The following is a 41,955-nucleotide window of genomic DNA, read 5'->3' as shown; positions in this document are numbered from 1 at the left end:
CGAGGCGCGGGGCCACAGCCCCACTCAGACGCCGGATAGATGAAAGCAAGCCAAACACGCATCAAAAACAGTATTGCAGAAAAGGGGGTAACCATAGATGTGGGAGCGGGCTTGCTCGCGAAGGCGGCCTGACAGCCGACCTGTATTTTATTGACTAAGTACATATCCATTCCTGCGGTAACGGCCACTTACGGTTTCGCCCTTACGGCGAGTCCCTTTTGGCAAACGCCCCAAAAGGAACCAAAAGGTCTCGCCCCAAGCGTACGGCCCCTCGCTAAGGCTCGGCGTTCCTTCGCTCCGGTATCCATCTGGGGGCATCGCCCTACGGTCTGCTTCGCTACGACCTACATGCGATGGGTTCGACTGCGTCGAACGGCGCTGCGCGCCAATCCCCAGATGAACACCTCCACTCAGCCTCCCGAAGGGGCGGGTGGATCAAAATCAAAAGCCAGATCAAAAGCGGCAGGCGAGCTAACGCTCGGCCTGTTGAGTGGTGAGGGGCGGGTGTACGCCGCTCCACTGTGGGAGCGGGCTTGCTCGCGAAGGCGGCCTAATAGCCGACCAATCCCTTTCAGGCATACGCCACCCCACTGTAGGAGCGAGGCTTGCCCGCGAAGACGGCCTCACAACCAACCAATCTCTCTTAGACATACGCCGCTCCACTGCGGGAGCGAGCCTGCTCGCGATAGCGGCCTTACAGACAATGATGTTTATCGATCGGTAAAAACATCAGAACCTTCCCACATGTTTTTCAGGTTGCCCGTCGGACGCTGCGTCTCTAGCCTTTGTCCGTCGCTGACAATTCAGCGTCCGGGCGTCGCAGTCTGTTCAGTTCATTTGGTGCATAATCGCCAGCCCCAACCGAAGCACTTCAGTGCTTGTCGTTTGGTTTGATGGTGGCTGTGCGTGGGATACCTTCGGGTATGCCGGGTTTCCAAATGACTCGGTCTGCGACCCCGCGTACAGCTACCTCCCTCCATCGCGTCGCAGCGATCAGTGGTAGCTCAATTTCACATTTGGAGTATCACCATGTTCAAAGCCACACCAAATCCCCCTGAAACCGACGATGTTTCCCCCTACGAATCCCTCGATTCCAAAAAACTCCACGAAGCCGCGGACCGCGCGCTCGACCACTACCTCAATCCCACCCCGAAAAAAACCGAAGGCCGCAAGCCAAGCAAGATGTTTCTGGTTGCGCCGGATATGGATAACGAAAGCCTGCTGGCCCATGTCTGCGAATCGCTGGCTTCGGCGAGCGTCATGACCAGCGACATTGCCGCGTATGTCGACGCTCCGCAGCGGCATACGATCCTGGCGATTCAGCAGGTCATCATGCTGGCCGAGCTGGCGGTGAATCGGGTGCTGGATAACGTCGACGTACCAAAACCTGCGCCACACAGCTGACCCTTGTAGGAGCGAGGCTTGCCCGCGAAGGCGATTTCACATTCAACATGGAAGTCGTCTGATACACCGCTTTCGCGAGCAAGCCCAGCTCCTACAGTTGAGCTGGGTACATCTGTGAGAGATTGGTCGACTGACACATAGCCTTCGCGGGCAAGCCTCGCTCCTACAGGGGATCAGCTGTGGTCTTTCAATGATGAAAGGCCCGGGCCAACGCGGTGAAGCTGGGGCCGGCCAGTACGATCAGCAACGCCGGGAAGAGAAACAGCATCATCACGACGGACATTTTCGCGGACATTTTGGAGATGTATTCCTGCAGACGTGTCAGGCGTCGGTCATCGAGCAGTAGCTTGAGCCCCAGCAGTGATTTCATGGCGCCGCCGCCCTGGTGGATCAATTGCTGAAGAATCACGCAGGTGTCGGTGAACTCGTCCACCGCCAGTAACTGGGTGGCCTTGTTCAGTTCTTCGCCAAGCTCCAGGCCGGAGTCGACCCGGGTCAGTATCAGGCGCAGTTCATGGGTCAGGGCTGGCAGTAATTGTTTGCCTTCGATGCTCAACACTCGCAGTGACTGTTCCACCGCCATGCCGGATTCGAACAGGATGCGCAGCAGTGGAATGAAGGTCGAAATCTCGATCGCCAGTTGTTTTTGCCGACGGTGCGCGGCGGCGGCCAGCAAGCGTTTGGGCAGCAAATAACCGAGGGCGGTGGCGAACGCCGGGGTGATCCAGTGGTTGTTCACCTGCGAGAAGAACACGCTCTGGATCAACAGACTCAAGGCCAACGCCAGCACCGGTATGCCGATCTGGCAGGCAGCGAACAGCGAGCGTTGCCGGGCGCTGCGCCAGCCAAGGCGATTGAGCAGCGTCTGGGTTTCGTTGTCCAGTTTGACCGAGCGCTGACCGATGCGGCTGTCGCCCAGCAGTTGCAGCCAGTGACGGAAGCGATGGTCGCTCAGCGGTTTGCCGTCCAGTCGTTGAGCCACCTGGCGAGCGCGACGGTGTTGGTCCAGCAGGCCACTGAGCAGCAACAGCGTGGCCGCCAGAAACAACAGTGCGCTGATCAGCAGGGCTATTTTCATACGCTATGCAACATGCGCCACAGCGCCAGGCAACCCACGACCTGCAGGCCGAACGCGGTCGCGAGCATCATTTGTCCCGAGCTGCTGCTCCACATGGCGAACAGGTATTTCGGATTGGACAACAAGAAGTAGCCGGCAAGCCCCACGGGCATCAGGGCCAGCACCAACGCCGTGATGCGGGTTTCGCCCGTCATGGCGCGCAGTTGGCGCGCCGCTTGGTCGCGTTCACGGATCATTTTGATCAGGTTCTCAAACAGCTCACTGGCATTACCGCCGTAGCGGTGATTGACCTTCAGGCCCAGCGCGAACAAGCGAAACTCATCTTTCTCATACAGTTCGGCGAAGTCCGTAACAGCGTCAGGCAGGCTGACGCCCAGATTCACATTGCGCTGAACCCGGCCCATGGCGTTTTTCAGTGGGTCTTCGGCGGCGTCGATGGCGACCCGCACTGCATCGGCCAGGGTGCGTCCGGACTTCAGACTGCGCACCGTATGGTCGAGCAACGATGGCAGTTGTTCGATCATGCGCTTGAGCCGGCGCTGATAGCACCAACTGATGTACAGCCGCAGAGCCAGGGGCGGCACCAGCAACAACACCAGCAAACCGATCCAGCCCGCGAGAGCAACGCCCAGCAAGATGCCCAAGGCCCAGAGCAGCAACCACAACCCCAGGCGCTCGGTGGGACGACCGAGGCCGGCGCGTAGAAAGGCTCGTTCCAGGCCCACCCAGGATGATTTCTTCACCGTCAGTTGTGGTTGCCCCTGCGTCAGGCGACCGAGGGTTCGATCGATGCCGGTCTGGCGCAGACCGTTGTAGAACAAACGGATCGACAGGCCCAGCAACGTCAGGCAAATCAGGATGAGCAGCGCCGGTTTGAGCATGCCGTGATCCTTCAGTGCGATAAGGGAGAGAGCGCCGATTCGCGACGCAGTTTATCGCCGGCGGGGTTGACCGCCTCGCGCAGGAAACCGAAGCCGGTGCGTCGATCGAAGCGGAACAGCGTATTGGTCACATACACGTCGTCACGAATACCGACGACTTCCACCACTTCGCTGACGCAACGGCGGCCATCGGGCAGGCGCGACAGTTGGATCACCACGTCCAGCGCCGCGCAAATCATTTGCCGCAAGGTGCGTTCGGCAATGATGCGTCCAGTCAGGCCCACCAGAGTCTCCAGGCGCAACAGCGCGTCCTGGGCATTGTTGGCGTGCACGGTGCTCATGGAACCGTCGTGCCCGGTGTTCATTGCGGTGAGCACATCGACGACTTCGACGCCGCGAATTTCGCCGAGGATGATCCGGTCCGGGCGCATCCGCAGCGCGTTGCGAATCAGATCGCTGGCCTTCACTTCGCCGTGGCCTTCGGCATTCGGCGGTCGGGTTTCCAGGCGCACCACGTGAGGATGGCCCAGTTGCAATTCGGCGACGTCTTCGATGGTGACCAGGCGTTCGTGCGGGGCGATCAACTGGCTGAGAATGTTCAGCAGCGTGGTCTTGCCAGTGCCGGTACCGCCGCTGACAAGGATGTTGCAGCGCTTGCCCACAGCCTCCTGAATGAACTCGAAGATCGCCTGATCGATGGTTTGCATCGCCATCAGGTCGGAGCTTTTGAGCATGTCCTTGCGGAACTTTCGAATCGACAGGCATGGGCCATCGAGGGCAATCGGCGGGATGATCGCGTTGACCCGGCTGCCATCGGGCAGGCGCGCATCGACCATCGGTGAAGACTCATCGAGCCGTCGGCCCAGGGGCGCGAGAATTCGCTGCATCACCCGCTCGACGTGATGGTCGTCGATGAATCGCAGGTCGCTCAGGTGCAATACACCCTCGCGTTCGACGAACACCCGGTGCGGGCCGTTGACCAGAATTTCGGTCACCGTCGAGTCACGCAGCAACACCTCCAGCGGACCGAAACCGGTGAGCTCGTCGACGATTTCCTCAGCCAGCCGCTCCATCTCATAACGGGAAATCGCCAGGTGCAAACGGGCAATGTACTCGGCGACTTTGTCGATGACGAACTGCGACAGCATTGGCCGCGAGCCTTCCAGCAGGTTTTTCCCGGACTCTTCGATGGCGTCGATGATGTAGCGGTGCAGCACCAGTTTCAGGCCTTCGTGGTCGGTATTGCCGGCCGGCCCGTGGGAGGGCGCGCCGAAAAGTTTTTCCCCACTCATTGCGCGCCCCTCAATCGGTCAAACCAGCCAGCCTTGGGTTTGTCCAGGTCTTCGGAGCGTTTGGCCAGCCGTTCGCCGAGGGTGCGCAGGCTTTGGGTCAGGTTTTCGCGCGGGGCCAGTTCGAACAGGCTCACCCCCTGATTCTTGGCGTTGAGCCGCACTTCCGGGCTGTAGGCCAAGACCGCCATAACCTCCATGCCGAAGCTTTTGCTCAAGGTGTCGGAGTCTGGCGCGACGTTGCGCAGATAGCGGTCTACCAGCAACCGGGCGTGGTCGAGCTTGAGGCCTTTTTCACGCCAGCGGCCGAGCACCTCAAGGTTGCGTCGGCAGTCGAGCACATTCTGATCGGTGTACCACAGCAACTTGTCGCAATGGCTGACGAAGGTGCGCAACGCTTCGCTTTCCGACTGGCCGGTGAGGTTCACCACGATGTGCTGGAAATGTTGACGCAAGGCGCTGAGCAGCATGTACAGCTCGGCGGCACTGGTCTGTTCCAGCGGTTCGTCATGGCTGGCGTAGGCGAGAATCCGCAGCCCGGCGTCACAGGTGGTGAAGGCGCTATCGATCAGCGTCGCGTCGAGGCGCCTCAGGTGTCGCAACGCATCGCCGAAATGAAACGAGCTCTCCAACCCCAGCAAGGCCAGACTGTCGCCACGCGGCAGTCCGAGATCCAGCAACAATGTCTGCTGGCCGCTCTTTTGCACCACGTGCGCCAGATGGTTGGCGAGCAACGCTCCGTCGGCATTGCTCTGTGCACCATAAAGCACGGTCAGGCCACCTTGCTGAGCCTGATGTGTATTCGGCGCCACGGTCGGCAGGCGTTTGCTCAGGCGGCGCACCAGGCCGGCCACTTCACTGGAACGCGAGCCGTAAGAGACGAAATCCCGCGCGCCGGCCCGCATGGCATTGAGCACGAGCTGGTTGTCCATGCCATCGCCCAACGCAACGATCGCCAGCATCGGTTTGGCTTCCAGGGCCCCCTCGATCAACGCGCTCTGCGCCACCACATGTTCACGGTCCAGACCCACGAACACCAGGCTGGCGAAGGTCACGTCCACCAGCGTCAAGAGTTCATCGAGGTTGCCGCCCCCAGCGCTGATCACTCGGCCCAAAGGGGCCAGCGCACCTTGCAGCCACTCGAAATCGGTGCTGTTGCGCGTGATCGCGAGGAACGTCTGACTCAGGTTCTGGGGCTGACTCATTGCAATAACCCGCTGCAGAGCAAGTACTGTGTAAAACGTCTGCGCATGGAGAAGCGTCCTCGCTCGATTCAGGGCGTTTGTTGGGTGACTTCATTGCCGCGGATGACTTCCACGCTCGACTTGCGCGGTGCTGCGCCGCCGATGGCGGGTTTGGGTGTGCCAGCCAGGGCCAGTTGACTGAACTGCACCAGTTCGCGATTGGCGCTGGCCAGGCTCGCCTGTGAAGCGCGGTTACCCGCCCAGTAATAACTCAGACTTTTTTCTTCGGCGCTGCGCACGGCCAGGCGCAAAACCCCGACCTGAGCCGCGAGCATCAGACGGCTCAAGAGGGGTTCGGGAACGGCGAGCAAAACGGTGCGGGCATTGGCGCGCAGTTGTTCCTGCTTGAGTCTTTCTTCGTGGCTGCGTGCCGGGTTGGCCGGCTGGCCATCGTTCATCAGCCCCAACTGGTCGCCGACACCGAGCACGCGCAACGCCGGGACCACGACTTGGGCCGATTGCTGGAGATTGTTGGTGTCCATGCGCAGAAACAGCAGGACGTCGACATAGTCGCCGGGGCTCAGTTGACCGCCGACATTGATCACGTCATCTGCCGCCACGGCGAGGGCGCGCTCATCGGGGCGGATCATTCGCGCCAGCGCCCCCCCGGTTTCGAAACTTTCATCATTGAGCCAACTGCCGGCAGTCAGCGTGCGCCAGGGCGTACGGCCAATGGCTTGATCGAGACGGGACAGGCTGCCGGCCGGGGCGATGCGGAGTTTTTCCAGGGTCACGTCGGCGGCGGTGATCGGCTCGAATGGCGCTATGTCACGCAGCAGCACAACCACTGGCTGGCGAGTCGGGTCGTCCGCCGGCGCCAATATCGGGGCCGATGATGTGCCGGGTTGTGCGACGGATTCGGGTGCCGGTTGGCGACTCAGCGCCAGCCCCCAGTAACCGGCAAGGATGGCGCCTGCCAGAAACAGTCCGGCCAGGCCCATGGTGACGCGACTGTTCATGAAGGCTCTCCCTTTCCTGCTGCGTAACGCCCCCAAGGAGTTCTAATGAGATGACTTCGCAATCAGGCAGCTATGAACATAGAACTATTTCGCTATTTGACGGTAGCGCAGGTAAAGCAAAAAGCCATTACAGGGCGGTAAATATCTGACAAAAGTAACGGACTGAAGCCAAAAGCACTGTTCTTTGACGTCAATGAACCGGTTACTACTTAAGCATTAACAGGTTCTTACAGTTGTTGGTCTCGGGTTTGCCGACAATGCTGATGCTGGCATAGGGGAATCATGTTGCAGTTGTGCAACATCCGCTGTCACAGGAGACACGTCATGTCCTTTACTAAAGTTGTGCAGAAGATCAAAACCGAAATCATTTTGTTCAAGTACCTGGCCAAAGATACCGAGGGTGCTTCGGGTATCGAATACGCGATCATTGCGGGCATGGCCGCGGTTGCATTGGTGGTGTTCATGACGCCTATCTCGGGTGCGGTAACCGATATTTTTACCGTGCTCAAGGAATCGCTAGTGCCTACTCCTACGCCTTGATGTCGACCGCTTGCTAACCTGCCAGGGTGGTTCTAACGTCAATGCTTAGTCCATTGCAGGTGTTTACTCATGAATGCTCCAGCGTTCCCACGCCAACAGCTGCTTCTGGTCGATGATGAGGAAGATGCGTTGCTGGAACTGGCGGAGTTGCTGGAGGGCGAGGGCTTTACTTGTTTTACGGCAACCTCGGTGAAACTCGCCCTTCATCATTTGACTTGTCATCCTGATATCGCGCTGGTGATTACTGATTTGCGGATGCCGGAGGAGAGTGGCATGTCATTGATCAAGCGGTTGCGTGAGCATACGTCGCGTCAGCATTTGCCGGTGATTGTGACGTCGGGGCATGCGGACATGGATGATGTGAGCGATATGTTGCGGTTGCAGGTGCTGGATTTGTTCCGCAAGCCGATTTATCACGTGCGGTTGTTGGAGACGTTGAATAATTTGTTTCCACAGCCTCGGGGTTTGGTTGGTTCCTGACCTGCGGTGTAGGTTCCGGGGCATCGCCCTACGGTTTTGATCGTTCCCACGCTCTGCGTGGGAACGCCTCTACGGACGCTCTGCGTTCGGCTCTTGGGACGCGGAGCGTCCCGGGCTGCATTCCCACGCAGAGCGTGGGAACGATCAGACCGAACAATCAGGTAACAGGCCGCCACTGCCCAACCATATGCTCCAGATCCCCCGCACCCATCAACTGAAAATCCCCGCTGGACCCTGCCGCGCGGGCCACCAGCGTCACTTCACTGGGAAGGCGCACCGGTTTCCTGAACTGCACCGCAATCTCGACGTTTGCCGTCGGCAAATGCTCGGTCATGGCTGCCAGCGTACGGGCCTTGTTCCACAGACCATGGGCGATGGCTTTGGGAAAACCGAAGAGTTTCGCGCTGATCGCACTCAGGTGAATCGGGTTGTAGTCCCCGGACACCTTGGCGTACCGCCGGCCAATGTCCGCCGGCACTTTCCAGTGGGCCACTTCGGTCAGCGGCAGCGTTGATGCAACAGCGTCCTCGACGGGCTCGCCTTGCAGTTTGACGCCGCGACACAGCATCTGGCTTTCAGCCTCCCACAGCGGCCCCAACTGATCGTCGAGTGTCGTCACCAAATCGAACGTCGCGCCCTTGGCATGGGGTTGCAGGTTCTGCACCTTCACGCTGACCCGCACCCGGTGCACGCCGCCCATGGGGCGCAAGACGCGGATGCGGTTGCTCAGGTGAATCAGCCCCAGCAGCGGAAATGGAAACGCTTTGGCGGTGAGCAATTGCATCTGCAAGGCGAACGCCAGGATGTGCGGATACGTCGGTGGCAGCAGCCCGTTGTCGGGGAAACCACAGACCTTGCGATAAGCCTCCAGACGTTTCGGATCGACATTGACCCAGCAGTGATAACCCAGGTCAGGCAAGGCGCTGCCGGTGATTTTGCGACGTGTTAGTGCCTTCACATACAGCGTTTGCAGGCCCGGTTCGCTATTGAGTGTGTGCCAGTCGGTGGTCATGGTCAGGCTCCCAAAACGCTTTGCCCGCAAATGCGCAACGCTTGTCCGGTAAACGCTCCGGTGCCCGGTTGTGCCAGCCAGGCCACGGCTTCGGCGACGTCTTGTGGCAGGCCGCCCTGACCCAAAGAACTCAAGCGTCGCCCGGCTTCGCGCACGCCGAAGGGCAGGTGCGCGGTCATTTGGGTTTCGATGAACCCTGGCGCCACCGCATTGATGCTGATGCCGCGCTCGTTCAGCAGCGGTGCCCAGGCCTGGGCCAGGCCGATCAACCCGGCCTTGCTCGCGGCATAGTTGGTTTGCCCGCGATTGCCGGCGATGCCGCTGATGGACGCCAGCAAGATCACTCGGCCGTCGTCGCGCAAGGTGCCGCTGTCGAGCAAAGCCTTGGTCAGCACTTGCGGCGCGTTGAGGTTGACCGCCAGCACCGCGTCCCAGAATTCCGGGGTCATGTTGGCCAGGGTTTTGTCTCGGGTGATGCCCGCGTTGTGGACCACGATGTCGATGCCATCGGGCAGAAGTTCGATCAGTTGTGTGGCGGCGTCTTCGGCGCAGATGTCCAGCGTGATGCCGCGCCCGCCAAGGCGTGCGGCCAAGGCTTCGAGATCGCTCTTGGCCGGTGGCACGTCGAGCAGGATCACCTCGGCGCCGTCGCGGGCCAGGGTTTCGGCGATCGAGGCGCCGATGCCGCGCGCCGCGCCCGTCACCAGTGCCTTGCGCCCCGACAAGGGGCGAGTCCAGTCCATCACCTGCGCCCCACAGGCCTTCAAGCGTATGGCTTGTCCGGAAATGAACGCGCTTTTTGGCGAAAGGAAAAACCGCAATGGTCCTTCCAGTTGATCTTCGGCACCTTCACCGACATAGATCAGCTGCAACGTACCGCCGCTGCGCAGTTCCTTGGCCAGCGAACGGCTGAAACCTTCCAGGGCACGCTGGGTGCTGGCGGCAAACGGGTCGCTCAAAGTCTCCGGCGCCCGGCCAAGAATCACCAGGTGCGCATGGTGATCGAGGTTTTTCATCAGCGGCTGGAAAAACTCGCGCAGCTGTTTCAATTGATCGACCTGCACCAGATCACTGGCGTCGAACACAACGGCTTTGAGTTTCTGGCCGTGACCGGGAATCCACGCCGTGGCCAGGGTCGGGTCGGTGCCGTAGCTGTAAATCGTGTCGGTCAGGCGGTTGGCGAGAGCGCTGACTTTTTCCGTCAGCGGGCCACCGCCAATCAGCAACGCGCCCTCGATAGGCCGCAATCGGCCTGCTTGCCAGCGTTCCAGTCGTACCGGCGACGGCAGACCCAGGGCACCGACCACACGATGGCCGATGGACGAATTGGCGAAGTCGATATAACGGTCAGACATGGATCACGCTCCAGTAGCTGGGGTTAAAAGTGTGGACCAGGAATTGCAATTAGTCGTCCGACCCACGAGATACGGCCTACGCTTGATCATTGCAGGTTAGTTTGAGATTGGGTTTAGCAGGACTTTCAGGAAATGCAGCCCCCTGTGGGAGCGGGCTTGCTCGCGAAAGCGGTGTGTCAGTCGACAGAGATGTTGAATGGGCCGGCCCCTTCGCGAGCAAGCCCGCTCCCACAGGGTTTGGTGTTCAGATTTGATTAAAAGGAGCTTTTTCATGACTCAGCTGCGCCGCGTCGCGATTATGGGTGGTAACCGTATCCCCTTTGCCCGGTCCAACGGGCCGTACGCCACTGCCAGTAACCAGGCGATGTTCACCGCAGCGCTGGAAGGCTTGATCGAGCGCTATAACCTGCACGGTGTGCGCATGGGCGAAGTGGCGGCAGGTGCGCTGCTCAAGTATTTGCGTGATTACGGCCTGACCCGCGAATGCGTGCTCGGCTCGCGGTTGTCGCCGATGACGCCGGCCTATGATATCCAGCAAGCCTGTGGCACGGGGCTGGAGGCGACGTTGTTGGTGGCGAACAAAATCGCCTTGGGGCAAATCGAATGTGGCATTGCCGGTGGCGTCGACACCGCCTCGGACGTACCGATCGGGGTCAACGAAAGCCTGCGCAAGATCCTCTTGCAGGCCAACCGCGCCCGAAGCACCGCCGACAAACTGAAAACCTTCCTGCAACTGCGTCCCCGCCACTTGATGCCCGACTTTCCAAGCATCGGTGAGCCACGCACCGGCCGGTCGATGGGCGAACACTGTGAATTGATGGCCCAGACCTGGAGCATCCCGCGTGACGAGCAGGATCGACTGACCCAGGAAAGCCATCAGAAACTGGCCGCGTCTTACGCCGAAGGCTGGCACAACGATCTGATGACGCCGTTCCTGGGCCTGACCCGGGACAACAACCTGCGCCCGGATCTGACCCTGGAAAAACTCGCCTCACTGAAACCGGCCTTCGAGAAAAGCGCCAAGGGCACCCTGACCGCGGGCAATTCCACGCCACTCACCGATGGCGCGTCGGTGGTGCTGCTGGGCAGTGAAGTATGGGCGAAAGAGCGCGGCTTGCCGATCCTCGCCTATTGGCGCGACGGCGAGGCGGCGGCGGTGGATTTCGTCAACGGAGCCGAAGGGCTGCTGATGGCGCCGGCTTATGCCGTGCCGCGTTTACTGGCGCGCAATGGCCTGACCTTGCAGGACTTCGATTACTACGAAATCCATGAAGCATTCGCCGCGCAAGTGCTGTGCACACTCAAGGCCTGGGAAGATCCGGAGTTCTGCAAAACCCGTCTCGGCCTCAATGCGCCGCTGGGCTCCATCGACCGCAGCCGCCTCAACGTCAAGGGCAGCTCACTGGCCGCCGGGCATCCGTTTGCCGCCACCGGCGCGCGCATCGTCGCCAACCTGGCGAAGCTGCTGGACGCGGCGGGCAAGGGCCGAGGGTTGATCTCGATCTGCGCCGCCGGCGGTCAGGGCGTGACGGCAATTATCGAGCGTTGATTATTGAGGGTTTACCCCTGGCGAACTCTTCAAGCACTGATCGTTCCCACGCTCTGCGTGGGAATGCCTCATTGGACGCTCCGCGTCCGCTTCGGCAGGGACGCGGAGCGTCCCGTGCTGCATTCCCACGCGGAGCGTGGGAACGATCAATCCTGTAGGAGCGGGCTTGCCCGCGATTGGCCGCGTAGCGGCCACCGGGTATCCGGTCAGGTTCTAAAGCGTCTAACCAACCCATCCAGCTCATTCGACAACCCCGCCAGGCTCTGAGAATCCAGGCGCGCCGAGTTCGCCAGTTCCGCCACCAACTGCGCATCGCCATGAATCTGGCTGATGTGGCGATTGATGTCTTCCGCCACTTGATGCTGTTCTTCAGCTGCCGTGGCAATCTGCGTGTTCATGTCGCGAATCACATCCACCGATTCACGAATCTGCCCGAAGCTGCTGCGCGCTTCGCCGATACGGGTCACCGATTGCTGGGACACTTCCAGGCTCGCATGCATCTGCTGCGTCACCTGGCTGGTGCGTTTGGCAAGATTGCCCAACAGCCCGTCGATTTCCGCCGTGGAGTCGGCCGTCCGTTTGGCCAAGGCGCGAACTTCATCCGCTACCACCGCAAAGCCACGACCCTGTTCACCGGCCCGGGCCGCTTCGATGGCGGCGTTCAGCGCCAGCAGGTTGGTCTGTTCGGCAATGGAGCGGATGGTCCCGAGGATCGACTGAATGTCGTTGCTATCGCGTTCAAGCTGTTGCATCGACTGCGCCGATTGTTCGATTTCCTGGCTCAAGCGATCAACGCTGGTGACGGCTGCATCAATCTGCTGCTGACCTTCGCGCGCCTGGCGCTGACCGCTGTCGGCCGATTCGGCGGCCTGGCTGCAGGAGCGTGCGACTTCGTTGGCGGTGGCGACCATCTCATGGAACGCGGTGGACACCATGTCCACCGCTTCACGCTGACGTCCGGCGGCTTCGGCCATGTCGCTGGACACTTGGGTCGAGCTCTGTGAGGTGGCGAGGATCTTGGTCGCGGCACCGCCGATGCTTTGAATCAGGTTGCGAATCGCCGCCAGAAACTGGTTGAACCAGTTGGCCAATTGCGCGGTTTCATCGCTGCCACGGATGTGCAGATTCTTGGTCAGGTCGCCTTCGCCCTGGGCGATGCCTTCCAGACCGCTGGCTACGCTGCGGATCGGCCGCACGATCAGGCTGGCGAAACTGGCGCCAACGATAGCGAAGAACACTGCCAGTACCGCCGCGATGATCGCGATCAGCCAGGTCAGTTGAGTGGCCGAGCTCATCACGTCCGTCTGCTTGATCAGGCCGATAAAGGTCCAGCCCAGTTGTTCCGACGGCCAGACATTGGCCATGTAGCGCTCGCCATTGAGCTCGACTTCCACCAGCCCTTTGCCGGCCTTGGCCAGTTGTGCATAGCCATCGCCGAGACTGTTGAGGGCCTTGAAGTTGTGTTCCGGTTGCTTCGGATCGACCAGCACTTTGCCGGTGTTTTCCACCAGCATCAAATAGCCGGTTTCGCCGAGTTTGATCTGTTTGACGATTTCGGTGAGCTGTTTGAGCGTCACGTCGATACTGACCACGCCGCCGTTGGTGCCCAGTTTGTTGTCGATGGTGCGCACGGTGCTGACGTAAGTCGCGTCATCCTGAGCCCAGTAATAGGCCTCGGTGCGAAATGGTTTGCCGGGTTTGGCCAGCGCGGCTTTGTACCAAGGGCGCTGGCGCGGATCGTAATTGTTCAGCTTCGCATCGTCCGGCCAGGACACGTAACCGCCCGCCGCCGTACCGAGGATGGCATAGGCATAGGCCGGGTGGCTGTTGCCCAGGTCCTGGAGGAGGGCGAAGACCTTTTTGTCCGACTCGCCTTGGGGAATGCTCTCGGCGTTGGCGCTGATGTAGGTCTTGAGGCTGTCGTCGGAGTTCTTGATCAGCGGTTGGGTGGCCAGGTAATCGACGTTCTGGCTGATGCCGTCAAAGAACAGCTGCATGGCATTGCTGACCTGACGAATCTCACGGCCGCTGCCATCGACAAAATTATCCTTGGCATCGCTGCGTAAGTTCAGCACCACGAGGGTAGCGACCAGTACTACGGGCAGGCATGCAATGATTGCAAACGCCCAGGTCAATTTCTGTTTGATGTTCATCCGCGCTCCAGTTCTTCTTGTAGACCCACGCAGTGCAGATGACTCGCGGAGTATTTGGTAGCTGTAAATATTTTCGATTGTCGGACAAATCCTTTGCTCTCTAATACCTTCGGCTGATGGACAGGGAAATTGAGGTCTGTTGAGAAAAATCCGGCGAAAGGTAGAGAGCGACATGTCAGATTCTGTCGCAATGGCCTTGTAGTCCTTCGTCAACAAGTGATGCAGGCTCAGCTATGATCTTGAGCGGTCGATGAGTCATGCCTGATTAATCCGGCACATTGTGTGCTTCTTGATGTTCATGGGAACGTTCATAGGTCGGTAACCCCTCCCGCGAAGGAGAGGATTGCCGTATAACGAATGACTTTCGCGTGTTTGGTAATAAAGGACCCACAATAAAAGCTGATGAAGACTCCAAAACGCATTGAACCCCTGATCGAGGACGGTCTGGTCGACGAGGTGCTGCGCCCACTCATGAGTGGTAAAGAAGCAGCTGTTTATGTGGTGCGCTGCGGCAACGAGCTGCGTTGTGCCAAGGTCTACAAGGAGGCGAATAAACGCAGTTTTCGTCAGGCGGCCGAGTATCAGGAAGGCCGCAAGGTGCGCAACAGCCGGCAGGCTCGAGCAATGGCCAAGGGCTCCAAGTTTGGCCGCAAGGAAACCGAAGACGCCTGGCAAAACGCCGAGGTGGCGGCGCTGTTCCGTCTGGCCAATGCCGGTGTGCGGGTGCCCAAGCCGTATGACTTCCTCGAAGGCGTGCTGCTGATGGAGCTGGTGGCTGATGAGTACGGGGATGCCGCGCCGCGTTTGAACGATGTGGTGCTGGAGCCGGACCAGGCGCGCGAATATCACGCGTATCTGATTTCGCAAATCGTGCTGATGCTGTGTACCGGTCTGGTGCACGGTGACCTGTCCGAGTTCAACGTACTGCTGACACCGACCGGGCCGGTCATCATCGACTTGCCGCAAGCAGTGGATGCGGCGGGTAACAACCACGCGTTCAGCATGCTGGAGCGGGACGTGGGCAACATGGCGTCCTACTTCGGTCGTTTTGCACCGGAGTTGAAACGCACCAAGTACGCCAAGGAAATGTGGGCATTGTACGAAGCTGGCACTTTGCACCCGGCCAGTGTGTTGACCGGCGAGTTCGACGAGCCGGAAGAGCTGGCGGACGTCGGCGGGATCATGCGCGAGATCGAGGCGGCCCGTCTCGATGAAGAGCGTCGTCAAGCGGTTCGGGCGGCGGATGATGCGCCACCGAGCAAGACCGAAGAACCGCCTCCACCGTGGATGCAGTGATCGGTTGACCCAAAACCCGGCTTCGGCCGGGTTTTTTGTGGGTTATGGATTCAGAACCTGTAGGAGCGAGCTTGCTCGCGAAGAGGGAGTGTCAGTCGACATTAGTGTTGCCTGACACGCCGTTTCGCGAGCAAGCTCGCTCCTACAAGTATTGGGCCTGCCCGCGATGACGTCGGAACATCCAACACGCAATGTGTCAGGCCCGAGCCGGTTCCGCGCAGCAGCCCGACGCCAGCTCCTTGAGGATCGGGCAATCCGGGCGATGGTCGCCTTGGCAATGTTCCACCAGGTCTTGCAGGGTGTCGCGCAGTTGACCGAGTTCGCGAATCTTCTGGTTCAGCTCGTCGATGTGCTGACGGGCCAGCGCCTTCACATCGGCACTGGCTCGCTGGCGGTCCTGCCAGAGGGTCAGCAGTTTGCCGACTTCTTCCAGTGAAAAGCCCAGATCCCGGGAGCGCTTGATGAACGCCAGAGTGTGCAGATCGTCGTCGCCATAGACCCGGTAGCCACTGTCGGTGCGATGCGCGGCTTTGAGCAGGCCGATGGATTCGTAGTAACGAATCATCTTCGCGCTCAGACCACTGTGGCGGGCCGCTTGGCCAATGTTCATCGGTTGTCCTCCAGGTCTTTGGGTTTCCAGGTTTTCAACAGTAACGCATTGCTCACCACGCTGACGCTCGACAGCGCCATGGCCGCGCCGGCCAGCACCGGGTTGAGGAAGCCGAACGCCGCCAGTGGCAGGCCGATCAGGTTATAGACGAAGGCCCAGAACAGGTTTTGGCGAATCTTCGCGTAGGTCTTGCGGCTGATTTCCAGCGCCGCCGGCACCAGCCGTGGATCGCCGCGCATCAGGGTGATCCCGGCGGCGTGCATGGCGACGTCGGTGCCGCCACCCATGGCGATGCCGATGTCTGCCGCGGCAAGGGCCGGCGCGTCGTTGATGCCATCGCCGACCATCGCCACCACGCCGGTTTTTTTCAGTGCGGCGACGGTGGCGGCTTTGTCCGCCGGCAGTACTTCGGCGTGAACGTCACTGATGCCCAGCGTTTCGGCAACTACTTTGGCGCTGCCGCGGTTATCGCCGGTCAGCAGATGGCTGCTGATGTTCCGTGCATTCAGCTGTTGCACCGCTTGCAAGGCACCGGGTTTGAGCGTGTCACCGAAGGCGAACAGGCCGAGTACCCGAGGTTCGGGGCTTTGTTCGATCAGCCAGGACAGGGTCCGGCCCTCGGTTTCCCAAGCAGTTGCGGAATCAGCCAATGGTCCGGTGCTCAGTCCGCTCTCTTCCAGCAGACGCCGATTACCCAAGGCCAACCGTCGACCATCGAGATTGCCGGCAATGCCGCGCCCGGTCAGCGATTGACTGTCGCTGACATCAGCCACGGTCAAGCCGCGCTCGGCGCAGGCATCCAGCACAGCCTTGGCCAGCGGGTGCTCGCTACCGCGCTGTAGCGCACCGGCCATTTGCAGCAGAGCAGCTTCGTCACTTTCGATGGCACTCAAATGCGCGATGCGCGGCGTACCCGACGTCAGCGTGCCGGTCTTGTCGAACACCACGGCGCTGACTTCATGAGCGCGCTCCAAAGCTTCGGCATCCTTGATCAAAATCCCGTAATGCGCCGCCACACCGGTGCCGGCCATGATTGCCGTCGGCGTGGCCAGCCCGAGTGCGCAAGGGCAGGCGATCACCAGCACTGCGACGGCGTTGATCAACGCGGTTTCCAGTGGCGCGCCGTACAGCCACCAACCGATCAAGGTCGCCAGCGCGATCAGCAGCACCGCCGGCACGAACACCTGGCTGACTTTATCCACCAGTTTCTGGATCGGCGCTTTCGCCGCCTGCGCGTCTTCGACCAGGCGGATGATCCGCGCCAGCACGGTTTCTGCGCCAAGCGCCAAGGTCCGAACCAACAACCGACCTTCGCCATTGATGGCGCCGCCGGTGACCTTGTCGCCCGGCTGTTTTGGTACCGGCAGGCTTTCGCCGCTGATCAGTGCTTCATCGGCGTGGCTCTGGCCTTCCACTACTTCGCCATCCACCGGGAAGCGCTCGCCGGGTTTGACCATGACCAGATCGTTGAGGCGCAAAGCGCTGATCGCAACGTCTTGCTCACGGCCATCGATCACCTGAATGGCTCGCTCTGGACGCAAGGCTTCGAGGGCGCGGATGGCGCTGGCGGTCTGGCGCTTGGCGCGGCTTTCCAGGTATTTGCCCAGCAGCACCAGAGCGATCACCACCGCCGAGGCTTCGAAATACAGGTGCGGCAGGCGGCCGGCGGCGGTGGTCCACTCGTAAACGCTCAAGCCATAGCCAGCGCTGGTGCCCAGGGCTACCAGCAAATCCATGTTGCCGGCACCAGCGCGCACGGCTTTCCACGCAGCGACATAGAAGCGCGCGCCGAAGATGAACTGCACCGGCGTCGCCAATGCGAACTGCACCCACGCCGGGAGCATCCAGTGCACGCCGAAAGGTTGCAGCACCATCGGCAGCACCAGCGGCAAGGCAAGGGCGATGGCCGCCAGCAAAGCCCAGCGTTCGCGGTGCAATCGTTGTTGTTGACTGTCGATATGCGGGTGTTCGACTTCCCAGACGCTGGCGGAGTAACCGGCCTTGGTCACGGCGCTGATCAAGATTTGCGGATCGATTTGACCGAGCAGTTCGAGGTGCGCGCGTTCGTTGGCCAGGTTGACGCTGACGCTTTTGACCCCCGGCACCTTAGCCAGCGCCCGTTCGACGCGGCCGACACAGGACGCGCAGGTCATGCCGTCGATGCTCAATTCCCGGCTCTGCTGCGGCACGCTGTAACCGGCCTGCTGCACCGCTTCCATCAAGGCCGGCAGGCTGTCGCTGGGCGCTTGAACCCGGGCCTGTTCGGTGGCCAGGTTGACGCTGACGGCCGTGGCGCCGATGACTTTGCTCAAGGCACGTTCGACACGCCCCGCGCAACTGGCGCAGGTCATGCCGGCAATCGGCAGATCGAAAGTGGTGGATTCGGACATCGGTCACGCTCCCTGTAGAAATTGCCTACAGGATCAACCTTGCCATGCGGGCAAGGTCAAGCGCCACTCTGCAAATCGTCGCAGGCCCATGCAGAGCGCGACTCTGCAAATCGTCACGGGCCTGCAGAGCGCGACTCTGCATTTTGTAGGAGCGAGGCTTGCCCGCGAAGAGGCCATAACAGCAAGCATCGATGTTGAATGTGATGGACCCTTCGCGGGCAAGCCTCGCTCCTACAGGGTAGGTGGTGATCAGTATTCGAGGGCGGCTGGCTTGAGGTACATCCCTTCCTGCGTCATCGCAATCCGGAACTTCAACACATCCCCGGCTTTGAGCGTGATGTTCTGCGAACCCGGCGCGAGCATGCCCGGGTTGCAACCCGGCACCTGGCCCGGCAGCAGTTTGAGGCGCAGGGCCACATTGCCCGGCGGCAGGTTGAACGAGGTGCTCTGTTCCTGGAACAGTCGCGCCGATAGCTGATCCTGGATGTACACCCCGATTTCGCAGGGAGTCGACACTTCCAGGCGCTCGCGGGAAATGATCAGCACGCCGTAGTCCTCCCCGGCGGCTTGAACCGAAGGTGTCGCGGCAAATAGGCTGAGGAAGCCAAACAGGCTAAGAGCTGACCAGCGCATGGCTGAATCTCCTGATGTCGAGTCATAGATGGGCGCAGCTTGGCCGACCACGATGTCGATTGCCAGCCCGGCAGCTTGCCTGAGAACTTGACCTTGCCATGGTGGCAAGCTCGAGACTGCCCTCAACCCTATTGAAGGGCCCCATTAAGGAGACGTCCCATGCAAGTGTTCAACGTTGAAGGCATGTCCTGCGGTCATTGTGTCAAGGCCATCACTCAGGCGCTGCAAGCCAAGGATCCCGCGGCCAATGTGCGTATTGATCTGGCCGCCAAAGAAGTCGGGGTTGAAAGTGCGCTGACGGCCGATCAGGTGATCGCCGCCATCAGCGAAGAGGGCTACGGCGTAAAACAGGTCTAAAACTTTTTAATAGTTAGCGACCTAACGGAATGTTCAAGGCGTCCACGCCCGGCTAGACTATCGGCCTGCCCGATCCATGGCCAATCTGCATGCCCAACCTGGACGCCTGATGAACCTTCGCACAATCCTGATTCTCGGCGCCTTGAGCGCTTTCGGTCCGCTGGCGATCGATTTCTATCTGCCGGCATTCCCGGTGATGGCGCTCGCTTTCGGCACCGACGAAAAACACGTTCAACTGACCCTGGCGGTCTACTTCCTTGGCTTGTCCATTGGCCAACTGGCGTATGGCCCGGTGGCGGATCGCTTTGGACGACGGATTCCCTTGCTGGCCGGCGTCGGTTTGTTCACTGCCGCGTCATTGGCCTGTGCTTACGCGCCGAGTCTGGAGTGGCTGATCGGCGCACGTTTCGTCCAGGCGCTGGGCGGTTGCGCAGGCATGGTGATCGCGCGGGCGGTGGTCAGCGATAAATGCGATGCGGTGGGTTCGGCGAAAGTCTTTTCGCAACTGATGCTGGTGATGGGCCTGGCACCGATTCTTGCGCCGATGCTGGGTGGGTTGCTGGTCAACACGACGGGCTGGCAATCGATCTTTCTCGTGCTGACCGGTTTCAGTGCACTGGCAGGGTTGGCCGTGGCCCTTGGGTTGCCGGAAAGTCTGCCGGCCCATGTGCCGCGCCAACCGTTGTCGGGCGCGTTGCGTCAGTACGGTCGGTTACTGGCGGACCCGCTCTTCCTCGGCCATGCCCTGACCGGTGGTGTCGCCATCGCCGGGATGTTTGCCTACATCGCCGGTTCACCGTTCGTCTTCATCAAGCTCTATGGCGTGCCGGCCGAGCATTTCGGCTGGCTGTTCGGTATTAACGCGGCGGGTTTCATTCTGGTGGCCCAGGTGAATGCCCGGATGCTGGCCAAGCGCGGCCCGGCCTTTTTACTGGCGCGTACCGTCTGGTTCTATCTGGCGGGCGGTCTGGCCCTGTTGGCGGTCAGCGCGTTGCACACCGCGCAGTTGTGGCCGTTGCTGATGCCGCTTTTCCTCTGCATCGCCAGCTTGGGTTGCATTGTGCCCAACGCCTCGGCCTGCGCCATGAACGGGCAAGGCGCCCGGGCGGGCAGTGCCTCGGCGATGCTTGGTTGCCTGCAGTTCAGCGTCGCCGCCGGGGCCGCAGCATTGGTGGGTGTTTTGCATGATGGCAGCGCCATGCCGATGGCCATGGTCATCAGCCTGTGCGGGATTCTGGTGGTGAGCGCGGCGACGCTCACCCGACGTTTGCAAAATGTCCGGGTGCTGACGCAAGCCCAGTCCTGAGGACGGACTCAGCCAGCAGCGCGATGCTGACGGTCGGGAATCTGATGGGGCGCGTGCAAGCGCGCTTCAAGCGTTTTAGTAAAGGCCAGGGCTTCGGCCTCACTGCGGAACGTCACAGCGTGTTGATCCAGGCGGACCTGCCAGCGGGATGTAGCCACTTCTTTTATCAGGATCTTCATTGCTGAGTTCCTCGCGTAAAAGACGTCTCGTAAAAGACATCACGTAAGTGATTGTTTGCAGAGTTTTCGATTGTAGACCCGAATACGATCGCAATTGTGACAACGGTCAATTCTCTGACTGACGGCAAAAGATCGCGGAACCTACAAAGGCAGCGATCTTTTGATCTTCAGCTCAGAACCCTTCCAGCACAATCTTGCCCTTGGACTTACCGCTCTCCAACAGCTCATGGGCACGACGCAGGTTGGCCGCGTTGATAATCCCGAAGTGCTCGCCGACCGTGGTTTTCAGCGTGCCCGCATCGATCAGCCCGGCGACCCGGTTGAGCAGTTTGTGCTGCTCGATCATGTCTGCGGTTTCGAACAGCGAGCGGGTGTACATGAACTCCCAGTGCAGCGACAGGCTCTTGCGCTTGAGTTTGGTCACGTCCAGCGTTTTCGGATCATCGATCAGCGCCAGTTTGCCTTGCGGTGCCAACGCCTCCACCAATTGATCCAGGTGTTGATCGGTCTGGGTCAGGCTGGCGACGTGGGTCACCTGCTCGATCCCGGCACGTTTGAGTTCTTCGCTCAGCGGCTTGTTGTGGTCGATCACCAGATCAGCACCCAAGTCACGCACCCAGCTCTGGGTTTGAGGGCGGGAAGCGGTGCCAATGACCTTCAGTCCGGTGAGCTGGCTGGCCAGTTGCGTGAGGATCGAACCCACACCGCCAGCGGCACCGACGATCAGCAAATTCTGGCTCTCATCGGTTTTGCCTTCGCGCACTTGCAGGCGTTCGAACAGCAATTCCCATGCGGTGATGGCGGTCAGCGGCAGGGCGGCGGCTTCGGCGAAACCGAGGGTTTTCGGCATATGACCGACGATTCGCTCATCCACCACATGCAACTCGCTATTGCCGCCGGCACGGGCGATGGAGCCGGCGTAGAACACCTTGTCGCCAGCCTTGAACAAGGTCACTTCGCTGCCGACAGCCTTGACCACACCGGCCACATCCCAGCCCAGCACCTTTGCCGCGCCACTTTCAGGCTGGACGTTCTGGCGAACCTTGGTGTCTACCGGGTTGACCGAGATGGCTTTGACTTCCACCAACAGGTCGCGCGGCCCGGCGACCGGTTCTGGCAATTCGATGTCTTGCAGGGACTTTTCGTCGCTGATGGGCAGGGAGGCGTAGTAGGCAATGGCTTTCATGTGGGGGCTCCTGAAAGTGATGGAAGAAGGAATCAAGCCACGGTGCGCAGGCGCTTGAGATCGAAGTGTTCGAGGAAGCCGCCGGCCTTGGCGCGAAAGTTCTGAATGTGGGCGCTGGCGTCATGGGCTTGCAGGGCCTCGTCACTGCTCCAGTGTTCGATCATGTAAAAGGCCAGGGGATTGGCGAGGTCTTGATGCAGGTCGTATTGACTGCAACCGGCTTCGGCGCGGGTCGGCTCCAGCAGCGCACGCAGATGCTGTTCGAGGGCGTCCTGCTGGCCGGCTTTAGCAATGAGGGTGGCAATAGCAGTAAAGGGCTGGGACATGTTCGACTCCGGAACGTAGTGATTTCGATGGGACAGATGATTGGTTATTTCCCGACAAGATAAAACCCGCTAAAGAGCAGTCTCTTTCAATTTTTTTTGATAATCGGGCTGACGATGCTGCGTTTCGATGACTTGCAGTTGTTCGATGCCGGAGTTGCTCTGCGAGCGCGCACCGCTGAATTTGTTGTGCGCCCATCGCGCACAATTGAGTAAGCCGGTGAACCTTTTGCGGGAAATGCTTGCCAGCCGATGCGCTCGCATAAGCAGTCAATTTCCGACGAAATCGGATGTCGATCATTAGTCGCAGGTAAATAGCGAAATTTCTGTCAGGAACTATCACCATCAATGGATCCCCGAGGGCAGGAACCGGCGGTTAACCCGCTTATACTAGCGCCCGCCTCATGTACGCACCGTCGACCTCGCAATGGCGAGATCAGGTTCGATTCGGTCAGACCCGATGGTCATCACCGGACCTTCTTTGCACCCGCGAAGCAATGGCCGGGCTTTGGCCGGTTTATGGCGGCTTTCGCGTCTTGGCCGACGACACGTTACTGGTCAAGATGTCTCTGAGCAGTAAGACGAAACGATTCAACAGGGAGTGAATACATGGAACATGCACCTTGCATCAGCCAGATCGCCACATTGCTGGCTGACCCAAAGCGCAGCGCAATGATGTGGGCCTTGATGGACGGCTCGGCGCGGCAAACCGAAGAGCTGGCATTGCTGGCCGGCCTGTCGCCGTCTTCGGCCAGTGCGCATTTAGGGCGTTTGTCCGCCGGAGGTCTGTTGAAAGTCGAAACCCGTGGACGCAAACGGTTTTTCCGGCTTGCCGCGCCCGAAGTCGGCGCCGCGATAGAGGCACTGGCCAGCGCGACCCTGGCCAGCACGCCTCGGGACATTCCAGAGGTTTTCAAACGCATGAGCCCTGTCGCCAAACCTCAGGCGGCGCCTTCGTCATTGCTGCGAGCCAGGCTCTGCGACGACCATCTGGGCGGTACCCTGGCCGCCGACCTCTACCAGCGTCTGCTGGATGCGGGCTGGATCGAGCAATTCGATCAGCGGGTCATGATCACTCACAAAGGCGCCACACAATTGGCAACGCGCGGTGTGTTCATCCAGGCGCTGGCTCATCGCAACAGCAGAGTCGCCTGCGCTTGCCCGGACTGGAGCGAAAGACGCCCGCACATGGGCGGTTCATTGGGCGCGGCGTTGTTGCAGCTGTTCATGCAATCCGGCTGGTTGAGCCTGCCCAACGATTCGCGAGCGTTGCAGATCACCGCCGCGGGGCAACGGGAAATCCATCGTTTTGCCAAAGAAACCGAGCTGGAAATGGCGCTTTAGAGCCCTTGAGGTGCGACGTCCGGGATCTTGGGTTTCAGGCGTCGTTCAGAGCTGTGGACAGGTCGCATCCAGCAATAACCCCCAGCCACTATCGCGCACACTCGATCCGGGGATTTTCGGATTGGGGGAATGTGGCATGGAAACACGAAGCTTCAGCGCGGCAGAACGACTGGAACGGCTGCCCGTCAGCGGTTATCACCGCATCATTTTCATCATCATTGCCTTGGCGTTTTTCTTCGACTCCATGGACTTGGCGATGATGACCTTCCTGCTCGGCTCGATCAAAACCGAGTTCGGCCTGAGCACGGCGCAGGCCGGGTTGCTGGCCAGTTCGAGTTTCTTCGGCATGGTCGTGGGCGCATCGCTGTCCGGCATGCTGGCCGACCGCTTCGGACGCAAACCGGTGTTTCAGTGGAGCATTGTGTTGTGGGGCATCGCCAGCTATCTGTGTTCCACGGCGCAGAACGTCGAAACGCTGACGCTATTCCGAATCCTGTTGGGGATCGGCATGGGCATGGAATTTCCGATTGCCCAGTCGATGCTGTCGGAGCTGATTCCGGCAAAGCGACGTGGTCGTTACATCGCATTGATGGATGGTTTTTGGCCGCTCGGTTTCGTCGCGGCCGGGGTGCTCTCGTACTTCCTGTTGCCGGTGATTGGCTGGCGCGACATCTTTCTGGTGTTGGCGGTGCCGGCGGTGTTCGTCCTGGCGATTCGTTTTTTCATCCCCGAATCACCGCGCTGGCTGGAGCAGGCCGGGCATTATGACGCGGCGGATAAGGTCTTGTGTGGCATCGAAGACCGGGTTCGGGCTTCACTGGGTCGTGCGGATTTGCCTGAACCGATTCGTCTGCCCCGGGTGGCGAGTCAACCGGGCACTTTCTTCTCTGCGCTACGGGAGATCTGGTCGCCACAGTATCGCCAGCGCACGATGATGATCTGGAGCGTGTGGTTCTTCGCCTTGCTGGGTTTCTATGGCCTGACGTCCTGGCTCAGTGCGCTGCTGCAACAATCGGGTTTCGCCGTGACTCAATCGGTGTACTACACGGTGCTGATTTCCCTCGGCGGGATTCCCGGTTTCCTCATGGCTGCCTGGCTGGTGGAGCGTTGGGGTCGTAAGCCGGTGTGTGTCGTGACGTTGCTCGGCGGCGGGGTCATGGCGTTTCTTTATGGCCAGAGCGCGGTGTTTGGCGGCAACGTCAGCCTATTGATCGTGTCTGGGCTGCTGATGCAGTTCTTTCTGTTCGGCATGTGGGCGGTGCTCTACACCTACACCCCTGAGTTGTACCCGACGTCGGCACGCGCCACGGGTTCGGGGTTCGCTTCGGCCATCGGCCGCGTGGGGTCGTTGCTCGGGCCATTGGTGACCGGGCTGGTGTTCCCGATGACCGGGCAGGGCGGGGTGTTTGCGCTGGGGGCGATGTGTTTTGCGATTGCGGCGGGAGTGGTGTGGATGTTCGGGATGGAGACCCGGGGCAAGACGTTGGAGGAGTTGAGTGAGCCGGTGATCGTCAGGTAAACGCCGATTAAATGTGGGAGCGGGCTTGCTCGCGAAAGCGGTATGCCAGTCGACATCATCGTTGACTGACACGCCGCCTTCGCGAGCAAGCCCGCTCCCACATGGGTTGTGTGGTGATTTTTGCTGTGGGATCTTTTGACTTTAAGGCTTCACCAACCGCGCATCCAGGCTGTTCTGCGCCAAGCGCTTGGCCTGATCCTGGGTCATGCCCAGATCGGTATACAGCGCGTGGAAGTTCTCGGTGACATACCCGCCGAAGTAGGCCGGGTCATCGGAGTTCACCGTAACCTTCACACCGCGTTCGAGCATGTCGAGGATGTTGTGCTGGGACATGTGATCGAACACGCAGAGTTTGGTGTTCGACAACGGGCACACGGTCAACGGGATCTGCTCGTCGATGATCCGCTGCATCAAGCGCTCGTCTTCGATGGCGCGCACACCATGGTCGATACGCTGGATTTTCAGCAGGTCGAGGGCTTCCCAGATGTACTCGGGCGGGCCTTCTTCACCGGCGTGGGCCACGGTCAGGAAGCCTTCGCTGCGCGCACGATCGAACACCCGCTGGAACTTGCTCGGCGGATGGCCCATCTCCGAACTGTCCAGGCCCACGGCGACAAACGCATCGCGGAACGGCAGCGCCTGGTCGAGGGTTTTCTGCGCTTCGTCTTCACTCAGGTGGCGCAGGAAACTGAGGATCAACCCGCTGGTGATCCCCAGTTGCTGCTCGCCATCCTTCAGTGCGGCGGCGATGCCGTTGAGCACTACTTCGAACGGGATGCCACGGTCGGTATGGGTTTGCGGGTCGAAGAACGGTTCGGTGTGAATCACGTTCTGCGCCTTGCAGCGCAACAGGTAGGCCCAGGTCAGGTCGTAGAAATCCTGAGAGGTACGCAATACATCGGCGCCCTGGTAATACAGGTCGAGAAACTCTTGCAGGTTATTGAAGGCGTAAGCCTTGCGCAGGGTTTCAACGTCGCTCCACGGCAGGGCGATTTTGTTGCGTTCGGCCAGGGCGAACAGCAGCTCAGGCTCCAGCGAACCTTCCAGGTGCAAGTGCAATTCTGCCTTGGGCAGAGCGTTCAGCCAGTCGTACATTTTTGAAATCTCATCAGGTGCAATGAGGGCATTCTACAGATGCCCGCAGAAACAATTAGCAAAACCTGACCAGCCGGTTCATTCCACGGCTTCCTGTTCCCGTCGATAGGCGTAGGTATCGGCGAAGCGCGACAGCAGGAATTCGGCGCAGGTGGTGGCCGGATACTTCGCCGGATGTCGTTCGTCCTGGCAACCGGGCAGGCATTCAATGGCGGTGTCGGGGTGCGGTTCGGCAAAGAACGGCATCGAGTACCGATCCACCCCCAACGGGCTGATCACCCGGTGTGGCGTCGACAGGTAACGGTCGTTGCTCCAGCGCGCCATCATGTCGCCGAGATTGACCACGAACGTGCCCTCGATGGGCGGCGCATCGATCCATTCGCCCCGCACGTTGCGCACTTGCAGTCCGCCGGCGGCATCCTGATAGAGCAGGGTGATGCAGCCATAATCGGTGTGAGCGCCGGCACCTTGCTGATCTTCGGTGCTGGCGGTGTGGCGCGGCGGGTAATGAATCATCCGCAGCACGCTGACCGGCTCCTTGAAGCGAGTATCGAAGAAATCGCGCTCAATGCCCAGCGCCAGGGTCATGGCCCGCAACAGGGTTTGAGCGAGCGCCTGCATGTCGACGTAGTGTTGCTCCATCAGCGATTCCCAACCGGGCATTGACGGATGACGGTTGGGACCGCGCAACGGTTTTTGCGCAATAACCTCGGGATGATCGGCTGGCAGGTGCAGGCCCATGTCGAAGGTTTCTTTCAGGTCGCTGGGTTTGCTCGGGTCGAGTTGCTCGGTGGCGATTGCACCATAGCCGCGGTGATGGCGGGTTTGGGTGATGTCGATCTTGAGTTTTTCGGCAGTGGGCAAGGCGAAGAAACGTTGGGCATGCTTCAGCACAGCGTCGATACGTGACGGGGCGATCGGGTGGCCCTTGATATAGAAAAAGCCCCATTCGCGGCAGGCGAGGTCGATTTGTGTGGCGATCGATTGCCAGGCGTTTTGATCAGCGCTGTAGAGCGGGCTGATGTCGATGATGGGAAGGCTGTTCATATTTGCGATCCTGCGAAATGAGCTTTTGTAGGAGCTGGCTTGCCAGCGAAGGCGGTTTCATTTCCGACACCGATGTTGAAGGTGATGGCCTCTTCGCTGGCAAGCCAGCTCCTACAGGGGGGGATGTGAAGTCACTTCGGTATCTCGGCCTTCATGCCTTCGACGTAGTAGTTCATCGACGCCAGTTGTGCATTGGTTGCAATCGCGCCCGCCGGGATTTTCTCCACGCCAGCCTGGTCCTTGATCGGCCCGGTGAACGGATGCAATGCACCGCTCTTGATGTCAGCAATGATCTGCTGCGCTTCGGTTTTCACTGCAGCCGGCACCAGGTCGCTGATCGGCAGCTCAACCGTGCCTTCCTTCAGACCACCCCAGTAATCCTGGGATTTCCACGTGTGGTCGAGCACGCTTTGGGTCGCCTGAATGTAATGCGGCCCCCAGTCGTTGACGATAGACGTCAGCACCGCTTTCGGCCCGAAGTGCGCCATGTCCGATGCATAACCGACCGCATACACGCCACGCCGCTCGGCCGCCTGGATCGGCGCCGGGCTGTCGGTGTGCTGGAACACCACATCCACGCCCTGATCGATCAGCGCGTTGGCGGCGTCAGCTTCCTTGCCCGGGTCGAACCAGGAATTGACCCACACCACTTTGATCTCGGTGCCGGGGTTGTACTTGTTCAGGGCCAGTTGGATGGCGTTGATGTCGCGGATCACTTCCGGAATCGGGAAGGAAGCGACATAGCCGACTTTTTTGGTCTTGGTCATCTTCGCCGCAAGGAAACCGCCGACGTAGCGGCCTTCATAAGTACGCGCCAGGTAAGTGCCAAGGTTCTTGTCCTGCTTGTAGCCAGTGGCGTGTTCGAAGGTCACTTTGGGAAATTGCTTGGCGACTTTCAGGGTCGGGTTCATGTAGCCAAAGGATGTGGTGAAAATCAGGTCGTACTTGTCCTTGGCCATGTTGCGGATCACCCGCTCGGCGTCGGCGCCCTCGGCGACGTTCTCCACATAGTTGGTGGTGATCTGCTCGCCGAACTTCTCAGCCAGCGCCTTGCGTCCCTGTTCATGCTGATACGTCCAGCCGTGGTCTCCGATCGGGCCGATATAGACGAAGCCGACTTTCAGCGGGTCGGCAGCACTGGCGGTCAGGCTGGCGCTCAGACCGATGGCTGCGGCGACAGCGCAAAGTAGCTGCTTCAACGGACGTTTATGCATGAACGGGAACTCCATTTTGTTGTGAGATGGACAAGGGCAATGCAAATTGCTGACCAACAGGACAACAAAATACAGAAACCGCGTAACGGCCTTCGCGGGCAAGCCTCGCTCCTACAGGTTTGCGCCGCATCCAATCCCACGACAGGCACAAATCCCGTAGGAGCGAGGCTTGCCCGCGAGGAGGCCCTGACGACCACACAGAACCATCCCGGTGCGCCTTCACCAACTCACGCCATCCACTGGTGCGGGCGCCTCCCACATTGGATTGATGTTGTATCAGGTGCCTGCGATCAACTGTCGAGCCGCCTGGCTGTGATCGGCAATCAACCCTTGCAGATCCAGCCCTTCAACTTGCCCATCGATCACCCGCCATTTGCCGCCGACCATCACCCGGTCCGCCCGATCCGCGCCGCACAGCAGCAGCGCCGACACCGGATCATGGCTGCCGGAGAAGCGCAGCTCATCCAGCTTGAACAGCGCCAGATCCGCCTGCTTGCCCACCGCCAATTCACCGATATCGCTGCGCCCGAGCAAACTCGCCGAGCCCTTGGTCGCCCAGCCCAGTACCAATTCCGGCGTAATTTTTTCCGCGCCATAACGCAGTCGCTGGATGTACAGCGCCTGACGGGTTTCGAGGATCATGTTCGACGCATCGTTGGACGCCGAACCGTCCACACCCAGACCCAGCAGCGCACCCGCAGCGGTCAGGTCCAGCGTCGGGCAGATGCCGGAGGCCAGGCGCATGTTCGAACTCGGGCAATGGCAAATACCCGTGCCGGCCGCGCCGAGACGAGCGATTTCGTCGGGGTTGAAATGAATGCCGTGGGCCAGCCAGGTACGTGGCCCGAGCCAGCCGACGCTGTCCAGATAATCGACGGTGCGCAGGCCGAAACGTTGCAGGCAGAAATCTTCTTCGTCGAGGGTTTCCGCCAGGTGCGTGTGCAGGCGTACATCGAGGGTGTTCGCCAGTTCGGCGCTGGCGGACATGATTTGCGGGGTCACCGAAAACGGCGAGCACGGTGCCAGGGCGATCTGGATTTGCGCACCATCGCCGCGCTCGTGGTATGCGGCAATCAAGCGTTGGCTGTCTTCGAGAATCACTTCGCCTTCCTGGACGGTTTGCTGCGGTGGCAGGCCGCCGTCTTTTTCTCCGAGACTCATGGAACCGCGAGTGAGCATGGCGCGCATGCCCAGTTCGCGAACACTCTCGACCTGCACATCAATCGCGTTTTCCAGGCCTTCCGGAAACAGGTAATGGTGATCGGCCGCGGTGGTGCAACCGGACAGCAGCAACTCGGCCAACGCGACTTTGGTGGCGAGGGCAAGTTTTTCAGGGGTGAGGCGAGCCCAGACCGGATAGAGGGTTTTCAACCACGGGAACAACGGCTGATTAACCACCGGCGCCCAGGCACGGGTCAGGGTTTGATAGAAGTGGTGATGGGTGTTGATCAGCCCTGGCAGGATCACGTGTTCACGCGCATCGAAAACGTGGTCACAGGGCGCGGACGGTTGCTGGCCGGCGCTGAGCACTTCGACGATCAAACCGTCTTGCAGCACCAGACCGCCACGGGCATCGAGCGCGTTGGCCGTGAAAATGGCGAGGGGATTTTGTAACCAGGTACGGGTCGCAGGCATGGTGGCCGGCTCCTCTGAAAGTTGGGTTCAGGGTTGCCAGCTCAGTGTTGCCCTGTCTGCTGATCCAGGGTCGCCGCGGGGGCGAGGTGCGGAGTTTCGAACAAAAAAGCTTCGCGGGCAAGCCCAGCCCGACCAGACAATGCAAAACCCCTGTAGGAGCGAGCTTGCTCCGGGCGGCGTTCCGACGAAAGCGGTATGTCAGGCAACATCAATGTTGACTGTGCCGCCATCTTCGCGAGCAAGCTCGCTCCTACGGATCCGGGGGGATTACCAGGGAATGGTCTCACCCCGGTAATTCACAAAATGATGCCCGCCCTTGCCGGCATACGCGTTCACCTGATCGATCAACCCGCGCGTGCTGGTTTCCACATCGATGTCCGCGCCTTCACCGCCCATATCAGTCTTCACCCAGCCTGGATGCAGCGACAGCACGGTGAGTTTCTGTTCGCCCAATTGCGTGACGAAGCTGTTGGTCATGGAGTTCAGCGCCGCTTTGCTGGCCTTGTACAACGCCAGTTCCGGCGCGTCGGGCATGGTCACGCTGCCCAGCACCGAACTCATGAAGGCCAGCACGCCGCTGCCATCGCGAATTTGCCCGACGAAACGCTGGGCCAGGTTGATCGGAGCCACGGCATTGGTGAAGAACAGCTGACCCACCTCGGCCAAGGTCGCGCCGCCCGGCGTCTGGACTTCCGGGCCTTTGACCCCGGCATTCACGAACAACAAGTCGAAGACTTCATCCTTGAGTTGTTGGCTAAGGGCAATGACCGCTTGCTGATCGTCCATGTCGAGTTTTTCGACTCGCACCTTGCCCAACGCTTGTAAGGCTTCGGCGCCCTGTGGGTTGCGCACGGTGGCGGTGACTTGCCAACCGTCGGCCAGCAGGGTTTTCACCAGGCCGAGGCCCAAGCCTCGGGAGGCACCGATGATGAGTGCGGTTTTTGCCGTAGACATGAATGGCTTCCTTGATGGATGAGAATCACGGATTTAAAGGACAACGCTGGCTGAGCCGATGTTGCAGTTCCTGACGCAAGACATCGAGTTCGGCTATACGAGTCTCGATCAGGTTCAATTTGTCTTGTAGCAGTTGGGTAACGGCATTGGCCGGGTCGGGCGCCTGCCACAGCGCGGCGACGCTGCTGCCGATCTCGCCAAGGGTAAAGCCCAGTCGCTGAGCGGTCTTGATGTACAGCACCAGTTGCACCCTCTCCGCCGGATAGTCGCGATAACCATTGGCGCTGCGTTGCGCGGCGATCAATCCGCGCTGCTCGTAAAAGCGCAATGTGTCGCGGCTGACGGCGCTGGCCTGGGCTAATTCACCGATGCGCAGCTTGATGTCTCGAGAGGGCTTGACCCTGGAGCATACTCCAGGCTTTAGCCTTGTTGTTCCCTGAATTGATGGAGCAAGACGGATGTGGACTTCAACGCAATATCGTCAAGTGGTGCGTGGCAGTGCGTGGTACGACCTGATCGTGACCGCTGCTTTTGTGACGCCGTGGAGTTTTGCGGCGTTGCATGGTGTGTTGTCGAGCCTGAGCCAGACTTTCAATTTGCCTGGCGAGCTACCGCCGTTCGAGCCGATGCACATGCTGATGGCGAATCTGTTGGGTTCGATTGTGTGCGTCTGGGCGGTGCTGCGGATTCGTGATCCGCAGCAGGTGTTTGGGCGGTATGACGCGGTGGGGCGGTTTCTGTTTTCGGCTTGGCAGCTGTACGCCTTGCTCCACGGCGCCAGTTCATTGCTGGTTGTTTTTTTGGCCTTTGAATTGGCGTGGGGCGTTGTTCAGGTGTTGCCTGTTCGGGCGCCTTCGCGGGCAAGCCTCGCTCCTACGGGTTTTGCGCCGCACCCGATCCCGCGACAGGCACAAATCCTGTAGGAGCGAGGCTTGCCCGCAAAGAGGCCCTGATGGCCAACCCTAATGCCCGGCCTGCCACGGATGCCCCAACGACACCGGCGCATACAACCGTGTGCGCACGGCATCCCGGGACAACAGCACCAACACCACAATGGTCGCGACATACGGCAGCATCGCCAGCAGGCTCGACGGTATCGCCAGCCCCAACCCCTGCGCCACCAAATGCAGGATGCTGGCGAGACCGAACAGATACGCCCCGAGCAGCAATCGCCACACTCGCCAACTGGCAAACACCACCAGCGCCAGGGCAATCCAGCCGCGACCGGCGCTCATGTTTTCCGCCCACATCGGCGTGTACGCCAAGGACAAATAAGCCCCGGCCAACCCTGCCATCGCCCCGCCAAACAGCACTGCCAGCGTGCGTACGCGCAACACCGGCAGGCCCATGGCACTGGCGGCATCCGGGTTTTCGCCGACCGCCTGAATAATCAACCCGACGCGACTTTTCAGAATCACCCAAGCCACTAACGTGAACAGCGCGAACGACAGGTACACCAGCAAGTCCTGCGCAAACAGCATCCGCCCGATCAGTGGGATTTCACTCAAAAACGGAATCGCCACCGGTTCGAAACCCGCCAGCGGTTTGCCAACCCACGCTGCGCCGACAAAAGTCGACAGGCCCACGCCGAAGATCGTCAACGCCAACCCGGTCGCCACCTGATTGGCGTTGAACACCAATGCCACCAGGGCAAACAGCGACGACAACAGCATTCCGGCGAGCATCGCCAGCAACACACCAAGCCAGAGGTTGCCGCTGTTCAGCGCGACGATGAAACCGATCACCGCCCCAAACAGCATCATGCCTTCCTGGCCCAGATTGAGGACGCCGCTCTTCTCGCAAATCAGCTCGCCCAGCGCCACCAGCAACAACGGCGTACCGCAACGAACCATGGCATAGAAAATATTGCTCAGCAGATCGATATCCATCACAAGGCTCCTGCGTGTACGGCGGTGGTTGGTGCACGGCGAGCCCAGCGCAGGTTCAAACGCGGTCGGTAGAGAATAAGCACGTCACTGGCCAACAGGAAAAACAGCATCATCCCTTGGAAAAGTTGAGTGATCGCTTGCGGCAGGTTCATGCTCATTTGCGCGCTCTCGCCGCCGATGTACAGCAGCGCCATCAACAGGCTGGAAAACAGAATGCCGATGGGGTTCAGCCGCCCGAGAAACGCCACGGTGATCGCCGCATAGCCGTAACCCGGCGAGACTTGCGGCACCAATTGACCGATCGGCCCGGTGACTTCGCACACGCCGGCCAGCCCCGCCAATCCGCCGCTGATCAACAGCGCCAGCCAGATCAGGCGCTTCTCGCGAAAGCCGACGAAACCGGCGGCGCGCTTGTCCAGCCCGAGCACTTTGATCTGGAAGCCGACAAAGCTTTTCTGCAGCAACACCCACACCGCCACCAGTGCGAGCAGGGCGAAATAGACCCCGGCGTGCACCCGACCGTCCTCCATCAACAGCGGCAAACGACTGGCATCGCCGAACATCGCCGACTCTGGAAAGTTGAAGCCCGCCGGGTCCTTCAAAGGCCCGTGGACGCAGAACAGCAGCAAGTTCAGGGCGATGTAATTGAGCATGATGCTGGTGAGGATTTCATTGGCGTTGAAGCGCGTACGCAACCACGCCGTCAGCCCGGCCCACGCGGCACCGGCCAAGGTGCCAGTGAGCAGGATCAACACCAGCGCCCAGCGGCTTTGCAGACCAATGATGTTCACCGCCAACGCGCTGCCGGCCAAGGCGCCGAGCAGCAACTGACCTTCGGCGCCGATGTTCCAGATCCGTGCCTGATACGCCACCGCCAGGCCCAATGCGCAAAGCAGAATCGGCAGCGCTTTGACCAACAATTCGGAGACGCCATACAAGTCGCTGATCGGTGCAATCAGCAAAGTGTGCAAAGTCAGCAACGGATCGTGGCCCAGCGCGATAAACAGCAATGAGCCACAGCCCAGCGTCAACACGGCCGCCAGCAAAGGCGAGCACCACAGCATCAGCCGCGATTGCTGGCCACGGGGTTCGAGAGAAAGCAGCATGTGAAACTCCGTTAAAGCGTTACGGGGGCAGGTGATTGAGGGGTGTCGAACTGGCCGGCCATCCAGCCGCCGACGTCACTCAGATGGGTGTCGACGGTGGCCTGCAAGGGCGACAGCCGACCGCCACACAAGGCGCCGAGTCGGTCGCTGATCTGGAACAATTCGTCCAGGTCTTCGGAGATCACCAGAATCGCCGCACCGGCGTCGCGCAAGGCAATCAATGCCCGGTGAATGGTCGCGGCTGCGCCAACGTCCACGCCCCAGGTCGGGTGCGCGGCCACCAGCAATTTAGGCTGCTGAAGGATTTCCCGACCGAGGATAAATTTCTGTAAGTTGCCGCCGGACAGGCTGCGGGCCGGCGCTTGAGTGTCAGGTGTCTTGACCCCGAAGCGGTGGATGATTTCTTGGGCCAGCACTTCGACCTTGCCGCGCTGGATCAGCCCGTTGCTGACCAGGCCCTGTTGAAATGCAGTGAGCAAAGCGTTATCTGCCAGGCTCAGCTCCGGGACCGCGCCATGGCCCAGGCGCTCGGCGGGGACGAACGCCAGGCCTAGCTTGCGTCGGGCATCCGGCTGCAGATGCGCGACCGGTTGCCCGCCGAAACTGATCGTCGAGCCGTCATTTCTCGGTAGCCGTTCCTCACCGCTGAGCAAGGCCAGCACCTCATCCTGACCATTGCCGGCCACTCCGGCGACCCCCACGATTTCGCCGCTGCGCACCTCCAGGTCAATGTCCTTCAACGAGCAGCCGAACGGGTCCGGGTTGTGCCAGGACAATCGCGTCACGTTCAAAAAAACATCAGCGCCCATGACCTTCGGATAATCGGTAATCAGCTCAGCGGCTTCACCGACCATCAACTGCGCCAGTTGCCGGTCCGAACACTCGGCCGGCACGCAATGCCCGGCCACTCGCCCGCCGCGCAACACCGTGGCGCTGTGGCACAACGCGCGCACTTCACCGAGCTTGTGGCTGATAAACAGAATGCTGCAGCCCTCGGCCGCCAGTCGGCGCAAAGTGACGAACAATTCGTCGGCCTCTTGCGGAGTCAGTACCGACGTCGGCTCATCGAGAATCAGCAGGCGAATGTCTTGCATCAGGCAGCGAATGATTTCCACCCGTTGACGCTCGCCAATGGACAGGCTGTGGACAAGTCGCTCCGGTTCCAGGGCCATGCCATAGCGTTGGGACACTTCACGAATTTTTGGCTCAAGCTGCTTCGGCGTACCCGCCGCAGCGCCCATTGCCAACGCGATGTTCTGCGCCACGCTCAGGGTTTCGAACAGCGAGAAATGCTGGAACACCATGCCAATCCCGAGGCCGCGAGCCTGGGCCGGGTTGCGCATGGTCACGCGCTGGCCCTGCCAGATCAGTTCCCCTGAGTCGGCGTGAGTGACGCCGTAGATGATCTTCATCAGAGTACTTTTGCCCGCACCGTTTTCGCCGAGCAGGGCGTGGATTTCACCGGGCGCAATGCTCAAGTCGATGGCATCGTTGGCCAGGCAACCGGGGTAACGTTTGCTGATTCTGTGCAATTGCAGGCGGGGTATTTGATCGGGGATCGGTACGGGGTTGGACATGACAGGCTCGGAGTCGACAGAAGTTATGCCTGTGGATAAAGCAATTTCCTGGCCATTGAGTCAGGAAATAGTCAAAGCCTTGCTGGCAAAGGGTTGTGCATGGTGCCTCGTCATATCAATTCCGAATCAGGCACCACTTAAGGGCACGCTTTTTGATCAGGCTCCGGTTTTGCGCGCGCTGAATTGATCAAAAAACGAGCAGTAGCCTGCAAGCTATATCAGACAGGGGGCTGCGCCAGCCATGAACGGGTTATCCACAGGTTGTTCCACAGGATCTGTGCGCAAGCCGAGCGCACGGGCATAAGCACTGAGGGGCTTTCTTCTAACGGCGATAAACCGCTCTAACTGATTGTTTTTATGTGGAATAAACGTCGTCACCAGCGTGTTGGATGAAAAATGAGCAAAGCTCGCAAAGCCGCATGACAGAAGGGTTACAGGGGAATGTGCTCAGGTTATCCACAGCCGGGTGCACAGCAGATGTGGGCAAGTATCGAGAGTAAAGAAAACCGGGCTGCCCCAAAAGATCGCAGCACCGACAGCCGCGTAGGAGCTACCGGCTGCGATCTTTGGATCTTTTATCGCCGCAACAAAATGCGTCCGCGACTCAAATCCGCCAACTGCATCTGCAAGGTGTCTATCTGCCCCTCGCCAATCGCCAATTGCAGTTCCACGCCATTGGCCGTGAAGGTTTCTTCCACCACCAAACCACCCAACTCCACTACCCGAAGTTTCACCAACGCCAACTCGCCAAATGCACAGGCGCAACTGACCGGCACCCGGCTGATCAGCTCGACCTTCGGCGCCCCTTGCAGGCATTTGTTGGCACCGCCGCCATAGGCACGGGCGAGGCCGCCGGTGCCCAGTTGAATGCCGCCATACCAGCGGATCACCAGCACCGCGACCTGATCGCAATCCTGCGCTTCGATCGCTGCCAGAATCGGCCGGCCAGCGGTGCCGCCGGGTTCGCCGTCATCGTTGCTGCGATATTGATCGCCAAGTTTCCAGGCCCAGCAATTGTGTGAGGCGTTCAAATCACTGTGCTGCTCGATGAACGCTTGGGCATCAGCTGCGCTAGTGATGGGTCCGGCGAGGGTGATGAAGCGGCTTTTGCGAATCTCTTCGCGGTATTCGCAAAAACCGCTGAGGGTAAAAGGCATAGGTGTCTTAGATAGCCGGCGTCAGGCCGCAGCCTTTGAGGATGATGCGGATCAGGTTGTTGCCGGCGTCTTCCATGTCTTGCTTGGTCAACTTGGTGCGCCCGGTGACACGGCAGATCTGAGTGGCAAAATCGGCGTAATGCTGGGTGCTGCCCCACAGCAGGAAGATCAGGTGCACCGGGTCGACCGGGTCCATCTTGCCGGCGTCGATCCACGCCTGAAACACTGCGGCCCGGCCCTGAAACCAGATGCGATAGTCCTGGTTGAAATGCGCGCTCAGGCATTCGCCGCCGCTGATGACCTCCATGGCGAAGACCCGCGAAGCCTGCGGTTGGCGCCGGGAGAATTCCATTTTTGCGCGGATGTATCGCGTCAATGCTTCTGCGGGATCATCCTCGACAGTCAGGGTATTGAAGGTGCTGTCCCACAATTCAAGGATGTTGCTCAGCACCGCCACATACAAACCGAGTTTGTTGGTGAAGTAGTAATGCAGATTCGCTTTGGGCAACCCGGCATTCTGCGCAATGGTGTTCATGCTGGTGCCTTTGAACCCGTGACGGGCGAACTCATCTTCGGCGGCTTTGATGATGGTCTCTTCGTTCTTCTGACGAATGCGGCTGGCGGGTTTGCCGCCGTGGGCTGGGACTTCAAAGGTCATAGGCACTTCCGAACAGGTAGATGGGTGCAACCAGATGCGTTGATAGCGCACCCGCAGGTCTCAGACAAGTCCTGTTGCGATAAAACCTGAACACCATAAATCCCTGTGGGAGCGGGCTTGCTCGCGAAGTCGGTATGTCAGTCGATATTTATGCAACTGACACACCGCCTTCGCGAGCAAGCCCGCTCCCACAAGTTCTCAATGCGTCGCCGCCAGGCTCTCCAGAAAACTCTCCAGCACCAAATGGGGACGACGGCCCTTGCGGGTGACCGATGCCAGACTCAGGTCATAAAAACGTGCCTTGGGTTTCAGTGCGCGCAAGCGGCCCTGCTGCACCCAAAGGCTGGCGTAGTGATCCGGCAGGTAACCGATGTAGCGTCCGGTCAGAATCAGAAAGGCCATACCTTCGCGATCCGACGCACTGGCTGTGCAGTTGAGCGCCTGATAGTGGGCCTGAATCTCGGCAGGCAAACGGAAGGTCGGGGCGATGGCGTCCTGGCTGTTGAGGCGTTCATCGTCCAGTTGTTTGTCGTCGACATAAAACAGTGGATGGCCGACCGCGCAATACAGCAATGAGCGTTCGCTGTAGAGCGGTTGATATTCCAGGCCCGATAGCGCACTGGCCTGTGGCACCACGCCGACATGTAAGCGACCGTCGAGCACACCTTGTTCGACTTCATTGGGCGCGATCATGCGGATCTGGATCTGTACGTCCGGGCCACGCTCCTTCAACTGCGCCAGGGCGTGGGTGATGCGCATGTGGGGCAGGGTGACCAGATTGTCGGTCAGGCCGATGGTCAACTCACCGCGCAAATGTTGGTGGAGGCCGTTGACCTCGGTGCGGAAACTTTCCAGCGCACTTAACAGCTGCAGCGCTGATTGGTAGACCTCGCGACCTTCTTCGGTCAGGGAAAAACCGGCGCGACCGCGTTGGCACAGACGCAGGCCGAGGCGTTGCTCCAGATCGCTCATCTGTTGGCTGATCGCCGAGCGACCGATGCCGAGCACAGATTCCGCCGCGGAGAAACCGCCGCATTCCACGACGCTGCGAAAAATCCGCAACAAGCGAATATCAAAGTCACTGACTTGCGCCAGCGGATCGGGGCGACGGCTGCTCATGCTTTGTTTACTCAAAGTTTAGTAGCTGGCTGACTGAAGGTTAGAAAAGTTGGATTTCACCGACTTTATCCTCGTGGCAATTTAGCTGCAAGAACGCTTTTCATCTCCACGCCGCTTATTGCCTTGCGAGGTTTTGCCCATGAACGTGCCTGAAAACGCCCCGACTTCCCTGGCCAGCCAGCTCAAGCTCGATGCTCACTGGATGCCCTATACCGCGAACCGTAATTTCCAGCGCGACCCGCGACTGATCGTGGCTGCCGAGGGCAGTTGGCTGACAGACGACAAGGGCCGCAAAGTCTACGATTCGCTCTCGGGTCTGTGGACCTGTGGTGCCGGACACACCCGAAAGGAAATCCAGGAAGCGGTGGCCAAGCAATTAGGCACCCTCGATTACTCGCCGGGCTTCCAGTACGGCCACCCGCTGTCGTTCCAGTTGGCCGAGAAAATCACCGACCTGACGCCGGGCAATCTGAATCATGTGTTCTTCACCGACTCGGGTTCCGAGTGTGCCGACACGGCGGTGAAAATGGTGCGTGCTTACTGGCGCCTGAAAGGCCAGGCCACCAAAACCAAAATGATCGGTCGTGCTCGTGGTTATCACGGCGTGAACATCGCCGGCACCAGCCTCGGCGGCGTGAACGGCAACCGCAAACTGTTCGGCCAGGCGATGATGGACGTCGATCATCTGCCGCACACTTTGCTGGCAAGTAATGCATATTCCCGTGGCATGCCGGAGCAGGGCGGTATTGCCCTGGCGGATGAACTGCTGAAGTTGATCGAGTTGCACGACGCGTCAAACATCGCAGCAGTGTTTGTCGAGCCACTGGCCGGTTCCGCTGGCGTGCTGGTTCCGCCGCAGGGTTACCTCAAGCGTCTGCGCGAGATCTGCGATCAGCACAACATCCTGCTGGTGTTCGACGAAGTGATCACCGGTTTCGGCCGTACCGGTTCGATGTTCGGCGCCGACAGCTTCGGTGTGACTCCTGACCTGATGTGCATCGCCAAGCAAGTTACCAACGGCGCGATCCCGATGGGCGCGGTGATCGCCAGCTCCGAGATCTACCAGACCTTCATGAATCAGGCGACGCCGGAATACGCGGTGGAATTCCCGCACGGCTACACCTATTCCGCGCACCCGGTGGCTTGTGCTGCCGGCCTTGCGGCACTGGACCTGCTGCAAAAGGAAAACCTGGTGCAAAGCGTGGCGGAAGTGGCGCCGTATTTCGAAAATGCGTTGCATGGTCTGAAGGGCTCGAAAAACGTCGTCGACATTCGTAACTACGGGTTGGCCGGTGCCATCCAGATCACGCCTCGCGACGGCGATGCGATCGTGCGTCCGTTCGAAGCCGGCATGGCCTTGTGGAAAGCCGGGTTCTACGTGCGCTTCGGCGGCGACACCCTGCAGTTCGGCCCAACCTTCAACAGCAAGCCGCAAGACCTCGATCGTCTGTTCGACGCGGTCGGCGAAGTGCTGAACAAAATCGACTGATTCGACATACATACCCGTAGGAGCTGGCTTGCCAGCGAAAGCACCCTTGAGACCGCTATCGCCAGCAAACCTGGCTCCTACAACAGGCATCTATATAGCAGGCGCTCTTTCATAGGCGCCTGTGGACAACTTTTCAGGAGCCCCGCATGAGCCTTATCCCGCATTTGATCAATGGCGAACTGGTGACCGACGACGGTCGTACGGCCGACGTGTTCAACCCGTCCACCGGTCAAGCGATCCACAAACTGCCGTTGGCCAGTCGTGAAACCATTCAAAAAGCCATCGACTCGGCAAAAGCTGCGTTCCCGGCCTGGCGTAACACTCCGCCGGCCAAGCGCGCTCAGGTGATGTTCCGCTTCAAGCAACTGTTGGAACAGAACGAAGCCCGCATCGCCCAGTTGATCAGCGAAGAACATGGCAAGACCCTGGAAGATGCGGCCGGTGAATTGAAGCGCGGGATCGAGAACGTCGAGTTCGCCTGTGCTGCACCGGAAATTCTCAAGGGCGAATACAGCCGTAACGTCGGTCCGAACATTGATGCCTGGTCGGATTTCCAGCCATTGGGCGTGGTGGCCGGTATTACCCCGTTCAACTTCCCGGCCATGGTGCCGCTGTGGATGTATCCGCTGGCGATCGTCTGCGGCAACTGCTTTATTCTCAAGCCGTCCGAGCGTGATCCAAGCTCGACGTTGCTGATTGCTCAGCTGTTGTTGGAAGCCGGTCTTCCGAAAGGTGTGCTGAGTGTGGTGCATGGCGACAAGGCTGCGGTGGATGCTCTGATCGAAGCGCCGGAAGTCAAAGCGCTGAGCTTTGTCGGTTCGACGCCGATTGCCGAATACATTTACGCCGAAGGTACCAAGCGCGGCAAACGCGTCCAGGCGTTGGGCGGCGCGAAGAACCATGCGGTATTGATGCCGGATGCGGATCTGGATAACGCGGTCAGTGCACTGATGGGCGCGGCGTACGGTTCGTGCGGTGAGCGCTGCATGGCGATCTCGGTAGCCGTGTGCGTCGGTGATCAGGTGGCGGATGCGTTGGTGGCCAAACTGGTGCCGCAGGTCAAAGCGCTAAAAATCGGTGCGGGTACGACCTGCGGCCTGGATATGGGGCCGCTGGTTTCCGGTCAGGCTCGCGATAAAGTCAGTGGCTATATAGAAGACGGTGTTTCAGCAGGTGCGACCTTGGTGGTGGATGGTCGTGGTCTGAGCGTGGCCGGTCATGAGGAAGGTTTCTTCCTGGGCGGTTGCCTGTTCGATAACGTCACGCCAGAAATGCGCATCTATAAAGAAGAGATCTTCGGGCCGGTGCTGTGCGTCGTCCGGGTCAACAGCCTGGAAGAGGCGATGCAACTGATCAACGATCACGAGTATGGCAATGGCACCTGTATCTTCACGCGTGACGGGGAAGCGGCGCGGTTGTTCTGCGATGAGATCGAAGTGGGCATGGTCGGCGTCAACGTGCCATTGCCGGTGCCAGTGGCTTATCACAGCTTTGGTGGCTGGAAGCGATCGCTGTTCGGCGATCTGCATGCGTATGGTCCGGATGGCGTGCGTTTCTACACTCGTCGCAAGGCTATTACTCAGCGCTGGCCACAACGAGCGAGCCATGAAGCTTCGCAGTTCGCATTCCCTAGCTTGTAAGTAGAAGGGCAGAAGGCCGACCTCTTGAGGTCGGCCTTCGTGTTTTAGGGCTTTTTGGACTTATATGACAGAAATGTGAAAATTGATGTTGACGGCAGATTCTGAAAGCCTATAATTCGCCCCACTTCCGGCGCAGTCGAAACGGAAAACTCCTTGATAAACAATGAGTTATACAGTTTTCGGCAGCGGTTACGCTTCAGTTCATCGAAGCCAGAAGGAGTTGGTGGGGCAGTGTGTTGTCGCCTTATTGACGGTTCGATCCTCTCGGTCGAAAGCGGAGAAAAAGAG

General features: G+C 59.9%; 38 protein-coding genes and 2 pseudogenes. 13 read left to right on the top strand and 27 right to left on the bottom strand.

The window, feature by feature from the left end:
* Positions 1-1,029: 1,029 nt before the first annotated feature.
* The gene (locus MEB48_RS26955) at positions 1,030-1,404 is read left to right on the top strand and encodes a DUF6124 family protein (protein WP_237886809.1); all 375 of its coding nucleotides are present in this window, start codon (positions 1,030-1,032) and stop codon (positions 1,402-1,404) included.
* A gap of 187 nt (positions 1,405-1,591) precedes the next feature.
* Here the strand turns inward: MEB48_RS26955 and MEB48_RS26950 are convergent, their stop codons facing one another.
* The 5 genes from MEB48_RS26950 to cpaB all read right to left on the bottom strand — a co-directional run bounded on the left by MEB48_RS26950 (position 1,592) and on the right by cpaB (position 6,855).
* Positions 1,592-2,482 (bottom strand): type II secretion system F family protein, encoded by an 891-nt coding sequence (locus tag MEB48_RS26950; protein ID WP_237886808.1) that lies wholly within the window; start codon positions 2,480-2,482, stop codon positions 1,592-1,594.
* Positions 2,479-3,363, bottom strand: coding sequence for a type II secretion system F family protein (locus MEB48_RS26945; RefSeq protein WP_237886807.1), 885 nt, complete (start codon positions 3,361-3,363; stop codon positions 2,479-2,481). Before MEB48_RS26945 ends, MEB48_RS26950 begins: the two co-directional genes overlap by 4 nt.
* A gap of 11 nt (positions 3,364-3,374) precedes the next feature.
* A complete protein-coding gene (locus MEB48_RS26940) occupies positions 3,375-4,655 on the bottom strand; it encodes a CpaF family protein (protein ID WP_237886806.1) in 1,281 nt (426 codons plus the stop codon).
* Complete coding sequence (locus MEB48_RS26935) at positions 4,652-5,857, bottom strand: AAA family ATPase (RefSeq protein WP_237886805.1); 1,206 nt, start codon at positions 5,855-5,857, stop codon at positions 4,652-4,654. Before MEB48_RS26935 ends, MEB48_RS26940 begins: the two co-directional genes overlap by 4 nt.
* A 68-nt stretch (positions 5,858-5,925) precedes the next feature.
* Positions 5,926-6,855 (bottom strand): Flp pilus assembly protein CpaB, encoded by a 930-nt coding sequence (gene cpaB, locus MEB48_RS26930; protein ID WP_237886804.1) that lies wholly within the window; start codon positions 6,853-6,855, stop codon positions 5,926-5,928.
* 324 nt (positions 6,856-7,179) lie between these two features.
* Between cpaB and MEB48_RS26925 the strand changes: the two genes are divergently transcribed.
* Positions 7,180-7,395 (top strand): Flp family type IVb pilin, encoded by a 216-nt coding sequence (locus MEB48_RS26925; protein ID WP_237886803.1) that lies wholly within the window; start codon positions 7,180-7,182, stop codon positions 7,393-7,395.
* A gap of 69 nt (positions 7,396-7,464) precedes the next feature.
* Positions 7,465-7,875: a response regulator gene (locus MEB48_RS26920; RefSeq protein WP_237886802.1), complete on the top strand. Its 411-nt coding sequence runs from the start codon at positions 7,465-7,467 to the stop codon at positions 7,873-7,875.
* A gap of 157 nt (positions 7,876-8,032) precedes the next feature.
* Here MEB48_RS26920 and MEB48_RS26915 read toward each other — a convergent pair whose 3' ends face one another.
* Both MEB48_RS26915 and MEB48_RS26910 read right to left on the bottom strand, forming a co-directional pair.
* Positions 8,033-8,887: a MaoC family dehydratase gene (locus MEB48_RS26915; RefSeq protein ID WP_237886801.1), complete on the bottom strand. Its 855-nt coding sequence runs from the start codon at positions 8,885-8,887 to the stop codon at positions 8,033-8,035.
* Positions 8,888-8,889: 2 nt separating this feature from the next.
* Positions 8,890-10,242, bottom strand: a complete 1,353-nt coding sequence (locus tag MEB48_RS26910; protein WP_237886800.1) for a 3-oxoacyl-ACP reductase — start codon at positions 10,240-10,242, stop codon at positions 8,890-8,892.
* A gap of 271 nt (positions 10,243-10,513) precedes the next feature.
* Here MEB48_RS26910 and MEB48_RS26905 point away from each other — a divergent pair, with 271 nt between their 5' ends.
* Complete coding sequence (locus MEB48_RS26905; RefSeq protein WP_237886799.1) at positions 10,514-11,791, top strand: acetyl-CoA C-acetyltransferase; 1,278 nt, start codon at positions 10,514-10,516, stop codon at positions 11,789-11,791.
* Positions 11,792-11,997: 206 nt separating this feature from the next.
* On the opposite strand, the gene MEB48_RS29505 is transcribed toward MEB48_RS26905, so the two are convergent.
* Together MEB48_RS29505 and MEB48_RS29500 are read right to left on the bottom strand one after the other, a co-directional pair.
* Positions 11,998-12,726 (bottom strand): methyl-accepting chemotaxis protein, encoded by a 729-nt coding sequence (locus MEB48_RS29505; RefSeq protein WP_371916351.1) that lies wholly within the window; start codon positions 12,724-12,726, stop codon positions 11,998-12,000.
* 129 nt (positions 12,727-12,855) lie between these two features.
* Positions 12,856-13,944 (bottom strand): annotated as a pseudogene (locus tag MEB48_RS29500) (cache domain-containing protein); the annotation flags it as partial.
* Between the two features lie 402 nt (positions 13,945-14,346).
* Here MEB48_RS29500 and MEB48_RS26895 point away from each other — a divergent pair.
* Positions 14,347-15,240 carry a PA4780 family RIO1-like protein kinase gene (locus tag MEB48_RS26895; RefSeq protein WP_237886797.1) on the top strand — a complete coding sequence of 298 codons (894 nt, stop codon included), beginning with the start codon at positions 14,347-14,349 and terminating at the stop codon, positions 15,238-15,240.
* Positions 15,241-15,436: 196 nt separating this feature from the next.
* Here the strand turns inward: MEB48_RS26895 and cueR are convergent, their stop codons facing one another.
* The 3 genes from cueR to MEB48_RS26880 all read right to left on the bottom strand — a co-directional run bounded on the left by cueR (position 15,437) and on the right by MEB48_RS26880 (position 18,873).
* Positions 15,437-15,850 carry a Cu(I)-responsive transcriptional regulator gene (gene cueR, locus MEB48_RS26890; RefSeq protein ID WP_090175934.1) on the bottom strand — a complete coding sequence of 138 codons (414 nt, stop codon included), beginning with the start codon at positions 15,848-15,850 and terminating at the stop codon, positions 15,437-15,439.
* A complete protein-coding gene (locus MEB48_RS26885) occupies positions 15,847-18,240 on the bottom strand; it encodes a heavy metal translocating P-type ATPase (RefSeq protein ID WP_237886796.1) in 2,394 nt (797 codons plus the stop codon). Before MEB48_RS26885 ends, cueR begins: the two co-directional genes overlap by 4 nt.
* Positions 18,241-18,489: 249 nt before the next feature.
* Entirely contained in the window at positions 18,490-18,873 is a 384-nt protein-coding gene (locus MEB48_RS26880; RefSeq protein ID WP_237886795.1) for a hypothetical protein, read from the bottom strand.
* A 159-nt stretch (positions 18,874-19,032) separates the two neighbouring features.
* Between MEB48_RS26880 and MEB48_RS26875 the strand changes: the two genes are divergently transcribed.
* Positions 19,033-19,230, top strand: a complete 198-nt coding sequence (locus tag MEB48_RS26875; protein ID WP_237886794.1) for a heavy-metal-associated domain-containing protein — start codon at positions 19,033-19,035, stop codon at positions 19,228-19,230.
* Between the two features lie 109 nt (positions 19,231-19,339).
* The gene (locus tag MEB48_RS26870; protein WP_237886793.1) at positions 19,340-20,536 is read left to right on the top strand and encodes a multidrug effflux MFS transporter; all 1,197 of its coding nucleotides are present in this window, start codon (positions 19,340-19,342) and stop codon (positions 20,534-20,536) included.
* Positions 20,537-20,544: 8 nt separating this feature from the next.
* On the opposite strand, the gene MEB48_RS26865 is transcribed toward MEB48_RS26870, so the two are convergent.
* The 3 genes from MEB48_RS26865 to MEB48_RS26855 all read right to left on the bottom strand — a co-directional run bounded on the left by MEB48_RS26865 (position 20,545) and on the right by MEB48_RS26855 (position 22,227).
* Entirely contained in the window at positions 20,545-20,715 is a 171-nt protein-coding gene (locus MEB48_RS26865; RefSeq protein ID WP_007907130.1) for a hypothetical protein, read from the bottom strand.
* A gap of 172 nt (positions 20,716-20,887) precedes the next feature.
* Entirely contained in the window at positions 20,888-21,901 is a 1,014-nt protein-coding gene (locus MEB48_RS26860) for a zinc-binding alcohol dehydrogenase family protein (RefSeq protein ID WP_237886792.1), read from the bottom strand.
* A 32-nt stretch (positions 21,902-21,933) separates the two neighbouring features.
* On the bottom strand, positions 21,934-22,227 hold the full coding sequence (locus MEB48_RS26855; protein ID WP_237886791.1) for a putative quinol monooxygenase: 294 nt from the start codon (positions 22,225-22,227) through the stop codon (positions 21,934-21,936).
* 145 nt (positions 22,228-22,372) lie between these two features.
* Between MEB48_RS26855 and MEB48_RS26850 the strand changes: the two are divergent.
* The 3 genes and pseudogenes from MEB48_RS26850 to MEB48_RS26840 all read left to right on the top strand — a co-directional run.
* Positions 22,373-22,528: pseudogene (locus tag MEB48_RS26850) on the top strand (LysR family transcriptional regulator); the annotation flags it as partial.
* Positions 22,529-22,833: 305 nt separating this feature from the next.
* A complete protein-coding gene (locus MEB48_RS26845; protein ID WP_095052999.1) occupies positions 22,834-23,568 on the top strand; it encodes an ArsR/SmtB family transcription factor in 735 nt (244 codons plus the stop codon).
* A gap of 136 nt (positions 23,569-23,704) precedes the next feature.
* On the top strand, positions 23,705-25,087 hold the full coding sequence (locus tag MEB48_RS26840) for an MFS transporter (RefSeq protein WP_237886790.1): 1,383 nt from the start codon (positions 23,705-23,707) through the stop codon (positions 25,085-25,087).
* Between the two features lie 141 nt (positions 25,088-25,228).
* Here the strand turns inward: MEB48_RS26840 and MEB48_RS26835 are convergent, their stop codons facing one another.
* From MEB48_RS26835 to MEB48_RS26810, 6 genes are all read right to left on the bottom strand, one after another.
* Positions 25,229-26,182 carry an adenosine deaminase gene (locus MEB48_RS26835; protein WP_007907140.1) on the bottom strand — a complete coding sequence of 318 codons (954 nt, stop codon included), beginning with the start codon at positions 26,180-26,182 and terminating at the stop codon, positions 25,229-25,231.
* Positions 26,183-26,260: 78 nt separating this feature from the next.
* Entirely contained in the window at positions 26,261-27,229 is a 969-nt protein-coding gene (locus MEB48_RS26830; RefSeq protein ID WP_237886789.1) for a 2-oxoglutarate and iron-dependent oxygenase domain-containing protein, read from the bottom strand.
* A 131-nt stretch (positions 27,230-27,360) separates the two neighbouring features.
* Complete coding sequence (locus tag MEB48_RS26825) at positions 27,361-28,443, bottom strand: BMP family ABC transporter substrate-binding protein (RefSeq protein WP_237886788.1); 1,083 nt, start codon at positions 28,441-28,443, stop codon at positions 27,361-27,363.
* A gap of 276 nt (positions 28,444-28,719) precedes the next feature.
* Complete coding sequence (locus tag MEB48_RS26820; protein WP_237886787.1) at positions 28,720-30,078, bottom strand: 8-oxoguanine deaminase; 1,359 nt, start codon at positions 30,076-30,078, stop codon at positions 28,720-28,722.
* A gap of 267 nt (positions 30,079-30,345) precedes the next feature.
* Positions 30,346-31,032: an SDR family oxidoreductase gene (locus MEB48_RS26815; RefSeq protein ID WP_237886786.1), complete on the bottom strand. Its 687-nt coding sequence runs from the start codon at positions 31,030-31,032 to the stop codon at positions 30,346-30,348.
* Between the two features lie 25 nt (positions 31,033-31,057).
* Positions 31,058-31,408 carry a MerR family transcriptional regulator gene (locus MEB48_RS26810; protein WP_237886810.1) on the bottom strand — a complete coding sequence of 117 codons (351 nt, stop codon included), beginning with the start codon at positions 31,406-31,408 and terminating at the stop codon, positions 31,058-31,060.
* 82 nt (positions 31,409-31,490) lie between these two features.
* Here MEB48_RS26810 and MEB48_RS26805 point away from each other — a divergent pair, with 82 nt between their 5' ends.
* Positions 31,491-31,955, top strand: a complete 465-nt coding sequence (locus MEB48_RS26805; RefSeq protein ID WP_237886785.1) for a hypothetical protein — start codon at positions 31,491-31,493, stop codon at positions 31,953-31,955.
* Between the two features lie 39 nt (positions 31,956-31,994).
* Here the strand turns inward: MEB48_RS26805 and MEB48_RS26800 are convergent, their stop codons facing one another.
* The 6 genes from MEB48_RS26800 to MEB48_RS26775 all read right to left on the bottom strand — a co-directional run bounded on the left by MEB48_RS26800 (position 31,995) and on the right by MEB48_RS26775 (position 38,538).
* Positions 31,995-32,921, bottom strand: a complete 927-nt coding sequence (locus MEB48_RS26800) for an ABC transporter permease (RefSeq protein WP_237886784.1) — start codon at positions 32,919-32,921, stop codon at positions 31,995-31,997.
* Complete coding sequence (locus MEB48_RS26795) at positions 32,921-34,027, bottom strand: ABC transporter permease (protein WP_237886783.1); 1,107 nt, start codon at positions 34,025-34,027, stop codon at positions 32,921-32,923. The genes MEB48_RS26800 and MEB48_RS26795 overlap by 1 nt, the downstream gene beginning before the upstream one ends.
* Positions 34,028-34,038: 11 nt before the next feature.
* Positions 34,039-35,604, bottom strand: coding sequence for an ABC transporter ATP-binding protein (locus MEB48_RS26790; protein WP_237886782.1), 1,566 nt, complete (start codon positions 35,602-35,604; stop codon positions 34,039-34,041).
* 575 nt (positions 35,605-36,179) lie between these two features.
* Positions 36,180-36,761: an IMPACT family protein gene (locus MEB48_RS26785; RefSeq protein ID WP_237886781.1), complete on the bottom strand. Its 582-nt coding sequence runs from the start codon at positions 36,759-36,761 to the stop codon at positions 36,180-36,182.
* 7 nt (positions 36,762-36,768) lie between these two features.
* Positions 36,769-37,419, bottom strand: coding sequence for a TetR/AcrR family transcriptional regulator (locus MEB48_RS26780; RefSeq protein ID WP_038978834.1), 651 nt, complete (start codon positions 37,417-37,419; stop codon positions 36,769-36,771).
* Positions 37,420-37,617: 198 nt separating this feature from the next.
* Positions 37,618-38,538 carry a LysR family transcriptional regulator gene (locus tag MEB48_RS26775; RefSeq protein ID WP_237886780.1) on the bottom strand — a complete coding sequence of 307 codons (921 nt, stop codon included), beginning with the start codon at positions 38,536-38,538 and terminating at the stop codon, positions 37,618-37,620.
* 139 nt (positions 38,539-38,677) lie between these two features.
* On the opposite strand from MEB48_RS26775, the gene MEB48_RS26770 reads away from it, so the two are divergent.
* Together MEB48_RS26770 and MEB48_RS26765 are read left to right on the top strand one after the other, a co-directional pair.
* Complete coding sequence (locus MEB48_RS26770) at positions 38,678-40,027, top strand: aspartate aminotransferase family protein (RefSeq protein WP_237886779.1); 1,350 nt, start codon at positions 38,678-38,680, stop codon at positions 40,025-40,027.
* Between the two features lie 146 nt (positions 40,028-40,173).
* On the top strand, positions 40,174-41,667 hold the full coding sequence (locus MEB48_RS26765) for a CoA-acylating methylmalonate-semialdehyde dehydrogenase (RefSeq protein ID WP_237886778.1): 1,494 nt from the start codon (positions 40,174-40,176) through the stop codon (positions 41,665-41,667).
* Positions 41,668-41,955: the final 288 nt, after the last annotated feature.

It is taken from the genome of Pseudomonas sp. PGPR40, assembly GCF_022014505.1.
GTDB lineage: Bacteria > Pseudomonadota > Gammaproteobacteria > Pseudomonadales > Pseudomonadaceae > Aquipseudomonas.
The sequence above is the reverse complement of the archived record's forward strand: the minus strand, read 5'-3'. Positions and strand labels throughout refer to the sequence as shown.

What these genes read in the sequence shown, in the direction of transcription:
- MEB48_RS26955 (WP_237886809.1), top strand. Translation starts at nt 1,030, where the DNA reads ATGTTCAAAGCCACACCAAATCCCCCTGAAACCGACGATGTTTCCCCC.
- MEB48_RS26950 (WP_237886808.1), bottom strand. Translation starts at nt 2,482, where the DNA reads ATGAAAATAGCCCTGCTGATCAGCGCACTGTTGTTTCTGGCGGCCACG.
- MEB48_RS26945 (WP_237886807.1), bottom strand. Translation starts at nt 3,363, where the DNA reads ATGCTCAAACCGGCGCTGCTCATCCTGATTTGCCTGACGTTGCTGGGC.
- MEB48_RS26940 (WP_237886806.1), bottom strand. Translation starts at nt 4,655, where the DNA reads ATGAGTGGGGAAAAACTTTTCGGCGCGCCCTCCCACGGGCCGGCCGGC.
- MEB48_RS26935 (WP_237886805.1), bottom strand. Translation starts at nt 5,857, where the DNA reads ATGAGTCAGCCCCAGAACCTGAGTCAGACGTTCCTCGCGATCACGCGC.
- cpaB (WP_237886804.1), bottom strand. Translation starts at nt 6,855, where the DNA reads ATGAACAGTCGCGTCACCATGGGCCTGGCCGGACTGTTTCTGGCAGGC.
- MEB48_RS26925 (WP_237886803.1), top strand. Translation starts at nt 7,180, where the DNA reads ATGTCCTTTACTAAAGTTGTGCAGAAGATCAAAACCGAAATCATTTTG.
- MEB48_RS26920 (WP_237886802.1), top strand. Translation starts at nt 7,465, where the DNA reads ATGAATGCTCCAGCGTTCCCACGCCAACAGCTGCTTCTGGTCGATGAT.
- MEB48_RS26915 (WP_237886801.1), bottom strand. Translation starts at nt 8,887, where the DNA reads ATGACCACCGACTGGCACACACTCAATAGCGAACCGGGCCTGCAAACG.
- MEB48_RS26910 (WP_237886800.1), bottom strand. Translation starts at nt 10,242, where the DNA reads ATGTCTGACCGTTATATCGACTTCGCCAATTCGTCCATCGGCCATCGT.
- MEB48_RS26905 (WP_237886799.1), top strand. Translation starts at nt 10,514, where the DNA reads ATGACTCAGCTGCGCCGCGTCGCGATTATGGGTGGTAACCGTATCCCC.
- MEB48_RS29505 (WP_371916351.1), bottom strand. Translation starts at nt 12,726, where the DNA reads ATGGTGTCCACCGCGTTCCATGAGATGGTCGCCACCGCCAACGAAGTC.
- MEB48_RS26895 (WP_237886797.1), top strand. Translation starts at nt 14,347, where the DNA reads ATGAAGACTCCAAAACGCATTGAACCCCTGATCGAGGACGGTCTGGTC.
- cueR (WP_090175934.1), bottom strand. Translation starts at nt 15,850, where the DNA reads ATGAACATTGGCCAAGCGGCCCGCCACAGTGGTCTGAGCGCGAAGATG.
- MEB48_RS26885 (WP_237886796.1), bottom strand. Translation starts at nt 18,240, where the DNA reads ATGTCCGAATCCACCACTTTCGATCTGCCGATTGCCGGCATGACCTGC.
- MEB48_RS26880 (WP_237886795.1), bottom strand. Translation starts at nt 18,873, where the DNA reads ATGCGCTGGTCAGCTCTTAGCCTGTTTGGCTTCCTCAGCCTATTTGCC.
- MEB48_RS26875 (WP_237886794.1), top strand. Translation starts at nt 19,033, where the DNA reads ATGCAAGTGTTCAACGTTGAAGGCATGTCCTGCGGTCATTGTGTCAAG.
- MEB48_RS26870 (WP_237886793.1), top strand. Translation starts at nt 19,340, where the DNA reads ATGAACCTTCGCACAATCCTGATTCTCGGCGCCTTGAGCGCTTTCGGT.
- MEB48_RS26865 (WP_007907130.1), bottom strand. Translation starts at nt 20,715, where the DNA reads ATGAAGATCCTGATAAAAGAAGTGGCTACATCCCGCTGGCAGGTCCGC.
- MEB48_RS26860 (WP_237886792.1), bottom strand. Translation starts at nt 21,901, where the DNA reads ATGAAAGCCATTGCCTACTACGCCTCCCTGCCCATCAGCGACGAAAAG.
- MEB48_RS26855 (WP_237886791.1), bottom strand. Translation starts at nt 22,227, where the DNA reads ATGTCCCAGCCCTTTACTGCTATTGCCACCCTCATTGCTAAAGCCGGC.
- MEB48_RS26845 (WP_095052999.1), top strand. Translation starts at nt 22,834, where the DNA reads ATGGAACATGCACCTTGCATCAGCCAGATCGCCACATTGCTGGCTGAC.
- MEB48_RS26840 (WP_237886790.1), top strand. Translation starts at nt 23,705, where the DNA reads ATGGAAACACGAAGCTTCAGCGCGGCAGAACGACTGGAACGGCTGCCC.
- MEB48_RS26835 (WP_007907140.1), bottom strand. Translation starts at nt 26,182, where the DNA reads ATGTACGACTGGCTGAACGCTCTGCCCAAGGCAGAATTGCACTTGCAC.
- MEB48_RS26830 (WP_237886789.1), bottom strand. Translation starts at nt 27,229, where the DNA reads ATGAACAGCCTTCCCATCATCGACATCAGCCCGCTCTACAGCGCTGAT.
- MEB48_RS26825 (WP_237886788.1), bottom strand. Translation starts at nt 28,443, where the DNA reads ATGCATAAACGTCCGTTGAAGCAGCTACTTTGCGCTGTCGCCGCAGCC.
- MEB48_RS26820 (WP_237886787.1), bottom strand. Translation starts at nt 30,078, where the DNA reads ATGCCTGCGACCCGTACCTGGTTACAAAATCCCCTCGCCATTTTCACG.
- MEB48_RS26815 (WP_237886786.1), bottom strand. Translation starts at nt 31,032, where the DNA reads ATGTCTACGGCAAAAACCGCACTCATCATCGGTGCCTCCCGAGGCTTG.
- MEB48_RS26805 (WP_237886785.1), top strand. Translation starts at nt 31,491, where the DNA reads ATGTGGACTTCAACGCAATATCGTCAAGTGGTGCGTGGCAGTGCGTGG.
- MEB48_RS26800 (WP_237886784.1), bottom strand. Translation starts at nt 32,921, where the DNA reads ATGGATATCGATCTGCTGAGCAATATTTTCTATGCCATGGTTCGTTGC.
- MEB48_RS26795 (WP_237886783.1), bottom strand. Translation starts at nt 34,027, where the DNA reads ATGCTGCTTTCTCTCGAACCCCGTGGCCAGCAATCGCGGCTGATGCTG.
- MEB48_RS26790 (WP_237886782.1), bottom strand. Translation starts at nt 35,604, where the DNA reads ATGTCCAACCCCGTACCGATCCCCGATCAAATACCCCGCCTGCAATTG.
- MEB48_RS26785 (WP_237886781.1), bottom strand. Translation starts at nt 36,761, where the DNA reads ATGCCTTTTACCCTCAGCGGTTTTTGCGAATACCGCGAAGAGATTCGC.
- MEB48_RS26780 (WP_038978834.1), bottom strand. Translation starts at nt 37,419, where the DNA reads ATGACCTTTGAAGTCCCAGCCCACGGCGGCAAACCCGCCAGCCGCATT.
- MEB48_RS26775 (WP_237886780.1), bottom strand. Translation starts at nt 38,538, where the DNA reads ATGAGCAGCCGTCGCCCCGATCCGCTGGCGCAAGTCAGTGACTTTGAT.
- MEB48_RS26770 (WP_237886779.1), top strand. Translation starts at nt 38,678, where the DNA reads ATGAACGTGCCTGAAAACGCCCCGACTTCCCTGGCCAGCCAGCTCAAG.
- MEB48_RS26765 (WP_237886778.1), top strand. Translation starts at nt 40,174, where the DNA reads ATGAGCCTTATCCCGCATTTGATCAATGGCGAACTGGTGACCGACGAC.